The 43,174-nt window shown below is 48.9% G+C and carries 36 protein-coding genes and 3 pseudogenes (1 of these 39 only partly in view); 23 read left to right on the top strand and 16 right to left on the bottom strand.

The annotated features are described in order from the left end of the window. Window positions 1–102: 102 nt before the first annotated feature. Window positions 103–531: a recombinase family protein gene (locus tag AABB92_RS22340; protein ID WP_082097640.1), complete on the top strand. Its 429-nt coding sequence runs from the start codon at window positions 103–105 to the stop codon at window positions 529–531. A gap of 383 nt (window positions 532–914) precedes the next feature. Here AABB92_RS22340 and AABB92_RS22335 read toward each other — a convergent pair whose 3' ends face one another. Further along, window positions 915–1,382 carry a DUF2846 domain-containing protein gene (locus AABB92_RS22335; protein WP_031377871.1) on the bottom strand — a complete coding sequence of 156 codons (468 nt, stop codon included), beginning with the start codon at window positions 1,380–1,382 and terminating at the stop codon, window positions 915–917. A gap of 714 nt (window positions 1,383–2,096) precedes the next feature. Between AABB92_RS22335 and AABB92_RS22330 the strand changes: the two genes are divergently transcribed. After that, window positions 2,097–3,140, top strand: a complete 1,044-nt coding sequence (locus AABB92_RS22330) for an acyltransferase family protein (protein ID WP_342557951.1) — start codon at window positions 2,097–2,099, stop codon at window positions 3,138–3,140. Window positions 3,141–3,449: 309 nt separating this feature from the next. Here AABB92_RS22330 and AABB92_RS22325 read toward each other — a convergent pair. Next, window positions 3,450–4,568, bottom strand: a pseudogene (locus tag AABB92_RS22325) (IS3 family transposase). Window positions 4,569–4,709: 141 nt separating this feature from the next. Here AABB92_RS22325 and AABB92_RS22320 point away from each other — a divergent pair. After that, window positions 4,710–5,069: a hypothetical protein gene (locus tag AABB92_RS22320; protein ID WP_031377868.1), complete on the top strand. Its 360-nt coding sequence runs from the start codon at window positions 4,710–4,712 to the stop codon at window positions 5,067–5,069. A gap of 432 nt (window positions 5,070–5,501) precedes the next feature. Here the strand turns inward: AABB92_RS22320 and AABB92_RS22315 are convergent, their stop codons facing one another. Continuing rightward, window positions 5,502–5,720, bottom strand: coding sequence for a hypothetical protein (locus AABB92_RS22315; protein WP_152659125.1), 219 nt, complete (start codon window positions 5,718–5,720; stop codon window positions 5,502–5,504). Window positions 5,721–6,436: 716 nt separating this feature from the next. Between AABB92_RS22315 and AABB92_RS22310 the strand changes: the two are divergent. Then, window positions 6,437–7,237: pseudogene (locus AABB92_RS22310) on the top strand (YsnF/AvaK domain-containing protein); the annotation flags it as partial. 331 nt (window positions 7,238–7,568) lie between these two features. Continuing rightward, the gene (locus AABB92_RS22305; protein WP_031377866.1) at window positions 7,569–7,811 is read left to right on the top strand and encodes a hypothetical protein; all 243 of its coding nucleotides are present in this window, start codon (window positions 7,569–7,571) and stop codon (window positions 7,809–7,811) included. A gap of 41 nt (window positions 7,812–7,852) precedes the next feature. Here AABB92_RS22305 and AABB92_RS22300 read toward each other — a convergent pair whose 3' ends face one another. Next, entirely contained in the window at window positions 7,853–8,119 is a 267-nt protein-coding gene (locus tag AABB92_RS22300; RefSeq protein ID WP_193387676.1) for a hypothetical protein, read from the bottom strand. A gap of 874 nt (window positions 8,120–8,993) precedes the next feature. On the opposite strand from AABB92_RS22300, the gene AABB92_RS22295 reads away from it, so the two are divergent. Further along, a complete protein-coding gene (locus AABB92_RS22295; RefSeq protein WP_031377865.1) occupies window positions 8,994–10,277 on the top strand; it encodes a globin domain-containing protein in 1,284 nt (427 codons plus the stop codon). A gap of 746 nt (window positions 10,278–11,023) precedes the next feature. On the opposite strand, the gene AABB92_RS22285 is transcribed toward AABB92_RS22295, so the two are convergent. Continuing rightward, window positions 11,024–11,458, bottom strand: coding sequence for a hypothetical protein (locus tag AABB92_RS22285; protein WP_128088316.1), 435 nt, complete (start codon window positions 11,456–11,458; stop codon window positions 11,024–11,026). A gap of 1,427 nt (window positions 11,459–12,885) precedes the next feature. Between AABB92_RS22285 and AABB92_RS22280 the strand changes: the two genes are divergently transcribed. Together AABB92_RS22280 and repA (AABB92_RS22275) are read left to right on the top strand one after the other, a co-directional pair. Next, a complete protein-coding gene (locus AABB92_RS22280; RefSeq protein WP_046289565.1) occupies window positions 12,886–13,140 on the top strand; it encodes a RepB family protein in 255 nt (84 codons plus the stop codon). Between the two features lie 283 nt (window positions 13,141–13,423). Beyond that, window positions 13,424–14,020, top strand: a complete 597-nt coding sequence (gene repA / locus AABB92_RS22275) for a plasmid replication initiator RepA (RefSeq protein ID WP_193387677.1) — start codon at window positions 13,424–13,426, stop codon at window positions 14,018–14,020. Here repA (AABB92_RS22275) and AABB92_RS22270 read toward each other — a convergent pair. Further along, complete coding sequence (locus tag AABB92_RS22270; protein WP_046289566.1) at window positions 13,985–16,969, bottom strand: Tn3 family transposase; 2,985 nt, start codon at window positions 16,967–16,969, stop codon at window positions 13,985–13,987. The two genes, repA (AABB92_RS22275) and AABB92_RS22270, sit on opposite strands and share 36 nt — an antisense overlap. 159 nt (window positions 16,970–17,128) lie before the next feature. Here AABB92_RS22270 and AABB92_RS22265 point away from each other — a divergent pair, with 159 nt between their 5' ends. Continuing rightward, window positions 17,129–17,710, top strand: coding sequence for a recombinase family protein (locus AABB92_RS22265; protein WP_013572672.1), 582 nt, complete (start codon window positions 17,129–17,131; stop codon window positions 17,708–17,710). 17 nt (window positions 17,711–17,727) lie between these two features. On the opposite strand, the gene arsC is transcribed toward AABB92_RS22265, so the two are convergent. From arsC to AABB92_RS22250, 3 genes are read right to left on the bottom strand one after another with little or no spacing between them, the layout of a single operon-like run. Continuing rightward, entirely contained in the window at window positions 17,728–18,153 is a 426-nt protein-coding gene (arsC, locus tag AABB92_RS22260) for a glutaredoxin-dependent arsenate reductase (RefSeq protein ID WP_031377864.1), read from the bottom strand. A gap of 12 nt (window positions 18,154–18,165) precedes the next feature. Next, window positions 18,166–19,455, bottom strand: coding sequence for an arsenite efflux transporter membrane subunit ArsB (gene arsB / locus AABB92_RS22255; protein WP_013572670.1), 1,290 nt, complete (start codon window positions 19,453–19,455; stop codon window positions 18,166–18,168). A 46-nt stretch (window positions 19,456–19,501) separates the two neighbouring features. Beyond that, window positions 19,502–19,822: a transcriptional regulator gene (locus AABB92_RS22250; protein ID WP_013583071.1), complete on the bottom strand. Its 321-nt coding sequence runs from the start codon at window positions 19,820–19,822 to the stop codon at window positions 19,502–19,504. Window positions 19,823–19,907: 85 nt separating this feature from the next. Here AABB92_RS22250 and arsH point away from each other — a divergent pair, with 85 nt between their 5' ends. Together arsH and repA (AABB92_RS22240) are read left to right on the top strand one after the other, a co-directional pair. Then, window positions 19,908–20,606 carry an arsenic resistance NADPH-dependent reductase ArsH gene (arsH, locus tag AABB92_RS22245; protein ID WP_013572668.1) on the top strand — a complete coding sequence of 233 codons (699 nt, stop codon included), beginning with the start codon at window positions 19,908–19,910 and terminating at the stop codon, window positions 20,604–20,606. 2 nt (window positions 20,607–20,608) lie between these two features. Beyond that, window positions 20,609–21,127 (top strand): plasmid replication initiator RepA, encoded by a 519-nt coding sequence (gene repA, locus AABB92_RS22240; RefSeq protein WP_342557952.1) that lies wholly within the window; start codon window positions 20,609–20,611, stop codon window positions 21,125–21,127. Between the two features lie 807 nt (window positions 21,128–21,934). Here repA (AABB92_RS22240) and AABB92_RS22235 read toward each other — a convergent pair. Genes AABB92_RS22235 through AABB92_RS22225 form a run of 3 tightly spaced genes read right to left on the bottom strand, consistent with a single transcriptional unit; the run spans window position 21,935 to window position 23,014 of the window. Beyond that, on the bottom strand, window positions 21,935–22,429 hold the full coding sequence (locus AABB92_RS22235) for a hypothetical protein (RefSeq protein WP_161797062.1): 495 nt from the start codon (window positions 22,427–22,429) through the stop codon (window positions 21,935–21,937). Beyond that, entirely contained in the window at window positions 22,392–22,730 is a 339-nt protein-coding gene (locus AABB92_RS22230; RefSeq protein WP_031378082.1) for a type II toxin-antitoxin system RelE/ParE family toxin, read from the bottom strand. The genes AABB92_RS22235 and AABB92_RS22230 overlap by 38 nt, the downstream gene beginning before the upstream one ends. A gap of 14 nt (window positions 22,731–22,744) precedes the next feature. After that, entirely contained in the window at window positions 22,745–23,014 is a 270-nt protein-coding gene (locus tag AABB92_RS22225) for a hypothetical protein (RefSeq protein WP_031378081.1), read from the bottom strand. A gap of 413 nt (window positions 23,015–23,427) precedes the next feature. Here AABB92_RS22225 and AABB92_RS22220 point away from each other — a divergent pair, with 413 nt between their 5' ends. Both AABB92_RS22220 and AABB92_RS22215 read left to right on the top strand, forming a co-directional pair. After that, window positions 23,428–24,033 (top strand): DUF2913 family protein, encoded by a 606-nt coding sequence (locus AABB92_RS22220; RefSeq protein WP_031378080.1) that lies wholly within the window; start codon window positions 23,428–23,430, stop codon window positions 24,031–24,033. A 67-nt stretch (window positions 24,034–24,100) separates the two neighbouring features. Further along, window positions 24,101–24,892: a hypothetical protein gene (locus tag AABB92_RS22215; RefSeq protein ID WP_031378079.1), complete on the top strand. Its 792-nt coding sequence runs from the start codon at window positions 24,101–24,103 to the stop codon at window positions 24,890–24,892. A gap of 303 nt (window positions 24,893–25,195) precedes the next feature. Here AABB92_RS22215 and AABB92_RS22210 read toward each other — a convergent pair whose 3' ends face one another. Further along, window positions 25,196–26,020, bottom strand: a complete 825-nt coding sequence (locus tag AABB92_RS22210) for a hypothetical protein (protein WP_152610014.1) — start codon at window positions 26,018–26,020, stop codon at window positions 25,196–25,198. A 460-nt stretch (window positions 26,021–26,480) separates the two neighbouring features. Between AABB92_RS22210 and AABB92_RS22205 the strand changes: the two genes are divergently transcribed. The 3 genes from AABB92_RS22205 to AABB92_RS23505 all read left to right on the top strand — a co-directional run bounded on the left by AABB92_RS22205 (window position 26,481) and on the right by AABB92_RS23505 (window position 28,731). Next, window positions 26,481–26,708 (top strand): hypothetical protein, encoded by a 228-nt coding sequence (locus tag AABB92_RS22205; protein WP_031378078.1) that lies wholly within the window; start codon window positions 26,481–26,483, stop codon window positions 26,706–26,708. Next, the gene (locus tag AABB92_RS22200) at window positions 26,677–27,798 is read left to right on the top strand and encodes a PIN-like domain-containing protein (RefSeq protein WP_046289568.1); all 1,122 of its coding nucleotides are present in this window, start codon (window positions 26,677–26,679) and stop codon (window positions 27,796–27,798) included. Before AABB92_RS22205 ends, AABB92_RS22200 begins: the two co-directional genes overlap by 32 nt. A gap of 732 nt (window positions 27,799–28,530) precedes the next feature. Continuing rightward, window positions 28,531–28,731 carry a hypothetical protein gene (locus AABB92_RS23505; RefSeq protein ID WP_031378075.1) on the top strand — a complete coding sequence of 67 codons (201 nt, stop codon included), beginning with the start codon at window positions 28,531–28,533 and terminating at the stop codon, window positions 28,729–28,731. Between the two features lie 806 nt (window positions 28,732–29,537). Here the strand turns inward: AABB92_RS23505 and AABB92_RS22195 are convergent. Then, the gene (locus tag AABB92_RS22195; protein WP_235321467.1) at window positions 29,538–30,413 is read right to left on the bottom strand and encodes a RepB family plasmid replication initiator protein; all 876 of its coding nucleotides are present in this window, start codon (window positions 30,411–30,413) and stop codon (window positions 29,538–29,540) included. A 469-nt stretch (window positions 30,414–30,882) separates the two neighbouring features. Here AABB92_RS22195 and AABB92_RS22190 point away from each other — a divergent pair, with 469 nt between their 5' ends. From AABB92_RS22190 to AABB92_RS22175, 4 genes are all read left to right on the top strand, one after another. After that, window positions 30,883–34,725 carry a YobI family P-loop NTPase gene (locus tag AABB92_RS22190; RefSeq protein WP_052720689.1) on the top strand — a complete coding sequence of 1,281 codons (3,843 nt, stop codon included), beginning with the start codon at window positions 30,883–30,885 and terminating at the stop codon, window positions 34,723–34,725. 386 nt (window positions 34,726–35,111) lie between these two features. Beyond that, entirely contained in the window at window positions 35,112–35,879 is a 768-nt protein-coding gene (locus AABB92_RS22185) for a tyrosine-type recombinase/integrase (RefSeq protein WP_046289569.1), read from the top strand. 136 nt (window positions 35,880–36,015) lie between these two features. Continuing rightward, window positions 36,016–37,182: a plasmid-partitioning protein SopA gene (gene sopA, locus AABB92_RS22180; protein ID WP_031377974.1), complete on the top strand. Its 1,167-nt coding sequence runs from the start codon at window positions 36,016–36,018 to the stop codon at window positions 37,180–37,182. After that, window positions 37,182–38,138: a ParB/RepB/Spo0J family plasmid partition protein gene (locus AABB92_RS22175; protein WP_031377973.1), complete on the top strand. Its 957-nt coding sequence runs from the start codon at window positions 37,182–37,184 to the stop codon at window positions 38,136–38,138. The genes sopA and AABB92_RS22175 overlap by 1 nt, the downstream gene beginning before the upstream one ends. 1,207 nt (window positions 38,139–39,345) lie before the next feature. Here AABB92_RS22175 and umuC read toward each other — a convergent pair. After that, entirely contained in the window at window positions 39,346–40,617 is a 1,272-nt protein-coding gene (gene umuC / locus AABB92_RS22170; RefSeq protein ID WP_031377972.1) for a translesion error-prone DNA polymerase V subunit UmuC, read from the bottom strand. 1 nt (window position 40,618) lies between these two features. Next, window positions 40,619–41,059, bottom strand: a pseudogene (gene umuD, locus AABB92_RS22165) (translesion error-prone DNA polymerase V autoproteolytic subunit). Window positions 41,060–41,179: 120 nt separating this feature from the next. On the opposite strand from umuD, the gene AABB92_RS22160 reads away from it, so the two are divergent. The 3 genes in view from AABB92_RS22160 to AABB92_RS22150 are tightly spaced (at most 48 nt apart) and all read left to right on the top strand, a layout consistent with a single transcriptional unit that may run on beyond the window. Further along, a complete protein-coding gene (locus tag AABB92_RS22160; protein ID WP_052720692.1) occupies window positions 41,180–42,523 on the top strand; it encodes a ParB/RepB/Spo0J family partition protein in 1,344 nt (447 codons plus the stop codon). 48 nt (window positions 42,524–42,571) lie between these two features. Further along, complete coding sequence (locus AABB92_RS22155; RefSeq protein WP_052720707.1) at window positions 42,572–43,111, top strand: hypothetical protein; 540 nt, start codon at window positions 42,572–42,574, stop codon at window positions 43,109–43,111. 48 nt (window positions 43,112–43,159) lie between these two features. Beyond that, window positions 43,160–43,174, top strand: partial view of a plasmid SOS inhibition protein A gene (locus AABB92_RS22150; protein ID WP_031377971.1) — the 5' end (the start) only. Its footprint extends 717 nt past the window's final position; 15 of the gene's 732 nt are visible here — the first part of the coding sequence; the start codon lies at window positions 43,160–43,162; its stop codon lies beyond the right edge, outside the window.

Below are 43,174 nucleotides of genomic sequence, written 5' to 3'. Positions count from 1 at the left end.
AGTACCAGCGGACTGCCCACAGGATAATATGACGCTCAAAATGTCGGCCTTTGAAAGGATTCATGTGCTGCTCCTTCCGCTAAACAGTGGCATCAGTTTACCATCGCCAAATCTTTGCAACAGTGCCAAAATGGTGACGTCCTCATCGTTACAAAGCTGGACCGCCTTGGACGTAACGCTATGGATATCAGGAAAACTGTTGAACTGCTCGCCACCTCAGAAATCCGCGTTCACTGTCTGGCGTTAGGCGGTGTGGATCTCACCAGTCCGGCCGGAAAAATGACCATGCAGGTTATTTCTGCTGTCGCTGAGTTCGAACGAGACTTACTTCTTGAGCGTACCCATGCAGGTATTGCCCGGGCTAAAGCTTCAGGTAAACGTTTTGGCCGCCCGCCTGTCCTGAGCGAGGAACAAAAACGAGTAGTAGCAGAACGTCTTAAAGCCGGGATAAGCACCAGCGCCATTGCGCGTGAATTTAATACGACCCGGCAAACCATACTCAGGGTAAAAGCAGGGCAGCAGCAATCCTGAATACAGAAACTGCTTCAGACGCTAACGACTCTGACCGTCCGCTTTGTGCCAAAAGCGGAAGTTGTGTAAGCATAACTGCGACTAGGTTTGACTGAAACTGCGGATGTAAAAGACGATCTTGGTACTGGATAAATAAAACTGAGTATCCGGGTGACGGGGGAATTACGTAAGCGGGAGGAATGCCAGCGATGGACCGGATCGTTATGAGCGAATCGGGCACGACCCCAAAATCCTGATCCAATCAGAAATATAAGGCCGCTGATACTTCGAAAACCAAAAGGACAAAGTAGAAGATGTGTCTGCAATGCCTTAAACATACAGTCAAACCGGCCAGCGAATGATATTCAGCCCAGATGCGGGCTGGATATCAGCTTTTCCGCCGGTCAGTTATCGCAATGACCTGGCACTGCTAACTTAACTTCAGATTTAGAAACGACGCGCATCCCTTCGTTTTCGGAAACCTGCTCAAGTCCGGCACCACCAACAAAAACGCCCATTTTGATGTACTGGCGAACAAAGTAGTTTTTCCCGGATGTTAAACTGAGTGTCAGATTATTAGGTGAAAACTCGGATTCAGTTCCCAGCGTATGTGGTTGGCTGGTTGATATTTGTTGATAGAAAAAGACTCTGTCGGCCGTTTCACCAAGGCAGCGTCCGTCAAGATACACATCCTTTTTTAACGCTTTCCCCACAAAGCTGTCCCTGTATACATAAAGACCGGCTTTGCCATTCTCCGGAACCGGGAATGACTTAGCCGCCGTTGTTTCAGCATTACTGGCCAAAGGAACCGACGCACAACCACCCAGAAGCATTGAGGAAAGAAGGACAGCTACGAATATTATTTTATTCATTGAATTCTCATGGAGTTAAGTAAAAAAAACCTAATGAGAATAATCTTATTTTACACATATGTCACTAAGGGAAGCATTGAATTCTGACGACATCAATGTTCATCTTGACGCCGTCAAAGTCCGCTCCTCGCTCATAGCGGACATTGGCCTGTGCATAGTTCGCTTTGTGCCAAAGGCAGACGTTATAATTACCCGGCTGCGTTAATAAACAGTGTGCAGGCCATTTTTGTTCATACCAAAAAAACAGATGAGTGCTGCAATATATCGTGTTTATCCGTGATCATCGCACACGTTGGGATGGTTTACTCATATGTGCAACATCTTTAAGCGATGAGAGACTAAACGTATGCGCGTAATCGTTGGTAAACCTAAATTCTATATTGTCCTGCTCCCTCTGCAATAAACATGACAACCCGATGACATCTTTCTAACATTTCTGGTATAAAACAGTCGAATATTAAAGCCGCTCGCCGGGGAGCCGTTTTAAGTTAACACTCATACATTAGCGTGGCTTTATAAATCTCTCTTTTTTTCGCCAAAAATGTCTTTTTGTTACCCGTATTTCCCTGCTGCTTAATGACCAAATTAGAAAATCACAACCAAGAGTGAAAAGGAGGGGCCATATTGTTAATTAAGAAAAGAGCTAATTGCATACACTATTTTTTGGATGTTATAATAATATGATAAACCAACCTCGGATGCTTATTCATAAACATGAACAACAGACTAACCGGGCTAGATCTTCTTCGCTCAATCATCATGATTTTCGGCCCCACATTTCATGCTTCAATGCTCTACGGTGGCGCATGGGGATTTGATTATTCATTAAATCAAAATGTATGGGTTGTGGATGCACTCAATTTAACACACCCATTCAGGATGGAGCTTTTTTTTATCATTTCTGGATTTTTTTCAGCACTTTTAATAAAGCGAAAGGGTGCTAGTCATTTTATTTCAAGTCGAAAAAAAAGATTAATACGACCCACATTGCTGGCTGTAATGATAACCTTGCCTTTGATTGCAATGGAAATGTATTTCCTTTTCGATGACAAAGATTTGCGTGATTATCTCAGTTATAAGCACCTCTGGTTTCTTATTGTTCTTTCTCAGATAAGCATGCTCTTGATGCTTGCACCGGAAAAAATAAACAGGCTCGCCTCTTACATTGCAGAAAAGCTGAATAGGTTAACGTGGCCGTTCGTTTTTTCCTTGCTGTTTTTGGCCGTCTGTTTATCTGTTGCTGTAAGCAAAATAGTTAATATGCTGCTACCGAATTCTGTACTGAGTGTAAGCCAGATAATTCCAACCATACAATACATCCCTTTTTTCTTCACAGGAATGTTGCTGTTTTTTATCAAAAAGGATGTTAATAAAAAGGAGGCGATGTTTTTATCGGCGCTTTACCTTTTATGGTACTTTTTTAGCATTATTTTTAAAGGTGAGTTCAAAACTGCTATGAGCTTATGTCAGGTTTTTGCTGTAATCGCCCTGTGCCTGGCATTATTTTATACTTTCAAGAATTTAAATATAAAAGAAAATAAAACCATCACAGCTTTATCAAAGCTCGCCCTACCATTTTATTTAACTCACCTGCCTATTTTAATATTTCTGGGATGGGTATGGAGTAAATCGGGAATTTCAAGAGATCCTGTTTTATTCTTAACTTATGTTATTGTACTAAACATAATTTTTAGCTTTGCAGCGTCTATCCTCATCAGAAAAAGCCAAAAGATGTCAATTTTTCTGGGACTGGCATAACGTCATGAAATTTCGACAGGCCGCGGCTAAATCATGTTCAAAGCTTCTCCAGGCATACACAATAAAGACTAACTGTGAGCACTCAGTTACTCGTAAATGGAATGCTCTTTTTAGGGTTGCCGTCCGCTTGTCGTGTGAGTTCAACTGATCGATGCAACGCTATCCTGTAACGAGGAGGACATTGCCATGAAACAACGAACCCGCATTTACTACACGCCAGAGCAGAAAGCGATCATCTGGGGCAGGTATAAGCAAGGTGATTCTTTACATGATATCGCCATGACCTGCCCCCAGTATTAGATACAACCGTCAGTTAGTGATGTCGGTTTTTTTACCTTCACATTTTCCATTCCGCCACCGTGCTGCAAACTCTGATGGCGTCTGATAATTCAGTGCTGAATGTGGACGACACTCGTTATAATCCTGTCGCCAGTCATTAATGATTTTCCTGGCGTGAACGATATCGCTGAACCAGTGCTCATTCAGACATTCATCGCGAAATCGTCCGTTAAAGCTCTCAATAAATCTGTTCTGTGTTGGCTTGCCCGGCTGGATTAAGCGCAACTCAACACCATGCTCAAAGACCCATTGATCCAGTGCGCGGCATGAAATCCGGCCCCTGGTCAGTTCTTATCGTCGCCGGATAGCCTCGAAACAGTGCAATGCTGTCCAGAATACGCGTGACCTGAACGCCTGAAATCCCGAATGCGATGGTAATTGTCAGGCACTCCTTCGTGAAGTCGTCCACACAGGTCAGGCACTTGATCCTGTGACCGGTGGCCAGCGCGTCCATGACGAAATCCATCGACCAGGTCAGGTTGGGCGCCGCCGGGCGGAGCAGTGGCAGACGTTCTGTTGCCAGCCCTTTACGACGTCGTCTGCGTTTTACGCCCAGCCCACTCAGATGATAAAGGCGGTACACGCGCTTGTGATTAACATGAAGGCCTTCACGGCGCAGTAACTGCCAGATGCGGCGGTAGCCAAAACGCCTGCGCTCCAGTGCCAGCTCAGTGATGCGCCCTGATAAATGCGCATCAGCCGCCGGACGCTGAGCCTCATAGCGGCAGGTCGACAGGGACAAACCTGTAAGCCTGCAGGCACGACGTTGCGACAGACCGGTCGCATCACACATAAACTCAACGGCTTCCCGCTTCTGGTCTGTCGTCAGTACTTTCGCCCCAGAGCCACCTGAAGTGCCTCCTTATTCAGCATGGCTTCGGCAAGCAGCTTCCTGAGTCTGGCGTTCTCTTCCTCAAGCGACTTCAGGCGCTTAACCTCGGGCACCTCCATACCTCCATACCTCTTACGCCAGGTGTAAAAGGTAGAGTCGGAAATGGCGTGCTTACGGCAGAGCGCACGGGCAGAAACCCCGGCTTCAGCCTCGCGGATGATACTGATGATCTGTTCGTCGGAAAAACGCTTCTTCATGGGGATGTCCTCATGCGGCTTATGAAGACATTACTAGCATCGCGGTGTATTAATCAACGGGGAGCAGGTCACTTAGCTCGTAATATCTCACTACTTGAACTTTGCAATCCGTGTTTATAGAGGGTCTCGACAAGGAGAGTTATGACTAACAAAACGATTTATTTTATCCACTGCCCGAGCCCTACGTTAGGTCGTTCGCCTTTACATGGCGGGTATTTCCCTTATTTTCTGACTGAGAAGTTTATTAAAAGCTTGCAAAGAGAACTCGACAGTAGGGGGTTGCCCTGGCAGGTGATGCCAGATGATACCGGGTCAGATATTGAAGCACTAATTGAGCGTAAGGCTGCGTTGCTTGTCTGTGCTCCGGGGCTCAGGTTTCAGTTTTATCATCAGGGATTTGAGAAACGTAACATTATCTGGTTAGGTGTTATGGAGTACGTTTCTGTCGACACATCTGAGATCATCAACAGGCTTAACGAGCTGGTATCAGCGGATACTTAGGGCAAAGTCAGGTATCCGCTTTATGTACCCAAACGTCCGCTCTTCGCTCATAGCGGACCTTCCCTGTATTAATTAGCTTGTAAAAACTTCAGACATCCGCTCATTTTCGCTTATCTCTCCCTCATTTGAGGCTACAGCATCGCCCACCGGACCAGATTCAGGCTGACAACCGCCGTTGCCATCAGACCCCAGCCGGTAAGCGCAACAGCGCTCACGTCCCGGCGCTGCCCGGGAATCGGGGGGGCAATGCGTTGGCTGTTTATTCTTTTATTGCAGATTGCAGGCAAAAAAATACCCGCACAGGGCGGGTAAAAATTCGTTACAGAGGAGACCTCCGCATTAACTGTAGACCGTAATACCTGCGTTAGGTTTATTAATTAATTGTTTAATAAAGATTTAACCTGGCTATGGTTTTATTCCGGGCCAGCCAGATTACTTCTCACTGTTAACTTCAGCCAGCTGCCAGATTTTTTCACGAATGGCTTCCTGTTCTTTTTTATCCGCCGCGGCTTCAGGTTCACCAAACAGCGACCAGATTTTTTCTTCCAGCTCCGGTTTCGCCTGCTCATGGCCTGAGATACTGAACTGCGTGTCATCATTCGCATAATGCTTAACGCCGTTATTTACATAGTCTGCTGATTTCATTGTCATGAATGCTCCGTTATCTGTCCGGCCGCTCTTTGTCCTGGTGGGTGAAGATGAAAAAAGCCCGCAAATAAGCAGCGGGCAAAAGTAACAAGGATTTCTCTTAGGTGCACATTTCATACTTTCTGTGCAGCTGTAGATTCTGGCTAAAGAGTTCTTGTTTGCAAGCGAGGCGTATTCCGGCTGCGCAGTTTCAGCCCTTCGCCATCAGTTTCCGGCCAGTAAGCGCTGCAGGGCTGGTTTCCCTGCATTGCCGGCGAGCCAGAAGAAGTCTGCGAGGTGCTGATGAAACTCCTTTTAAAAAAGGCCATTATTCCTTTTCCTGCAGCAGGATTCAGCAGGGCTACGCGAAACCAGGCGCGGGCAGATTCATCTTGTGTTGTTACCCCGTCTGTTTAAAACGCTGTCATTTCTCAGAAACCGCCAGCTTTTGCTTACGAATTTATGACGAGCCGCATGGGTTTGTGTCATTTTTCTCATCACGGCCTCTTCACCGGGCACTTTCTGTCAGTTTCTCCAGGTTATGCCAGGCTTGTTTGTGTACGTGCCAGTGATTTCGCCGGAAAATTTGCAGGGGAATATATTTTCTGTCGCCCGGGTCGGGCATAACCCTTTAAGCACGCCGGCCCGCAGCCCGCTTAAAGGGTTATGCCCGCGGGACCCGGTAAAAGGTACGTATGTACAACCGTTGCAGGATATAACACATCTGAACTGTCACCCAGGAGAGACCCATGGCTCATGAAACAATCGTAACGATGTTCAGTACCTTAACTCTGGCAGAAGGTGCGAAGCGTAACCTGATTAAGGCCGGCTTCAGCGATGATGATATTGATATTATCTCAGGCGAACGCCTCCGTTCTGAGGGGCAAGAAGCGCGTCATCCCGGTTTCTGGCAACGCCTGTTTGGCAACACCCTTGAGGAAGACCAGGAAGAAGTTTACGAAGATGCGCTGCGAACTGGCGGGGTGGTTCTGTCGCTTCGTGCCGATGAGGATGAAGCCCCGCGCGCGCTGGGTATTCTGGATGCGCATGAGGAACTTACAGGGCGCAGCGCAGCGGCCCCGGCTGATTACACGACTGATGATGAGCTTAATTCGCCTCCGGGGGGAAAAAGTAACCAGACCGGCACGGATGCAGTACGGACATCACTGACCGGTGATGAAAGCGAGGAAGACGTTCTTCGCCTGGCTGAAGAACGACTGGAAGTCGGTAAGCGACTGGTCAGCGAGGGCTCTACCCGTGTCCGCCGCTATACCGTTACCGATCGCGTTTCGGAAAATATCTCATTGCGCGAACAGCACGCCGAAATTTTCCGTCGCCCCCTCAGTGAAACCGGCTCGCCGGACAGCGTTGACTGGTCAGAAAAAACGGTAGAAGTTGCTGAAACCCATGAACAACCCGTCATTAACAAAACGGCGCACATCAAAGAAGAAGTGGTGGTACGCAAAGATGAAAGCGATCGGGTGGAGACGGTCAGTGACTCAGTGCGCCGTCAGGAAGTGGATATCGATCATGCAGATACCGTGCAGGCCTCAGACATAGCTCCTGATGCCGGGACATTGCCGGAGGCATCCGGTTCAGATAATGCCAGAGAGTATGACGTCACGTCAGGTCAGGCACGAACGGATCACCCGGAGCACAAAGAAAGCTTAGCCGACAAGGCAGGTGACAAAATTGCGGAAGCCAAAGAGAAAGTCGAAGACAAGTTCAAAAAGCCGTAATTTATTTCCCTGGCGATAACCACCGCTCAGGCCCGCATCAAGATGTGCGGGCTTTTTTCACCTGTTAACTGCCGGCTATTGTGCGTGCTTTCCGCTCACAGTAGCCCCTGAAAACCTGCTCAATGGCGGCTTTATGGCAGAAGCGGATATTACAAGCCTGAAAGTGCCTGAAGCTGGTCACAGTGATTATTTGTCAGCTCTGCTTTTGCCTGAGGAAATAAATGAAGTTTTCCTGCCTGAATCGCTCCAGATTACCGGAAAATTATACAGTCAGCGCGGGCTTTCACCTGTAAAAAAATCCGGTAACTTTTACAGAGCATTTGCAGGCCCCATGGCTTCGCTTCTTTTATTAATCTTTGTTGATGGCCTGAAATAAAAACAGCGAAAGCATTTCCAGGAAAATTGCCTCTCCGCTAATTAAGGCTTTTCCAGAGGAAAAAGCCGGGCAGGTGCTGATGGCTTTTTCGCGAGACAAGTGGCCGCACGTTTGGGGATCAGGCACTCTTCGCAGGGCGTTACTGATTTAAAGTTATTTCGGGCGATGCCCAGAGCCAGAAATAACTGACCAAATTCTCCCAGCAAAATCATGTCCTCTGCATTATTTCTGACATGTATACACGTACCGTTATGGACAACATGGTTGTTTGCTACTTTTGAAATGCTTATATAGTACATATTTTTCATTATTATAGTCCCAGAGCTTATAAGCTGAGCTTTATAATGACACAAGCAAATAAAAATCATTAGTTTAATTTATATAAACCATCCGTGATTTTATTCTCTTTTGTTATTGTCCGGATTAAGACTTTTTATCAGTGGTTTATATGATATCAGTAATAGCAAAGCGCACTTATCCAGCCTGTAACTGACTCGTTTTTCAAACTCACTGAAATAAAAAAACGGATTACATCAGTTAATCTGAAGGATCATTTATCTTTCGTTCGGCTCATGCTAAAAATGCGTTAACCAGCGTGAATGCCACGTTACGCTTTAATGCATTGCGACAGAAAGTAGCGATGAAAATCCTGTCAGTCCCGTACAGGGAAAGCGGTCCTGCCTGATTTCGGCTGTTATCCCTGTGGCTTAACCCGTGATGTCGCGCAGGCTTATTCTCTGCACCACTTCTTATTAAAAGCTGACTCTGCTCCGTAGGGTGCCTCCGCTTACACGTCTGAGCGCAGGCCCGCTAATCTCTTACTTAACCACCCGGATATTCTTTCACCGTTTCAGTTTGAAAGATGCAAACACAACCTGTTTTGCTCCGACAGATTACTGGCTCCTGTTATGGCGGAGGCTGACCTGTGTGAAAAGGCAGTCCAGAGCAGGTTAATGCGAGCCTTATCTGCCGTTAACTTTTTATCAACGGCTTCGCCTGGTTTTCGGTATCCGGCCTGCAATGACTCAGGCCAGCCTTAGATTGGTTTTCTGCAGGTAAGCCGGTCTGTAGCCAGGAGTATCGACAGGGTCTATATTTAGGTTGGTATTGAAAACTGCCCCGGGAGGGGTGTCTGGTTTTCTTTGAGTCTTTATAAGCGGCTGATAAAAATGTGAGGCAGGCATGTTAAATGAAAAACAGAAAGACCTGGTCAAGGCAACGGTACCGGTACTGAAAGAAAACGGTGAGGCTTTAACGGACTATTTTTATAAGCGTATGTTAAAAAATAATCCCGGGCTGAAAGAAACCTTCAATATGGGCCATCAGCGCAGCGGTGCGCAGGCAAAAGCTCTGGCGGGAGCCGTGCTGGCCTACGCCGAAAATATAGACAATCCGGCAGTGCTGTTACCGGTTATTGAGCTCATTTGCAATAAACACGTCAGCCTGAATATCCAGTCGCCGGACTATGATATTGTTGGCGAAAATTTACTGCATTCAATAAGTGAAGTACTCAGCATCCCCATGGATGATGAACTGATAACAGCCTGGGGTGCGGCATATAAACAGCTCGCTGACATTTTTATTTCAACAGAAAATCAGCTTTACGATGAGCGTAAACAGTCTCCGGGCAGCTGGACAGGATGGCGAAACTTTATCGTGGACAAAAAAGTAAAAGAAAGTGAAGAAATCACTTCTTTTTATCTGGTTCCACAGGACGCACAGCCGCTTCCGGCTTATAAACCCGGCCAGTATATAACCTTACGGGTGCTGGTTCCGGCGCTGGGCATTAAGCAACCGCGCCAGTACAGTTTATCCAGCAGCCCGGCGGATAATTACCTGCGGATATCTGTTAAACGAGAGGATGCCCGCACGGAAGGGCAGGATCCGGGCTATGTCTCCTCCACGTTGCATAATAGCGTTGATAAGGGCAGCGTTGTTGAACTCAGCGCCCCAGCAGGAAATTTTTATCTGCTGAACCCGGATACGAACAACGTACTCATCAGCGCAGGCGTCGGGCTGACGCCGATGATTTCTATGGTTAATCATTTGCTTGCAGAGCATGCCGATCCAAACTTTAAACCGGCATTACGTGAAGGCATAAATGCCGGAACCAGAGAATACCGGGCGCTGAAAAAAGAAATATACTTTATTCATGCGGCGCGCAGTTCTGAAGTGCATGCATTGCGTAAGGAGCTGAAAAACTTAGCCAGCCAGAATGATAATCTTCACGTTTTTATTGCCTATGAAAATGTAAAAGAAGATGAGGTCCCCGGTAAAGATTATCAGGTGAAGGGAAGGCTCGATTTAAACGCTCTTCCGGCGGCATATCTGCCTGCAGAGGCTGATTACTATTTATGCGGACCGGTTCCGTTTATGCAGGAACAATATCGCTCTTTAATCAGTCTGGGCGTGCCGGAGGAGAAGATATTCAGTGAAGCTTTCGGGACTGGCGGGCTGCATCTGTAGGTCCGTCTTTATGACGGTATTAAACGTCCTTTTCCGTATTTACTTTAGCTCTCTGTAACCGCTTTCGTTAAACGTACAGAACCCGAAGCCAGCAGCTGTTTTGCTGGCTTTGCTGCTCCTCCGTCATCCGGGCTAAGGCCAGAAGTCCCGTTTGCAGCGTTGTTTTCTGAACATACAAAACTTCTGAAGGTTCTTCCTGGGCTTAAAGGCGTCGTCTGGAGCAGCACGGTAGGTGTCCGGTAACGGGACTTCACAACAATGCATATTTGAAATGGTTGTGCTCGCCGGCTGACCACCCCTGCCGTCAGAAGCTAAACAGGATGCTGACCTGTTTTTCTTTGATTTGCTGTTCGAACAGCTTGCGTCACAACGGGGAAAGGGACTAATGCCGCAATGTTACCGTTAAGCTGACGGCCGTTTCTTCATGTGCGTTACCACTCGGCCACTGACCACCACGGCATTGGGAACCGTCACCTCATAGTTCTCTCGGGCAGGATTTTGGTTGCCAGCATACCCCCCGCTGACCACACCCTCATGATCGGCAATCCTTATCACCTCGCCTGTACGTAGCGCACGGGAACAGGTCAGAACCAGTTCACTCATGGCGTGGTTCATCACGCCGGCAGAGCCTGGTGTTAGCGTCAGGCCGAAGAAAGCGCTTATCTTCAAACGCCAGCGAATCTGCACCTGGCAGAACGGCAAGAGCAATTTTAATATGAGAGCAGAGCCTGAGAGGAGTTAAGTTGTCAGTAGTTGCCCGGCGAGTGCTTTCTGGGTACGCGGTGGACGTTACTTTTAGCCCTCAACTCAGGAACAGGCACAGGGGAGAGACGCGCCTCAGGTTTTTGACGCATCCTGACAGGCTCGCTCTCAGGTTTAACCGTTAAAGGTGGTGCAGCACAGATACGCGGCTTAACGGTAATGGCTTCCTGTCTGGCTTTCGGTTTAACAGCTTCAACCATAACTACCGGTCCAGGGATGCTGTGCTTCCCTTTTAAGCAGTCAGGGCATTGGCTGATATCACTGTAACGGCGTTTAGCCGCGGCCGCAGCCTGATGATATTCATAAAACGAGCCCAGGAATATTTGTCCTTCTTGCCGCAGCTTTTTACAACCCTTGCAATGCACGGTTATCCCTAAAAAAGGATCAATACAGGCATAGTAATAATACGACTTTATCACCGTTATTTCCTTTAAGTTCTGTGTGTAACCTTGAATATAAAAAGATTAATTTGGTAGTGCGTTGATTTCCCTGGTGCAGCAATAAAATCTTATTTTTTTGACGCATTCCATACTACACATAGTCAGGCAATTAACCAACCCACTAAAATTAGTAGTGCCACGCCCTGTGATCGTAAAAGACACAATATTTCAGGAGCTGTAATTTCTTGCTGGCTTACGAATCCTTTAAAGTGAGTCGATAGTTCCTTAGGAATTTAAAAAACCAGAAACACACTTTGTAGAAAATGCTTGTCAAATGTTATAACTGCAACTTTACATTTTCCAGTACGTCAGAAAAGACGATTATTTTTTACGCACTTTTTATTTTAATAAAATTTCAGGCATTCCCTAAAATGCCAGGGTATTCAGCTAATAATTGCCAGCTTTAAAGCCAGTCTTCATTTTCTTCAATTCCGTTTGCTATGCCTGAGGGAATGATTACCGCTAACTAATGGAATAACAAGCTTAAATCTTAGTTTACATCAGATCTCCCAGAAGTATTATATATATTAATGATCCCATCCGCCTGAAAGATAAGAATTATTTAACTGATTTGGTTTCCGGTAAAAATAAGATAAATCCATTAATATCCTTGATCGCTCAGCATAATATAAATCGAATATTTAGTTTAATAATACGCAAAGTCTTTCAGTAATTTAGAAGCTGCAATTTTTTTGGATAACCGGAAAAATTTACTGCGCGGTTGTTCTGTCGTTTGCTTAACATTTCACAATGCCAGGCCAATTCTCCGCTCACAGCCGCCGGCGCCAGTTAGCATAAGCAACTTTGTTTACAAAGCAAAAGAAAGGATGCTTCAGGTATAGCTTTATCATCTGCTGCCGATACTATGTATAGCGGTTGCGGGGAAGCCGGACGGCCAACACCAAGGCAAAACGTTCAAGCTTTCCCGCAGTGGTCTTCAGTAAAACCAGGTGTGTAGCGAATATCTTCAAATTAGGAATTTTCCCCGCAAATTTTAATTTCCTTGGATTCTGAAAGTTAGAACATTCTTTTTACGCACCCGTACGTGACATTAGGGTATACCCAAATGTCATAGGGTAAATCGCGCCTGAAAACCCCTAATGTCATCACTTATAAGTCATGGGGCATATTGTCATAACCTAAAAGTCACCGGCTCGAAGGGTGTATAAGGTTCGATGTTTGTTCAACGTAATACTCACGATACTAAATAGGGGCTAATGGCATATATCTCGTTACATTGCCCTCAATGAAGTGGGGCGTATGCTGCGGAATAAGACCGCTTCTTACTGACTACCTGAACTGTCAGCCAGTTCAATGGTGGCGTGGCAAGTCTTGTAAATTAAAGATATTACTGATTTGGCTTATGCTATTCTGCGGAAAGTCTTATTTTGCAACAGGGTACGAGCATGAGCCCCCGTGATTCAGTAACATCAGCTCCCGAAAAGAAAACCACTCGCAACAGAAAGAACCCGACTTCGGATAAAGAGCGAGTACGTGCCTACCAGGCACGTAAACGTGAGACGCATAAAGAAATCAAGGTATTCATACGTACTGAGCAGAAACAAGCGTTAATCAGGTTATGCGAAGAAGCGGGTAAGACTCAGGCAGAAATGCTTGAACACCTTATCGAAGCCGAAACTAAAAAAAAGGGTTTTTCGTAAGGGGATTACGTTATTGCTCAGCATTATAATGAGTGATAGATTACGAATAGTTGAGAATTCATGGCTGGCCACGCCGGAAGGTGGCAGGGATCTGAGGCGGTAGTACCAAATCAGAAAAGAAAAAACCCCGATAATCTTTCTTGTTTGGCGACGCGACAAGATTACCGGGGCCCTAGAGAACCGCATAGAACGATTGCTCTATGCGGGGAGTATAGATTTATGCCCGGAAAAAGACAATCCGTTCTGTGCGTACTCCTCCCGTGCAATTTAAGCGCAGGGCGGGGTGGATAAACGCACTTTAGTTACTCAGGCTAAAAGACCTGATAATCGGCACCGTGGCGAACACTCAACCGCCTGCAAATGCTCTAATCCTGAGTGGCTTGCACCCAAAGGCTATCGCCGCCTGCCGGGCCAGATGGGGCACGCCATGAACCGCCTTGTGAATAAGGATAAGCGCACAGGAAAAATGACCCTGCGCCAGCGCATGTCCCGTCACCCCTACTTTGTGCAACTGCGCGACGTCGCTGGCCGCAAGCGTGACTTTCGCCCGGAGAAGCAGGCGCTGTATGACGCCATGTGGCCCCTGTGTGTTCAGCGCGCAGATCTTGCCACCTCGGTTGTTACCTTTAACGGCAGCAAGCTTGCCGACGAACTGAGCCCGAAAGATGAAAACGGCAACGTCATTCCGAAAACGCGCGTAGAGCCCAGCCGGCTGTCCCGCCTGTTTGAAGAATGGGAACGATATGGCCTGATAGAGCGTCCTGACCTTGAAATGGACCCGATGACGGGCTACTGCATGCCGCGACATATCGGGGTCCGCTTGGAAAACGGAAAATATCCTACGCTAAGCCTGTTTTTTGTACAGACTGCTGTCTACTGAGCGTAATGAACGGTATTTCCCCTGTCCCAGCTTGAGGTTTGTTCGCCAGACGTAATCCCCACTCAGGTTGATGTGTTCCCATCCCAGAGGGGACAGATGAGAAATCAGCTGGTCATTGAATGGGATCCCTTTTCGCTTCAGAGAATCTATGGCTCTTTCTATATATACCGTATTCCAGAGTGAGATCGCCGCAGTCAGCAACGTCAGCCCACTGGCCCGGTAACTCTGGTTTTCCAGTCCCCGATCTCTGATTTCCCCCAGCCGGTGCATAAAGACTGCGCGCGCAAGGGCATTGCGGGCCTCACCTTTATTCAGCCCTGCCTGTACGCGTCGACGCAGGGAAGGATCCCGGAACCAGTCCAGCATAAACAATGACCTCTCGATGCGACCAATTTCCCTCAACGCTTTTGCCAGACCATTTTGTTTCGGATAGCTGGCCAGCTTTTTCATCATCAGTGATGCTGTTACCGTGCCCTGCTTTACAGAACTCGCCAGACGCAGCACCTCACTCCAGTGAGTTTCAATGTCCTTTAGATTCAGACTGGTTGTGGAGATGATTGACTGAAGCCCCGGATACAACTCGGCTTTTCCATGAATAAACAGCCGCTTGTCATGAAGATCCCGGATCCTTGGCGCAAAAGCGAATCCAAGCAGATGCATCAGCGCGAAAACATGCTCAGTGAAACCTGCTGTGTCGGTGTAATGTTCTGTGATTTCCAGATCGCTTTCGTGATACAGCAAACCGTCAAGTACGTGAGTAGAGTCACGCACACGGCTGATGACTTTGGTATAAAACGGGCTGTACTGGTCCGAAATATGCGTGTAAATCTGCACGCCTGGCTCCTGACCGTATTTCAGATTGACCTGGCCTGCATAGCGCCCATGACTACCCACCCTAAAATTTTGCCCATCAGACGAGGAGGTTGTTCCATCGCCCCAGAATGCCGCCAGAGGCCGTTTTTTCTGGGCATTGACCAGTTCGGCCAGTGCTACTGAATAGGTTTCATCCCTGATGTACCAGGCCTGAATGCCTTCAAGTGACGATTTTGTCGTTCCCGGACAGGATTCGGCCATTTTTGTCAGCCCAAGGTTGATGCCATCGGCCAGAATGGTGGTCAGTAACAACTTTTTGTCTTTAGGTCTGATGTGATGATTTTTGAGATGTGTGAAATGGCGGGTAAAACCGGTCCAGCCGTCCACTTCATCCAGCATTTCAGTAATTTTAGGGTGAGGCAGCATGCCATAAACCAGATCGGCAAAAGGGGATATTGTTGAAGGGACACTGTTATCCAGCGGGGTAATTTTCACGCCTTTATCCGATATATCAACATCGGGCAAATCACCGGCCAGCGCCATCGCATTCACTTCCTCCAGGCGCGATGCCAGAAGCATCATACGGCTCTTGATGTATTCATGGCAATCGGTAGGAATAGCAAGGGGTAGCTGATTATCCCGGAGTGATTTTTCAAAATCACCAGACGGGATCAGATAATCATCGAAATTCTGGTAACGGCGCGACCCTTTTACCCAGATGTCACCAGAACGTAAGGCTCCCTTCAGCTCATTCAGCACGCAAAATTCGTAATATTTTCGATCAATGCCGGAGGGAGTGATCACCACCTTTCTCCAGCTTTCCGGGATGAACCCGGTTGGCGCGGAAGGCGGTACTTTTCGGAGTTGTTTGCGATGCATCTCTCTGACGGTCTCCAGCCCATCACTAAGCTGCATTGCAGCGGGAGCAGCCATAAACTGCAACGCGGACAGCATCCGGGGAGCATATTTACGCAGCGTACTGTATTTTTCTGTGATCAGATGCAACGGGTCGAAGTTGTCCTTACGTGACAGGAACCGAGTTTCTTCCACGCTGTTGATGAATTCCTGCCAGGGAAGGACGTCTTCTATTGCGGCCCAGGGATCTTCACCAGACTCTCTGGCGTTAAGCAATGCCTGCCCGACGGTAACGTATTGCTTCAGCTTACTCTGAATCAGCTTACCCGTTTGCTGGAGTCGCTCGGCCTGCGTGCGTTTTGCCCTGCTGAACAGACTGCCCAGAATACGCTCGTGCAGCTCAATAACTTCGTCTGTCAGGGTGGCCCTGGCTTCCGATATGACACAAACAAGCGAGGCATAACGGCGAACATCAGTGAATTTTGCCAGGTCACGGCTACTCATTTTCCTGCCTTCGCGTGCGAGTTTCAGGAGCCGGTTCTGGTGAACGGAAAGCGCAATGCCGTCAGGCAGTGCCAGCGACTCAATCGCATTTAACCGGTCGATATGTTGCAGGACGTTTTTACCATTAATTTTTCCCGGAGGCTGGAGCAGCCAGGCCAGCCGTGAAGGTTGCTCCCCCTCAGAGACTAGCAGGCGGTCCAGCGCCGCTTTATGTCCCGGCTCAAGCTGCGCGGTAAGTGCAGAAAAGACCGCTCTGTCTGCAAGCGTTGTTGCTTCGGCCAAGGTTCGCTCGATGACTTCAACAGAAGGGAATATCACCTTATTATTGTGGAGCCAGGAGAGCATTTCCTCCGCAAGCAAAAAGCCTCTGTCTGTCCGCATGGCGTGGGGATAAAGGTGGCGAATACAGGCTTTTTGTAGCGCCCGGTTGAAGGGGGATAATTCCAGGTAGCGATAAAGTTCAGCCAGATGTTCCCAGCGGGTGACTTCTCTTGATGCATACTCGGCCCACAAATCAGGCTGAAGTTTCAAGTGAGCCGCCAGCCGGGAAACAACCCCGTCGTGAGGGGAGATATTTTTGTCGGGTGGAAATCCCGGCCCTCGCAAATAGCAGAGTAAAACAGCAAAGCCCAGGCGGTTTGCGGGTCTGCGGTGTTTATTAATAAGCGCGAGGTCATGTTCACTCAAAAAACACATGCGCGTCAGAAGAACGTCATCGTCCGGCACAACCAACAAACGTTCTTTTTCTTCACTGCTGAGTATTTGTCTCCGTGGCATAGATGCTTCCTCTGCATATAGTTTATTTGAGTTATCGCTTTATGCTGACCGAAACCGACTGGTTTCGTACACCTTCTAAATAATATGTCCGAAAGTCAGTAAAATAAGTTTCGGACATGCGTTATAATTCGGATATCTATTTCGTACGGAAAGTTTCCTATGTCACGAGTTTTTGCTTACTGCCGGGTCTCCACTCTGGAGCAGGCCACAGAAAACCAGCGTCGTGAAATTGAAGCGGCGGGTTTTGCCATCAGACCCCAGCGACTGATTGAGGAGCATATCAGTGGTTCGGTTGCTGCCAGCGAACGCCCTGGATTTATCCGGCTGCTTGATCGCATGGAAAATGGTGATGTGCTTATTGTCACTAAGCTGGACCGCCTTGGGCGTAATGCCATGGATATCAGGAAAACGGTTGAGCAGTTGGCTACATCAGATATTCGTGTTCATTGCCTGGCGCTCGGAGGTGTTGATTTGACCAGCGCTGCCGGGAGAATGACGATGCAGGTGATTTCAGCGGTGGCGGAATTTGAACGGGATTTGCTTCTTGAGCGTACACACTCTGGTATTGCACGAGCTAAAGCATCAGGAAAACGTTTTGGCCGTCCATCAGCGCTGAGCGAAGATCAAAAGCGGGCTGCGATGGAACGCCTCAATGCGGGAAGCAGTGTCAGCGCCGTTGCCCGTGAATTTAACACCACCCGGCAAACCATTCTCAGGGTGAAAGCGGCATTCAGCACCTGAGAATGGGGATTCACCGATTACCTGAGCCGCTTACCTGACTCGTCGGTGACTCTTTCACCATCTTCTTTCGTAAATGCGCTTTTTTGTGGCTCAGGAAGAATATCCAGCACCACTTCAGAAGGTCGGCACAGTCGCGTCCCCAGGGGACTCACCACAACAGGACGGTTGATCAGTATCGGATGCTGAAGCATAAAGCCGAGTAACTGCTCGTCAGTAAACTTATCGTCGGCAAGGCCCAGTTGCTCGTATGGTTCTACGTTCTTACGCAGCAGTGCACGTACTGTCATCCCCATATTGGCAATGAGTTTTACCAGCTCCTCATGTGAGGGCGGGGTCTCAAGATAATGAATAATCGTCGGTTCTGTGCCGCTGTTACGGATCATCTCCAGCGTGTTGCGCGACGTGCCACAGGCCGGATTGTGATAGATGGTTATGTTGCTCATATCAGTATCTCATTACAAAGTGACGGAAAGCCGCAACGCCAGAGCGGCCAGAGTGACAAACAGCACGGGCAGCGTCATGATAATGCCCGTGCGGAAGTAATAACCCCATGTGATGGTCATATTTTTCTGGGACAGCACGTGCAACCACAACAAGGTTGCCAGACTCCCGATGGGGGTGATTTTGGGTCCCAAATCGCACCCAATAACGTTGGCGTAGATCATCGCTTCTTTGATGACACCGGATGCCGTACTTCCGTCAATCGATAATGCGCCAATCAACACCGTGGGCATATTGTTCATGACCGACGACAGGAACGCCGTCAGGAAGCCAGTACCAAAGGTTGCTGACCATAATCCCTTTTCTGCCAGCACATTCAGCACCCCGGAGAGATATTCTGTCAGTCCAGCGTTGCGAAGACCGTAAACCACCAGGTACATTCCGAGGGAGAAGATAACGATTTGCCACGGTGCGCCACGTAAGACTTTCCCGGTGTTAATGGCATGACCTTTTTTCGCTACGGCAAACAGAACTCCCGCCCCTGTAGCGGCGATCGCACTGACGGGGATGCCCAGCGGCTCAAGCAGAAAGAACCCTACGAGCAACAACACAAGGACTATCCAGCCAGCCTTAAACGTTGCCGGGTCCTTTATTGCGCTGGCAGGCTCTTTTAACCGTGACACGTCATATGTCGCTGGAATATCCCTGCGAAAGAAAAGATGAAGCATACCCAGCGTGGCGGCGATGGCGGCGATATCCACGGGGATCATGACAGAAGCATACTCAGTAAAGCCCAACCTGAAAAAATCGGCAGAGACGATATTCACCAGATTGGACACAATAAGCGGCAAACTGGCCGTATCGGCAATAAACCCGGCGGCCATCACAAAGGCAAGCGTAGTCCCTTTACTGAAGCCCAGTGCGAGCAACATGGCAATCACTATCGGGGTCAGAATGAGCGCAGCGCCATCGTTGGCGAATAACGCAGCGACAGCTGCACCAAGCAGCACTATCCAGGTGAACAGCAAGCGTCCGCGACCATTGCCCCAGCGGGATACATGCAGTGCAGCCCATTCGAAAAAACCTGATTCATCGAGCAGCAGGCTGATGATGATCACGGCGATAAACGTCGCCGTCGCATTCCAGACAATATTCCAGACCACCGGGATATCACCAGGATGAATGACGCCGAAAATCAGTGCCAGCACCGCGCCAATACCCGCGCTCCAGCCGATACTCAGTCCTCTGGGTTGCCAGATAACCAGGACCAGTGTCAGTAAAAAAATACTTCCTGCCAGTAACATTTCGGATCCTATTACATATGATTTAAAGAATGTGTATACGTGTCATTTAACAGGATGACGACGTGGATTTTTCCAGCCATTCCCGGACATCCTCCCGCAGGCATAACCAGGACGTAGTGATGGTTTCAGCGGCCCAGGCAGGTATATGTGGGGATAGTCGATAGTGGATCCATTTCCCTTCCCGACGGTCCAGTACCAGCTCAGCCTCCCGCAGGATTGCCATATGCCGGGAAATTTTGGGCTGCGACTCGGAGGTGGCCCCGCAAAGGTCACACACGCACATCTCTCCCGATTCCCTGAGAAGCATCACGATAGCCAGACGGGTTTCGTCTGACAGAATTTTGAAAAGCTGAACAGGCTGTAGCATTTTCTCTTCCGGTAAACTTAGAATACACATATGATAAAACATATGTGTTGTTTTGAACATTATCGATTTTAGAGAGGAAGAAAAAATGGATCAGTTTCCAGCCCTGAATACTGAGTGTTTCGACAGGCAGATCGCTGAGCGGCTACAACATCCGGCACCACCACGTATCCTGATTCTGTATGGGTCAGTACGTGAACGTTCATACAGCCGTTTTGCCGCCGAAGAAGCTGGCCGACTGCTGACAGCCATGGGGGCTGAGGTCAAAACGTTTAACCCGTCCGGTTTACCTCTGCCTGATGATGCACCAGAAACTCACCCTAAAGTGACGGAGCTGCGCGAACTGGTGAGATGGTGTGACGGCATGGTCTGGAGTTCCCCGGAGCGTCACGGGGCGATGAGTGCGATAATGAAGGCTCAGATTGACTGGATCCCTTTGTCAGAAGGCGCAGTTCGTCCTTCCCAGGGAAAAACGCTGGCGGTCATGCAGGTCTGTGGCGGTTCTCAGTCTTTCAATGCTGTGAATCAGATGCGTATTCTGGGACGCTGGATGCGCATGTTCACCATCCCGAATCAGTCCTCCGTGGCGAAAGCCTGGCAGGAATTTGATGAAAACGGGCGCATGAAACCATCTTCCTGGTATGACCGCATCGTGGATGTGGTAGAAGAGCTGTTCAAAATCACTCTGCTGCTGAAAGGTCATACGGAGTACCTTGCCGATCGCTACAGTGAACGCAAGGAAAGTCATCAGGATTTGTCAGCGCGCGTCAATCAGGCCAAAATTTAGGGATAACGCGATGTCAGCTGACCCAGAACTGTGGGGGGAACGGACATCGCACTTCAATCGGTATAAAAAACATCCTTAGCGTAGGATATTTTCCGTTTTCCAAGCGGACCCCTATCGTACTGACGGATCAGTTCTGGCAGCTGTGCGGCATCGACATGGATAAGTTTCTCGCAGAGCGTAACGCGCGCCTTGCTGCAGAAGCTGACGGCATAGTTGAGCCGGGTACACACGCTTCAGTTCGCACCGCTCGCCGGCGCTGGTATGAAAACATGCGCATGGCCACGCTGATAAGCCGGCGGGATAAAGCGCCCAGGCAGAAGCGCCGTAAACGCCTGAGCAGGCTGCCGCTTGATGACCGGCGTAATGCTATGGCCAAACTGCTGCGCGAACGGCCGTCCCACGTATGGCGAGACCTTCCACCTGACGACTTTGATCGCCTGGTGTGGAAGTGCCTGCGGCAGCTGGAGCTGGGCCTCGATTATGAGCCCGCGCGGCCAGAGATGCCCGATATCGTTCACTGACGCCTCCCTCTTATTTTTACCGCCTTGACTGGCGGTGGTGGCGTTTGTGCAGGATGTTGAAAGGGCGCAGTAGCGCCGGCAACGGGTCACCGGAAGCGGGAAAAGCGGCCACGCGCAGTGTCCGCATTTTTTTTATCACAGTTACCTGCAATTAATATTCGGGGATTACCTGCATACACCATTACTGCTACGCGCAAAACATTCCTGACTAACGTCAGAAAGAATAATCAAAATAATAAATAAGGTTTTCATGCAGGCATCTGCCGAGGATAAATTTAATGCCTTCGCTTGCAGCGGCCGCAGGCGCCCGCGCCGCTCAGAACGGGAAGCAGCTCCCGCCGGCAGGCGGCGGGCAATGCGCAGTAGTTACAGCATTCATTAATGCTATTATTACCCCCCCATCCGAGCCGAACCTGAAACCCCGCGCCCCTCTCGGGCAAAACCCCGGCGCCGTACCTGAAGCCCGGTTGCCCCCACTGACCAGCCGCCGCCGCCCGGCCCGAAGGGCCGGAACTGCAGTCGCTGTAATAATGGATGCTGTAACTAATGAGTTCGTCGTTGATGTGGGTTTTAGCTGCGGGTTCTTTCTTTCGTCTGCGACCGTCTGACTTCAGTGCGCATGAAAGGCTGCTGCTTAAACGGCGGTCGAGCAGGGCGATGATCGAATAGGTGAGTTAATTATATCTGAGGCTTGCTGTGTAGCGTTCTAAGGGCCGTTCATTTGAAAAATGACATCGAGTTCAGGACTTTTAGCGGGGATGCTGGGTTACAGACGCATGATATCTTTCATTAAGGGATATTTCTAAATCAGGAAGCGTCAGACAGTATGTACTTATTGAGCGCCGCGCCTTGTCCTTCCCGAAACTCAAAATCATACGTGCAACCGCGCGCTAGCAAAACGCGGTAAAGCTCGTAAATGAGATCACGATTTGGACCTTCGCCTATCTCAGCCTTTTCCAGGGCGAGTCGTGTTGAGGTGACAAGCACTACGTGGCATGCTTCGTCCAGCTGCAGGGCACCATCAATCAGTCCCTGAATTATGCTCCGTTTTGAAGTAGTGTCCTGATAGTGAAACGTCAGCGGGGTTTTCTGATTATTTCGCTCTATCAGCACTCTCGCAAATCCCTCGCGACTCTGCGCATTGCAACTCCCCATTGAATAGATGTGAACGGTTTTTATCATTTTACGGCTGCCCATCAGCCCTAAGGTTAAGATTGAATCGTCAGAAATATAAAAGAAAGCCCGGCGCGCCGGGCATTGAGTGTCAGTGTAGAAGGTTATACCGGTACAACTGCTTTTCAAAATCCTGTTTCATGCTGACAAACATCAATATCTCGATGTTTTTTCCGTCAAAGTCATACAGCACGCGATACTCGTTTTCAACATCCAGTCGCTCACGAAGCAACATGCCTCTGTTCTGAAGAAGAAAGTTGAAACGATATCTTGTCGGATCCTGTTCAATGGCTTCGATCGCATCATCGAGCAAAAAATCAACCAGTTCCATTGCTCTCTGAGTGCCGATAAATCCGCTCTTATACGATTCGATATCCGATAAACTTTGCACCGCCATAGGTGCGATAATCACGTTGAATTGCTGCGACACTCAATACCTCGATGTTATTTTCTGGCCTCACGCAGTTTTCTCCGGGCTTCTTCCGGGGTCATGCCCTTGCCTTCTTCGATTTCCTTTTTAGCCAGCGTGGCCAGCTTGAAAAGGGCGTTTATATTGCGTTCCTCTTTCATTTCACGCAGCTCCGCATCACGTTCTGCGGCCGTCTGAATGAATAATTCAGCTACACCGTTTTTGGTTACGTAAACACCTCCTGCAAAGGTTTCAGCATTTCCGAGACTGTCTCTAGCGAGTTTCTGGGACATGGTTTGCGACATTGTGAACTCCGGTTAGTGGAGAACGCACCGGCTAAACAGACTGGCTGCGTTTCCTGGCTGGTTTTATCTGTTTCCTAGATTGATTAGGCCTTTATGTATGGCAGCTTCTGTTAAAAATCACGCGCGGCCCTCAGCATGATTGAGATCTCACTCTATCATCGAGGATAAATAGAGTACACATTTATCCTCCTCAGGGTGCAACTTACACTTTTCACGCTTGCTCGAAAACGATAGCGTACAATATGGCTGGCATAAAAAGAGTGTGAAAATGCTGGTAAAATGCTTCAGGTAAGTATGATAAGGTCTTTTTATTCATGGTATTAGCAACGCCAGCATAAGTCTCTTGCGTGATTCACCTGAAGAGTGGCGGTCCGGCACAAGGTTAAAAGCAATAAAAAGTATGAATTTCGAATATGGATACTTCTAATCTCTACGTGGATCACCTCGCCTGGTGCGGCCTGATTGCTCTTGCCCTGGCTCGACAGACAGGGGCAGTAAACTCTCCCGCTCAGGAAAATCTTTTTTTGTGCAGATGGCTAGCGACTGCGGAGAAGAAACGTCTGTTTCGGCGTGAACTGGCGAATGACATTCGATGGCTGCTAAAAGAGGGCCGGGAAAAAGGTTTTCAGGCTGATCTGCCCGGTAAGCTTGAATATCTCTGGCGGGCCAGCAGCGGTGATTTGCTCGCTCAGAATGACCTCTTCCGCCTACAGCACGTGATGCACGCTATCAAGCTGACAGGGATCAACTATGGTGTTCTCGCTGAATCAGAATGGGAAGGGCGCCACGCTGTTAGAGTCAGCCCAAAGGTTCCGGGAGTGTTCATCAGAAAAGCCGATCTTGAAACCGGGTTCGATGAGGATGGGAGTCTGATTCGAGCAGTGGCCGTTCGCATTACCGCCGAAAATTCTGCTGTTGATACATTACTATCACGCGCCGGTTGGAAGCAGAAACCTGATCCAAACACGCCTTTCCTGCACTATCTGTCCACGATTAGCCATGAAGAAAGCAAGGCATAGCTGTTTCGCTGGTTGCAGTGCATATTGTAAATTGATGCATTAACTCTCATCCCACTGAAAAGTCGATATGTTTCGCAATTCTTTGAATTTTAGATCTAAATTATGGCGCATCCTTTTGACGCATAGAGCTAAAGCCACCGGCGCGCTGGTTTTGTTAGCAGTGTTGTGCGGCTATATCAATGACATTGGCGACACGTTTAGCAGCCTGAAACAACTGCTAAGCAGTAAAAAAGAGAGTCTCGTTGTCATCAAAGCACGACTGAAACCATACCGGTTCAGACCGGATATCCGCGAAGCGCGCGACGATGCTTTCCTGATAATGGAACTTCGTAATTACGGCAGCACTTCAGTCATGTTGACGGCTGCGCGTATTAAAATCACTGACAGTCATGTTGCGCGTGAAGGAAAAGCAGGCTGGTATGGGCGCTGTTCGCTTTCCTCAGACAAAAATGCGAATAAACCCCTCAGTATCGCGCCAGGTGAGACAAAATGGGTGATGTTAAGCAGAGCCATTGAGCTGCCGGGTATGGCCGATTTGCTTGATCAGCCTCCTTTCAGTGAAGTGTTTGTGGCTACTCCCGAAGAGCCTTATACCGTTGCAGAGCAATATCTTATTGCTGAGTTAAACAGTCGATTCTCCGATGTTTACGGTCCCGGTGCGGCAATCGAAGCAACGGTATACGTCGGGCCTGAGGATGAACCACACCATTACAAATTTCCCCTTTCACAGGGCAAGTCGATCTTTGAAAAGGATGGCAGCCTACAACATGACTGGCTAATGGCTAACTGGAAGTATCCAACCGCTGGATTGTGGAGTAGTCTCTCGAAATCCTGTCTAGCTACAAATGATTTTGGGTAGAAAGAAGGGTATAGCTGAGTTTTAGCGAGCCCGGGACACGACATTTAACATAATAAATGTTTTGTGCACTTTTGTATTGTTATGATTAATAACATAATTAACACAAAAGCACCGCGATTTTCACTTTTAACTGGGCTTAGATGATACTGACCTGATCACACATAACGCCTTAACGTCACTCTGGTTGTTCCTGAAAACGCCTGCGACGCTATGATGCATTTTCCCAGCTAGATCTTACTGATTCTATAGATCTGATACAGCCGGCCTCACCTTCGCACTACATGGTAAGTCCGGCTAATTTACTTAAAAAAATAGATGTAGAAATGAATTTATCGGCGTAGCAAAGAGATGGCTCGTTTTTGCTGAATGCCCCCACACTATGCCAGTGATCCGAGCTTCCGACGGGGTCCATACCCCTCCCGCTTGGGTAACTTCGATATACCTCGTATTCCACAATGGAGAACCACTCATCCCATTCGGGAGGGATAAGCTTCCGGTCGTACCCACTAACGGAGTGGCCAGCTCTGTATTCCATGCACAACAAATATGAGTACCTTTAACTGGTACCGGTATTTGGGGGAAATTAGCGGGATCAAATTCAACTTCACGCAAAAACACACCCATCCCTTTTACTTCATGCTGGCCAAAACCTGCTAAAGCGTCCTCTCCCGGGAACCCGTAAGCATAGAGATATTCATCTTTAACTGGGCAATGACTTACAGCGTAGTGATTAATGGTGGTGCATTCCCCTTTATGCTCCAAGCGTCGGAAAGTCTTAGAGATATCAGCATTGGCAAAGTCTAAAGGAAAGGGATGGAGGGAAAATTGACTACCAACAGATATTCCACATTCACTGCCATGACACGAATAACCAAGTTGTCCTTGTGATTGCTTAATGGCCACATGTTCGCAAGTGGCCAGAATCGGCCCATTGGGACCCTCTACCAGCCATCCAGTACCCCATTGATCGCCAGGAGGATTTCGTGGATCTCCGCGGGGAAAAAAATTTATAGGTGCAACATATTTATCAACAAAATCATACATTTCCGTGACAACAGAGTCAGGGAGTGGTGCGGGTTTATTAACATTTACCATGCCGTGAATTGCTCCTAACCAAAATATATCCATGTTTTTCAGATCAGCTATACATAGACATATGTAGCGACCGTAAGAGTAATCTTTACATTTAAATTACAGTATTCCTTTCATTACTGCCACTGCTACAAGCTACTTAAAGGGCATCAGTATTCATCGCTGGTTGACAGAAGGTATTTAAGCTTTCAATTTTACGGTTTATCTTGGCGGCAGTATCCAATGAATAAGTACAGTGAAAAATACTCACTTTACCAAATTACCTCGTTAATAAACCCTAACATCGAAAAAAGAATTGATGGGTTTATTAAACGTTTTAGAGTACCTTCAATTCTCATATTTGCCCCCTAGCGCAATTACCGAGCAAAAGAGATAAATGCTGAAAATTTGCATCAGAAAGATAAATTCAACAAAAAACCGATTTAACTTCAATAAGTTAAACTTAAAACACATCTGTATAATCTGTCATTAATCGACCATAAATGGAGAAGCAGGAATGACCAAGAAAACAGATGAAAAAAAACCTGATAATATTTTTGCACTGGAAAGACACTTTCCTACAGTAGATAATGTTTTTAAACCACAGAAATTCCTGTCCAGCACGGACGAAAAAAACTTAATCATACTTGATACAAATGTCTTATTGTTACCTTATGTAGCCGATCAACTGGGTAAAAAAGATATTACTGAGATTGAAACTCTACTTAAAAAAATTCAAAGATGAAGAAAGGATTTTTATTCCCGAACGTGTGGCGCGAGAGTTTATAAAAAACAGGGATGGCAAGCTTGCCGACCTCGTTAAAGCGCTAAACGATAAAAAATCACGTATTTCTCCACCTGAATTGGAACTTTCCAAGCTTTTTCAGCATATGGAACAGTTCAGTGAGCTTGGTGAAATATCTAAAAACGTTAATGAATTAATAAAAAAGTACAAATCATCCTATTCAAAAATGGTAGATGATATAAAGTCCTGGCGAGGAAATGATCCTATCACCATTATTTATAGTAAAATTTTTGATAAAAGCAACATGATCCCTTTAAACATGTCTGAGAAGGATGCTATTGATAATTGGGAGTTCCGTCAAGATACCCAATGCCCTCCGGGTTATAAAGACAGTACAAAAGATGACACAGGGATTGGCGACTTCCTGATATGGATGACCTTGATTGAAACTAGTGCCCGCGAGAAAAAGGACGTGATTTTTGTTACCGGCGAACAAAAAAGTGACTGGTTTGTTCGTGGTGAAAAAGAGGCCCTTTATGTTCGCCCAGAACTCATTGATGAATTTCAGAGAAAAACGAACAATCAACACATTAGGTTAATGAAATTTGACGAACTCCTTTCTGAAAACAACATTTCACCTGAAGTAGTCAATGAAATAAAAAGAGCAGAATTTACCAATTTCAAAAGCTCAAACATTATTTCTAATTATAATTCAGGCAATGTGGCTGGGTTTGACTATTCTCAAAATAATGGCATGATAAACATCTCTGTAGACAATATGAGCTTTAACCTGAAGTTTAGTAAAGCTAGCAATAAAAGCATATATATTTACAATGGCAGTTCTGGTTGCAAGATAGCTAGAATAAAAAATAAAGATAAAGAAGATTTAATCGATATCAGCACTTATGACGATTCATCTTTCAACTATAAAATCAACACTGGAGAAGCATTCCTCTACAAAAAATCTGACGGGAGTTTCTTAATTGGACGAATTTTAGAAATTAAAGATGATAATCGTGGAGATGAACATGATTACGTTTCTTTTGCGTACACCGCGTATGAGGAAGGAATTCTGGGGCTTATACCCTAATGGTTAAAGTGTTGTTCGTAGAATATTGATAGTCAAATCAAGAGTATCAATACATGATTTATATTGTGCTTGTTAAACGGCTGGTACTTCCAGTCGTTTAATAATATAAAATTAAGCTTTTCAAAAGAGTTAGACTGAAGCTGTTAAGATAATTTTAACCAGAATATCTTCACCCTTCATCCGAAAATAAGACGTATCTCAGGCAGGGGCTGCTGCTGCCGAATTCCGGGTAATCAGCCTCAATACTCTGTCGTGGCAGATTGATCTTGCTCGGCGCGTATTTCTCCGTCGTGAAGGAAAGACCGCCCCTCTTTTCAGGATGGCCGCTAATTGGCGTGATGCCGGTAGGTAAAGCACAGATCCTGCTTATTAATTTCTGCCTGATACCGGAAACCCAACGATGTAGTCGCAAGCAACCCACGTGGCTGAGCTTATTCGGGCCGACACCCTCGAAGGTTGGCTCGATACCTGCGCACAAGGTTAATGGTGACGTTCCTTTCTCTGGCTGCGTTCGGCGTTCCAGGGGAAGGAGGGACGCTCTCCGAGGACTGCTGTTGCTGAATCAGTTAAAACTTTCCGGTACTTAACGCGTCCGTGGTGTTGGGTCATTCCGCGCGCTGGGTCGGTAGTATCACATCCGCCTGGCAACGCCATCAGACGAAACAATTGTATGCAACAACTTCGCAAGTGACATTCGGTTCGCAGCCACACTGGCTTCTCCATGCATGTCCCATGCTTAAAGCATTCACGCGGGCGGGTATGGGCCCCAGCAAAGGCAGGCAGTGCGAACACACCATTGCCTGCATTATCGCGACAGAACACAAGCGCCAGATCACCCTGCAGGGCTTTTACCTTATACGTCCCCCGCTAAAGCCCGTATCTCTTGGAAAAATTATCTCGCGCAGAGTGGAAGAAGAAACCGATCCTCACTGATGCCCAAGAACAGCAACAAGTTTAATGACGTCATTAATCAACGAAGGTTCTTACAGGCATTAATATAGATGGTGTCCTGCTCAGAGTGGCCACGCCCCCCCCCTATATAGTGGATGAGCAGAACACAGAATTACATTCAACCACCCTGTGCAGTGGATCAACCTTACGGGTCTACCCGGCAGAGTGGATCATCAGAGAGAAGTTACCCGGTACAGTGGATCACTAAGCAAGATTTCATGGTGGCCCGGCGTGATTTCATGACGTTGTCACCACTAGTTCAATGCAGCCCACCAGATAAGGGTATCCACTGTACCGGGTTATCAACGCAATGAAGTCTTTCCGGAGAACAGTTCAGTGCTTACCCGGTACAGTGGATATGTTGCGATGAGAATCACCCTACATAGTGGATTGGGAAGTACTTGCTTTACCCTGTCCAGTGGATCAACTGTTATTGAAGGCAATCTTTAATAGAAGGTCTACCCCGTGAAATAGTTACAATGTGAGTATGTAAGTACTCACAAACTTGTTATCATTACTCAAGAATTATAAATTTCACTTCAGATCTTTTTAAGATCCTCCTCCAGCAAATCGACGGACATCTACCGTCTTTTAAATCGGTTTAAGGCCTCAGTTTACCCATACACTGCAGCGGGTAGTGAACGATCCTTATCCACGGTAGAGGGTAACCATCACGGATATAAGTGACACTGTGACTAAATCACCTTCGCTATCAGTTATGCCAGACGAATCAAGTGCAGGATGAATTGCGTTAAAGGTATCGGAGGATATCCACTATACCGGGAAAATCAAAGTTTGGGGTTGCGTTTGAGAATGTTGAGGACGTAGTCGCCGCCCTCTTTTTCAACGGAGTATTCGAGGAAGCCAATGTCATTGAGCTGCTGCAGAGCTTTTTTAATCGTGGCGTTCTGGTTGCCCAGATGCGATGTCAGCTGCAGGCGTTCGCGTAATCGGTCAAAACCGATTCGGTAAAAGTTCGGTGGCAATTCGGCCAGATACAGGTACAACGCCTGTGCCGATTCCTTGCGGGAAAGCACCTGAAGAGCCTTCAGATAGAGTCGGGTTTTCCCATCTACCCGGTACAGTGTATTGAGCTTCTGGTTGGGTTTGATGAAGATTTTGCCCGTACTGCTGTCGTAGTAAGTCGACTCAACAAGGTGCATGTTTATGGTGATACGATCGTCTGTACCGGGGACCGCCTTAACAAAGCTTATATTCGTACGCGCGATACGCGTCAGGGAGGCGTCAAAACGCTCTTTAAGCTGTTTATCAATGCGTTTGGTATCAAACCCACAGTATTTGGCAAAGTCCGCGAAATTGAGCTCCAGATGATGATCCTTATCCATCTTCTTCGTGGACAAGGCGTAGACGATGCCAACCCAGACCTTGAAATCTGTATCCATGTCGAGTCGCGGACCATAAATCTGAATCTGATTGTATCCCTCACCCTCTACAATGGATAATCTGGACAGCGAGTCAGTCGCATCTACGCTGTGATTCTTACGACCACCCTTCCCAGTGGATTTAAGAGTGGGTACAAAGACACCAAGGCGAAGCAGGACTTTTGGCTGGATCGTCTGACGAAGGTTAGGGATCAGATGTATAACTTCACCTGAATCTTTTACTTCCTCATTGATTACTAGTCCTAAATTACTGTTATCCATAGATATTCTTCATTTGTGACCAGTGGGGATAAGATCTTTATAGTACCCGTCATAGTGGATCAATTCCACCCGGCACAGTGTACTATTTCCCCTGTACAGTGGATCATTTGCCCGGTACAGTGTATCCGCTCCCCTGTACAGTGTATCTAGATCCTCTAAGAGCCCCGAAAACAGTGACTTAGCGCGGATCCTATTCTTTATTGATCTCAACTTGATCCTAATATGATCTTATTATTTGATCTATCCGGTGGATAAGTTGCCAGCTGGCACATGAGCTAAGCATAACCGTTCGGGAGAAGATCATTTTCCCAGACAGGTGTGGATAACGTATTAATCGGTGACCTATTGTCAGTATTAAAGTCTATCTATCCCCAGGCCATCGCAATACAGCAGTGTATAAAAATCAAACTGACAAACAGCTCTCATTCCAGAAAATCATCATATTGCTTCAGAAAAGGACATTCTTTGGATGAAAAGAATAAAAAAATTACTAAATGATATCAATATTGCTTTTAAAGATGCATTTCATAAAAATAACCAAAATATACAGGGTGATGAGAGTGATATAAATTTAGAAAATTATAATACCCTGACTGCTAAGATTATTGACGATGCGTCTATGCAGGAATACTTCACTGCTCTAAGATATGCGATTTCGAGAAAGGATGTAAAAAATATCGCTATTACTGGCCCCTATGGCGCCGGGAAAAGCACAGTTATTTATTCATATCTGCAAAAACAGTATAAAGGGAAGTTTATAAACGTTTCACTTGCCAGCTTTGAAATGCCGGAGAGTAAAACGAAAGAAGCAAATTATCAGCAGGTTGAGCTAAGTATACTTCAACAGATTCTTTATAAAGAAAACAGCGATGTGCTGCCAGATTCACGGATTGACAGGATACTCAACAGAAACTCTAGACACATAAAAAGAATATTTATTTCTGTCATTAAATTTCTGTTACCTGCAGGCATGGCGGTATCATTAATACTTTATAAAAAAATATCTGAATTATTCAGTATACCCCCTGATTTTGGGGCTCTGCTTGCGAAATTCTATTATTTAAATATAGGTGCTGTTTTTATACTGAGCCTGATATCTCTTTACTATATTGCAGACGCCGCATCGCGAGCCGGGTTCTTTGACAAGAAAATTAAGTTAAGCAAAATTGCATTTTTGAGTGGTGAAGTCGAAGGGGCACAGGTTGAAAAATCGTCACTATTGAATAACTGTCTTGATGAAATTGTTTATTTCTTCTCCAGACTGAGTGAATACAGAGTCGTTGTGTTTGAAGATCTTGACCGCTTGAAAAATCCAGAAATTTTCATTAAGCTACGTGAAATCAATAAGATAGTTAACAATAATCTTGATGAGCACGACACGCTAAGGTTTGTCTACTCTGTCAGGGACGATGTCTTTTCAGAACCAGAATCCAGGATAAAGTTTTTTGACTTCATACTTCCCGTCATCCCTTACATGGATAATAAAAATGCATACTCTTTGCTCAATGATAAGATGGGAAGTCTTATTACAGACGGAAGACAGTGCCTTAAATACACAGCCCTTTTTATCAGAGATATGCGGTGTCTCCAAAATATTGCAAATGAATATCAGGTTTTCATTAATAATGCAGGGCATCAGAACGTCCCAATCAAGCAATACGCAATGATATTTTACAAGAATACGTTCTCTCACGATTACAGTCTCGTAGACAGAAATCTGGGTGTTCTGTATTCTCTGATTGAAAACTATATCAATAAAACCCTGCATTATGATCACTTCAATTATCTTGAGGTGGAAGAACAGGAACTTCTGGAAGAAATTAAGTCGATCAATGCGGAAAAAGCAGCTTTTCCGGAAGATATTCGCAATGAAATCATTGATCGTTTTATTCCGGAAACCGTTTCTGTACATCTCAGTTTCGCAAAAATGTCTAACTCCGGATATGGACAAAATATAACTCAGTATTCCACTGAATCACTCAGGGCCGATGAGAAGTCATTTCTTGAGTTGCTTAATTTCTCTAACACAATTGTCATTGGTCAAAAAGCTAACATTACTAACTATAATAATGAGATCACAGCGACAGAGAGAAAAGAGTTACTGAATGAATACACGAAACGTAAAAAAACAATCGGCGAAGAAAAAAATAAAAAGTATATCGCTCTTCAGGCATCATTGAGAAATGCAAGAGAAAAAATAAGAAAAAAGAATGCCATTCCCCTCTCCGAGCTAGTTCGTTCTATCGGACGCGAACAGTTTGGGGTTATTGCTGAGAAATACATTAAAGAAGCCTGCGAGCATGTTCAGACGGGGAAAGAACAGCGCCAGGCGTTAGAAAATGAAATGCTATACGGTGGCATTGATGCACTTTATTTTCTGGTGTCTGAAAGCTACATCGATCAGGATTTTATGCGTTATCGATCTATTTTCCAGGAAGGCGGAATTTCATCTCATGATAACCGTTATATCAGGAACGTTGCTCAGGATATCAGTGCTGCTGAAGCCAACGAACTCGGTAATCTGGATAGTGTTGAACTGGTTATTGAGGAACTCAGGGATTTAAACCTTATTTTCCGACCTGGCGCGTTCCACTATCAGGTAATCTCTCATCTTCTTGAAAAAAAATCACCTGTTTTACAGGAGATGATTTCCATATTATTTGGCCTGAGCGGGAAGCAAATCCTGAGCGTATTTGACGAAATCAGAAAACATGTCACCTCGCCTGAAACATTTAAAAATTTCCTGCGTATATCGATGGAAATAAACGGCTATCTGGGCCACATGCTCGATATTCTCGATGAGGCTGACGACAACGACAGCCGTACCGGGATCCTCACTGAAATCCTGGCATCTGTCTCACCTGTCGAAACTGAAGATGAGGACCGTCTCCGCCAGTTTATTGAGGCCGAAGGGAGCAGGATCATTTCTTCACTCCAGGAAAGACAGGTTCCGGGCTTTCTCAAAACCCTGGCGGAGCTGGACGTTAAGTTCAGTGAACTTTTTATACCGCTCACCAGCATTGAGTCGGAGTGCATCTCATACATTGGTCGGGAAAGTCTGTATGCGCTGAACTCGCATAACGTCGGTGTGGCACTCTTTGCATTGCTGAATAAGGATAACGTTTCCATCAAGGATGGGCAGTCGTATCCATGGACTCTGGCCAGAGAATCTGTACCTGAAATGATGAACTATTTCAGGCAGCATCCGGATGCCTTTGTGCTTCACGTGTTCAGCCAGTCGGATGAGAAAGGAGACGCCGTGCGCGAAGTTCTGTTGCTCTGCGGGCTCAGTGACGATGTAAAGGTGAATATCATTCGTGAGATGCCCTTCACTTTAAGTTCGCTTGCCGGAATACCTGATGAGCCGCAGACCACGCATGAGGGGCGAGAGATTTCATTACACGATCTGTTTTATCTCTGCGACCGGATTGAGCCTGACTGGGCTTCGCTGATGGACTACATCTGCGAGCTCTGCGATATGGATATTCTGACGGGATACCTCTCCCGTCACGCTGACGCCCTGTCATCAGGGGGGCCAGGCGTGGTTGACGGAGACAAATACGACCTGCTACATATGAAAGTGGTGTGCAATGATGGCCTTGATGAACATACCTATCTTAAACTCATCTCAAATATCGAGATCAATGAGCACCATCTGGACGCGCGGATTAGTGCAACCAACCTGAAGCGGCTTATTGACAACAAAAAGATCGCGCTCAGTACGGATAATTTCAAGCATGTTTCTGAACTGCCCGTAATTAATTTTGATAAAGATATTTCGCTGTTTATTTCCTGGTTCAGCCTCTTTTCCGATGAGTTCCTGATTAACTCTGCTCGTTATATTTTGCGCGGCGTAGACGATCGGGTTACCGGTCTACTGCTGTCGGAAATTATGAACTCTGAACTATTCAGTTTATTTACGAAACAAGCCCTGGCCTCCGAATGTGAGACTTATTATGCCGCCCTGCCCCTGAGTGATTTAGACATGCCTGAAGATGTTAAAATAGAACTCCTGAAAGTCACTGATAATCCTGAGCTTAAGGATAATTTATTCCGGTCTCTCATACTCGGCGGATTAAAGGGTAAAGAAGAGCTGCGCAAGTGCAGCCGACTGACATCGGAGCCCGGGATGGAAAAAATCTTCAATCAGTTAACCGAGGCGACGTTTGATGCTGTTGATCCCGTGCGTATGGCGGCATTCCTGACATTACTGTCCGATGCTGGCCTTATTCAGGAACCCGAACCTCGGGATAACGGGAAGTTTCATGTCAAAATTCCGCGCCGCTCTGTCCTGCCAACAGGAATAGATTAATGCCAGCGTAGGGCTCACTCTGTTCTTCCGGCCTTTCCGCTTTCTGTTATTTCAGGAAAGGCGCGCCCCGCCCCGCCGCCGGCGCTCAAACCACAACATATGCCAGGCGGCACACTCCCGACCTACCGTATCCAGGCTGAACAGGATCCCGCGCGGATCCTTTTACCCGCCCGCCCGCCAACTATCTGTTTCCGTTTTCTGGTATATTGACCTAAATCGGAAAAAGCGGATCCCGGCCGCCGCGGGTTTTTTACGTGGCCTCAGGCGCCGGAACCGGCGAAAATAGCCCCATATAAGACGAAACGTCGCTGCGTGAATTCTGGAGAAGTTTCGGGGCCATTCCCCTGCAGAATTCACGCAGCGTCGCCAGACAAACACGGAGTCATATGACGCTTCCTTTGCAGAGCAATCTCGCTCCCCCGTCCCCGGTGGCCGCGCTGCCGGACTTCGGGCGGGCGCTGGCGCTGCGCGCCATGGCGTCGGCCTACGCCGATCTGCCCCGCTACCTGCTGGCCCCCGAAATCGCCGCCCTGCTTCACCACGTCCCCGACTGGACGCAGCACGCGCTGATCAACACGTTGTGGAACACCGGCGGGCGCATCAACGAGGTGCTGGCGCTGCGCCGCCGCGACTTCCGTCTGAACGAATCCATACCTCACGTGGTGATCCGCACCGCCAAGCAGCGGCGCAGCGGCGGCGGTCGTCCGCGCCGGGGGAAGAGCGCCAACCGCGTGGTGCCGCTCTCCGATCCGGCCTACGTTGACGAGATGAGACGGCTGTTTGCGAGTACCCGGGAGGAGTTTGAGGCGGACGCGGAGACCGGCGAGCGCCGCGCCCTGCCCGTCTGGACCGTGTCCGACCGCACCGTGCGTAACTGGCTGACCCGGGCGGTGGACGATGCGGCGCGCGGCGGGATCCGGCTCAGCACCGAGGTGTCGCCGCACACTTTCCGCCACAGCTTTGCCATGCACATGCTCTACAACCACGTTCACCCCAAGGTGCTCCAGGCGCTGCTTGGCCACGAGAAGTCCGAGTCAACAGAGGTGTATACGAAGGTGTTTGCGCTGGACGTGGCCGCCGGGCAGCAGGTGCGGTTCAGCCTGGATACCGGCGCGGCGCTGCAGCTGCTGCGCGCAACGCCGGCGCCTTGGTAAGGCGAACATACGGCACCGCTCTGCGGGGCAGAATTCAGAAACTTTGCACTGAATGACGTTATTTGCAAGTTTGGTGTTGCTTTGCATTAAATATCAAGATTTAATGTGTTGATGCAAAGTTAATAAGGAGATTAGTGTGGGACTGATGAATACGCTCGACCAGTGCATCGCCGCCGGACATGAAATGACCCGGGCGATTGCCGTAGCGCAGTTTAACGACGACAGCCCGGAGGCACGGAAGATCACGCGCCGCTGGCGCGTTGGCGAAGCGGCCGATCTGATTGGCGTGTCGCCTCAGGCTATCCGCGACGCCGAAAAGGCCGGAAGGCTGCCCTACCCCGATCTGGAGATGCGCGGACGGGTGGAGCAGCGCGTGGGCTATACCATCGAACAGATCAATCACATGAGGGATGTTTTCGGGACCCGCCTGCGCCGGCCCGATGAAAGTATCCCTCCCGTGATTGGCGTGGCCGCGCACAAAGGCGGCGTCTACAAAACCTCCGTGTCGGTTCATCTGGCGCAGGATCTGGCGCTCAAGGGCCTGCGGGTGCTGCTGGTTGAAGGGAACGACCCGCAGGGTACGGCCTCCATGTATCACGGCTGGGTGCCCGACCTGCACATTCACGCTGAAGATACGCTGCTGCCCTTCTACCTCGGCGAGCGCGATGACGCCTTCTATGCCGTCCGGCCGACCTGCTGGCCGGGGCTGGATATTATTCCGTCCTGCCTGGCGCTGCACCGTATTGAAACCGAACTCATGGGGCGCTATGACGAGGGCAAGCTGCCCACCGAGCCCCACATGATGCTCCGGCTCGCCATCGAGTCGGTGGCGCAGGACTATGACGTGGTCGTTATCGACAGCGCGCCAAACCTCGGGATCGGGACCATCAACGTGGTGTGCGCGGCGGACGTGCTGATCGTGCCGACGCCTGCCGAGCTTTTTGACTACACCTCTGCCCTGCAGTTCTTTGACATGCTCCGCGACCTGCTGAAAAACGTCGACCTGCAGGGGTTTGAGCCCGACGTCAGGATCCTGCTCACCAAGTACAGTAACAACAACGGCTCGCAGTCGCCGTGGATGGAAGAGCAGATCCGTGACGCCTGGGGCGGCATGGTGCTCAAGAACGTCGTTCGCGAAACCGATGAGGTCGGCAAAGGACAGATAAGGATGCGCACCGTGTTTGAGCAGGCCATCGACCAGCGCTCCTCCACCGGCGCGTGGCGAAACGCGCTGGCCATCTGGGAGCCCGTCTGCAACGAAATCTTTGACCGCCTGATCAAGCCACGCTGGGAGATCCGCTGATGAAACGTGCACCTATTATTGCTAAAGCATCCCCCTCTTCCTCTGCGGCAGCTCCGTCCACCGCGCACGCTGCCCCGGTGGTAGATTCGTTAATAGCCCGCGTCGGCAGCATGACCAAAGGGAATTCGATTGTCCTGCCCGTGTGCGGACGGGATGTTAAGTTCACGCTGGAAACCGTGCCAGCCGGTCAGGTCGAAAAGTCCACCCGCGTCTGGGGCGGCAACGAGCGCGTGCAGGCGTTTCTGACGGAAGACGCCCTCGACGACCTCATCCCCTCTTTCCTGCTGAACGGCCAGCAGAACCCGGCGTTTGGTCGTCAGGTGAAGGACGGGATAGAAGTGGCAGACGGCAGCCGCCGCCGCATGACGGCCATCCTGACGTCGTCTGAATATCGCGTGCTGACGGGCGATCTGGACGATGAGCAGATGGACGCACTGTGCAAGCTCGGCAATGATTACCGTCCGACCAGCGCATACGAACGCGGCAGGCGCTACGCGATGCGGCTGGAAAAAGAATTTGCGAATAACATCTCGGCACTCGCCGATGCGGAAGGCATTTCCCGTAAAGTCATTACGCGCTGCGTCAACACATCAAAGCTGCCGCATGACGTGCTCTCGCTCTTCTCACATCCGGGTGAGCTTTCGGCCAGAGCGGGTGATCAATTATTTAAGGCATTTGAGGGCAAAGAATCTTTGCTGGATGAACAGGCGCAGACCCTGATGGCTGGCCGCAAAAACGGCCTGCTGTATGATGCAGATGAGATCCTGCAGGAACTGAATAAGGCGCTGACGAAAAGCGCATTTTCAGTCCGGGAGCCTGCCATTAAGAAAGATTTTGCGCCTGGTGCCTCGGCCCAGTATAAGGGCAATAAGGTGGTATTCAGTCTTGATAAAACCAGGGTCCCTGAGTCACTTATTGCCCGGTTCGAAGAACTGTTGACGCAACTGCAGCACTGATGATTTAGCTGGGACCACGGTCCCAGCAAAGGGACGTCGTTTACACCTGGGACCGTGGTCCCAGCTTCCTTTAAGCAATCGATCCACTGTACCGGGTAACATTCGGATCCGTTCAGTCAGTGCCGGCATACCTCTCCCTTTCCTGGGACCACGGTCCCGATTTGCATTCCGGCCGCCCTTCTCATCCCCCTGCACCCGCTTCAGACTTTCATTTTTATGTTCCTGCCGCTGAGCACAACACGTTATTGTTCAGGTCACCGTGACTCTGGACCAGATTATCTGACCTTCTTTGTTAACACCGGGTCGTGATCGGTGCCTGTCCGGGACCGCGGTCCCAGCCAGGTGCCGTGCATTTTTCTGCTGTGGATGAATACCCGGCTCACCCCCGATAAGAGTAATTATCAATAAGAGTAATTATCTTAACGTCTGGATTATGCCCGAATCATCACTGCGGCATCAGCATGTCAGTCATGTTTGATTCTGCCTGGGACCGTGGTCCCGGTGCGCAGTCAGGCTTCACAGTAAATCTTTCCGGCTATTTAAATGAGGTTTTCTTGCAGAGGGTTTGAGATACAGCTGTTCCCCGCTCCGGCAACTGTGTCCGAGTTTCCTCTCGCGGATTATCGGGATATACCATTTAGCCTGAATGCCGGTCATGGGCGGGGAACGATTTACAAAAAAGGAACAGCCATCACCTTTTGCCATTGGCCTACGACACAACGCACGACAGATAGTTACGCCGTCAGTCAGCCGGTGACAGAGCCTGCGCTGTTGCTGAACGCGGCTGCTGTATGCAACGGTCCGCTTGCTGGGACCGCGGTCCCAGCAAGTGGGCAGGCCGCATTCATGAATACAGTGCTTGTATCCACACGCATCCTTAACCGGCTGACATTCGCTGCGCTTTCTTACTCGTATGGTAACCGGGAGCGCGGTCCCAGATAGATAAACACCGGTCTCATATCCGGATGCCGTTCTCCAGTTCATCAATTCTGGAGGAATGTATGCTGAATCGTCCCGGCACCTAAGGTTTGCCCTGGTCGTAAAAGGTGGTGTCAACCCAAAAAGCTCGCCTGGGACCGTGGTCCCAGGCGAACTTGCTGGACGAATATTTTCAGGCTGTACTTCATTTGAAAAGCAACTGGGACTGCGGTCCCAGTTAACAGAGCACGGTGACATTGGTTACTCGATTCGTCAGGAGGCTTGCTACCTAACAGACTTTTGCCACCGGGATCTGCTTCCAGTTTGTTGTCCATGCATGACTGAGCATCTCCCGCTTCATCCTCCACTCTGGCTGGATCCCCTTTCCGGCAAACCCAATGTTGTATCGTCCTGACCTGTTCATTTTATCCATCAGATTCATCAGCGCCTCACTGCCGGGACGGGGCGTTTCATCATCAAACAGATTGAGTTGTGCAATGCCGTTTGGTCTCAGCTCATCAAGCATGATGCCGGCTTTTGCGTAACGGAAGCCGGGCCGCCAGATAGTATCGAGCGACTTTACGGCGGCTTCAATAATGTCACGGGTGTCCTGCGTGCCGACCTGCAGCCTGACATACGCAGTGCTGCCGTAACCTGGCTGACCGGTATCAAAGGGTGACGTGCGGATAAAAACCGACACGTGATGGCAGAACTGCCGATCAGCACGCAGCTTTTCGCCAACGCGTTCGGCGTAGGTACAAATGGCCTGGCGCATCGCATCATAGGTTGTAATACGTTCTCCGAAACTGCGGCTGACAACGATTTGCTGCTTTGGCGGAGGAGCATCCTCCATCTCAATGCAGGCTTCGCCGTTGAGCTCCCGTACGGTACGCTCCAGCACGACGCTGAAGTTTTTACGGATGAAAGTGGGGGAGGCACGAGAGAGGTCGAGCGCGGTTTTGATACCCAGAAGATTAAGTCGCTTGCTAATCCTGGAGCCAACACCCCAGACTTCTTCAACCGGCTGTCTGAAAAGCATCGCCTCTATGCGCCCGGGGTTATTGGGCGTTAAAGCCAGCACGCCGCGAAACTGTGGCCATTCCTTACTTGCCCACTGGGCCGATTTTGCCAGGGTTTTGGTCGGACCAAGCCCAACGCTAACTGTCAATCCGGTGCAAGATTTTACGTGCATCCGGACCATGTGGCCAAAATCTTCATAGGGCATTGTCATCTCCATACCGGTGCAGTCACAGAACCCTTCATCCACTGAATACACTTCCAGACGAGGGACCACTTCTTCAATACATGACATCACTCTGGTGCTCATTGAATGGTAGAGGGCATAGTTGCTGGAGAAAAAATGGATCTTAACGGGATACTGCTGATGCTTGATCCTGAACCAGGGTTCGCCCATTTTTACATATTTTTTTGCTTCTTGGCTGCGGGCAATCACACAGCCGTCGTTATTTGAGAGGATAGCAACCGGTGCATTTTTAAGATTAGGGCGGAAAACTTTTTCAGCGCTGGCATAAAAACCCCTAACGTCAATGAGACCGAACACGTTAGTTTCTCCGACGCGTCGTGTGAACAAAATGGATCACGACGCCAAAGATCTGCAGGGTCTCAGGATCAGGCGTAATGACCGGGTAGGCAGGATTCATGGGCTGAAGAACCGGACCGTGCGGCTTTATGAGCAAACGCTTGACGGTAAACTCACCAAAGACCTCCGCAATAACAACGTCGCCGTGTTCTGGTTAAAGTGACCGATCAACGATAAGCAGGTCACCATCGTACAGTCCGATATCCTGCATGCTGTTACCCTCAGCCCGCAGAAAGAAAGTGCTTGAGCGATGGGCTATCAGATGTTCATTGAGGTCCAGCTCCTGTTCAGCATAGTCCTGGCAGGGGGATGGGAACCCGCAGGGTACGCGCTCCAGAAAAAGAGGACGGAAGCTTGGGGGCGGATTTTGTGCCGGGTTGATGAGCCTGAGGGTGTGAAACATAATCAAATTTCCTGCCAGTGTGCTGTATATAATCACAGTAGTATTAACTGACTTTCACCACGGCGCAAGATGCTGCGGGCAGGGGAGGGGGGATAATTTTCACGAGCCCTGAAATGTCTCATGTTATTGCGCACTGAGTGTTCAAAAAATCACCATGCTGCACCGGCCTTCCGCTGGCGGGCGGTGGAGAAAGTGGAAATCGAGATGATCCCGCTGTCGCGTCTGGCGGTGTCGCCGCTGAACGTGCGCAGAAAGGTTTACGTGCAGTCGCGCATTGATACGCTGGCGGCCACCATCAAAAACGTGGGTTTGCTGCATAACCTGATCGCGCATGAGATGCCTGATGGCCTGCTGGGCGTAGCCTGCGGCGGTCGTCGCCTGACAGCGTTGCAGTTGCTGCTGACACAGGGCGTTTATCAGCCCGATCAGCTTATTCCCGTTAAGCGCGTATCTGAGGAACTGGCCCGTGCCGCCTCGATGGTGGAAAACGGTGAGCGCGAGGACATGCACCCTGCCGAGCAGATTGCCGGATTCCAGGCGCTGGCAGCAGAGGGCAAAACGCCTGCACAGATTGGTGACCTGATGGGCTACGGCTGGCGCCACGTACAGCGTTGCCTGAAACTCTCCGGCCTGGCGCCTGCCATTCTTGACGAGCTTGCTGCCGACAAGATTACGATTGAGCAGTGTCAGGCGCTGACGCTCGCCGATTCGCACGAGCGCCAGATCGAAGTGTGGGATCAGGCTTCCAGCTATTACAACCCGTCAGCCGACACCATTCGTAACCTGATCACCTCGTCAGAAACCGAAATTAGCCGTTCCCATAAGTTCGCTTTCGTGGGCAAAGATGCCTACCTCGCGGCAGGTGGTACCATCCGTGCCGATCTGTTCAGCGGTGAGGACGATGGCTACATCGACACCGCGCTGGTAGAAAGTCTGTCGCTTGAAAAGCTGCAGCAGATAGCGGAAGCAGTGGCGAAAGAGGAGGGGTTTGCCTGGACGGAGGTCAGGGCAGACGGGCGCATGCATTCCTGGGACAGTAAGGTGAAACGCTCCTATGCGGTGCCACAGGAACGCTGCCCGGACTATACCCCGGAAGAAGATGCTCAGGTGAGCGATCTGCGCGCGCAGTGGCGTCTCACCGACGATGAAGCGCTCAAGTCGCAGCTGAAAAAGCAGATTGCCGCGCTGGAAAACGCCGCGGACAAACGTCACTGGTCGGCGCTCGATAAAGGCAAAACGGGCGCGGTGGTCTGCTATGAGTCCGGCGTGTGCTTCATTCAGCGCGGCGTACAACGAGTGGCGGACCTGCCGAAGAAAAACAAACCTGAAAACAAAGATGACGTGCAGGCGATGTCTGAAGGCTATTCCGCCGCGCTGGTGCGCTCGATGTCCTGCGAGCGATCGCTTGCGGTGCAGGCCGCACTCTGTTCAAAACCGGATATATCGGTCGCGATGCTGACCTAGACGCTGTGCCGTTCAACGTTCAGCCATAGCAGTTATGACAACACCCCAATGAAAGTCAGCCTGACCGACAACAGCTCTTCGCTGGTTTCTGACTCCGCTTCTAAGAAGGAGGGCAAAGCTTGGCAGTTTATGCAGCAGCAGAAAGCGGAGTGGCAGGCGAGATTGCCCGAGCGCTGGGCGCAGGACTTCCGCTGGCTGCTGGACTGGAGCTCCGATGATGCGCTTGGGCTGCTGGGATTCTGCAGCGCCGCAACGATCTGCTCTTTCCAGGACAGGATCTATGGCAAAAGCCAGACCAGCAACCTCGATATGCTGGAGACGGCGATGGGCTTTGAGCTCGCTGACTGGTGGCAGCCGACCGCTGACGGGTTCTTCAAGCGTATGAGCAAAGATCAGATTGTGGGCGCACTTACGGAGGCGGGTAAGACAGGCAACGCCAGCGATGCGGGGAAAATGAAAAAAGGTGACGCCGCCGGGTTTGCAGAGGAGGCACTCAAAGACGCTCGCTGGGTTCCTGCGTGGATGCGACCGCTTAAAGACGATGCGGCAGAAAGCGACAGTGAAAATACTCAGGACAGCGAAGACTGACAGCGGCAGACCGCCCGAATGGGCGGTCATTATATTAGGAGAAAAGCCATGAACACGATCCCC

The sequence above is a fragment of the Pantoea brenneri genome (genome assembly GCF_038594305.1).
GTDB classification, from domain to species: Bacteria; Pseudomonadota; Gammaproteobacteria; order Enterobacterales; family Enterobacteriaceae; genus Pantoea; species Pantoea brenneri.
The sequence above is the reverse complement of the archived record's forward strand: the minus strand, read 5'-3'. Positions and strand labels throughout refer to the sequence as shown.

Bases quoted from the DNA above. Each gene is read 5' to 3' on its own strand.
- AABB92_RS22335 (WP_031377871.1), bottom strand. From the start codon at position 1,382: ATGAATAAAATAATATTCGTAGCTGTCCTTCTTTCCTCAATGCTTCTG.
- AABB92_RS22330 (WP_342557951.1), top strand. From the start codon at position 2,097: ATGAACAACAGACTAACCGGGCTAGATCTTCTTCGCTCAATCATCATG.
- AABB92_RS22320 (WP_031377868.1), top strand. From the start codon at position 4,710: ATGACTAACAAAACGATTTATTTTATCCACTGCCCGAGCCCTACGTTA.
- AABB92_RS22315 (WP_152659125.1), bottom strand. From the start codon at position 5,720: ATGACAATGAAATCAGCAGACTATGTAAATAACGGCGTTAAGCATTAT.
- AABB92_RS22305 (WP_031377866.1), top strand. From the start codon at position 7,569: ATGGCAGAAGCGGATATTACAAGCCTGAAAGTGCCTGAAGCTGGTCAC.
- AABB92_RS22300 (WP_193387676.1), bottom strand. From the start codon at position 8,119: ATGAAAAATATGTACTATATAAGCATTTCAAAAGTAGCAAACAACCAT.
- AABB92_RS22295 (WP_031377865.1), top strand. From the start codon at position 8,994: ATGTTAAATGAAAAACAGAAAGACCTGGTCAAGGCAACGGTACCGGTA.
- AABB92_RS22280 (WP_046289565.1), top strand. From the start codon at position 12,886: ATGAGCCCCCGTGATTCAGTAACATCAGCTCCCGAAAAGAAAACCACT.
- AABB92_RS22270 (WP_046289566.1), bottom strand. From the start codon at position 16,969: ATGCCACGGAGACAAATACTCAGCAGTGAAGAAAAAGAACGTTTGTTG.
- AABB92_RS22265 (WP_013572672.1), top strand. From the start codon at position 17,129: ATGTCACGAGTTTTTGCTTACTGCCGGGTCTCCACTCTGGAGCAGGCC.
- arsC (WP_031377864.1), bottom strand. From the start codon at position 18,153: ATGAGCAACATAACCATCTATCACAATCCGGCCTGTGGCACGTCGCGC.
- arsB (WP_013572670.1), bottom strand. From the start codon at position 19,455: ATGTTACTGGCAGGAAGTATTTTTTTACTGACACTGGTCCTGGTTATC.
- AABB92_RS22250 (WP_013583071.1), bottom strand. From the start codon at position 19,822: ATGCTACAGCCTGTTCAGCTTTTCAAAATTCTGTCAGACGAAACCCGT.
- arsH (WP_013572668.1), top strand. From the start codon at position 19,908: ATGGATCAGTTTCCAGCCCTGAATACTGAGTGTTTCGACAGGCAGATC.
- AABB92_RS22225 (WP_031378081.1), bottom strand. From the start codon at position 23,014: ATGTCGCAAACCATGTCCCAGAAACTCGCTAGAGACAGTCTCGGAAAT.
- AABB92_RS22220 (WP_031378080.1), top strand. From the start codon at position 23,428: ATGGATACTTCTAATCTCTACGTGGATCACCTCGCCTGGTGCGGCCTG.
- AABB92_RS22215 (WP_031378079.1), top strand. From the start codon at position 24,101: ATGTTTCGCAATTCTTTGAATTTTAGATCTAAATTATGGCGCATCCTT.
- AABB92_RS22210 (WP_152610014.1), bottom strand. From the start codon at position 26,020: ATGGATATATTTTGGTTAGGAGCAATTCACGGCATGGTAAATGTTAAT.
- AABB92_RS22205 (WP_031378078.1), top strand. From the start codon at position 26,481: ATGACCAAGAAAACAGATGAAAAAAAACCTGATAATATTTTTGCACTG.
- AABB92_RS23505 (WP_031378075.1), top strand. From the start codon at position 28,531: ATGCTTAAAGCATTCACGCGGGCGGGTATGGGCCCCAGCAAAGGCAGG.
- AABB92_RS22195 (WP_235321467.1), bottom strand. From the start codon at position 30,413: ATGGATAACAGTAATTTAGGACTAGTAATCAATGAGGAAGTAAAAGAT.
- AABB92_RS22190 (WP_052720689.1), top strand. From the start codon at position 30,883: ATGAAAAGAATAAAAAAATTACTAAATGATATCAATATTGCTTTTAAA.
- AABB92_RS22185 (WP_046289569.1), top strand. From the start codon at position 35,112: ATGACGCTTCCTTTGCAGAGCAATCTCGCTCCCCCGTCCCCGGTGGCC.
- AABB92_RS22175 (WP_031377973.1), top strand. From the start codon at position 37,182: ATGAAACGTGCACCTATTATTGCTAAAGCATCCCCCTCTTCCTCTGCG.
- AABB92_RS22160 (WP_052720692.1), top strand. From the start codon at position 41,180: ATGTTATTGCGCACTGAGTGTTCAAAAAATCACCATGCTGCACCGGCC.
- AABB92_RS22155 (WP_052720707.1), top strand. From the start codon at position 42,572: ATGAAAGTCAGCCTGACCGACAACAGCTCTTCGCTGGTTTCTGACTCC.